Here is a 41,321-nt window from a genome sequence, read left to right on the forward strand (position 1 = left end):
ATTTCGACAGCTGGTGGAAGAAGGCACGGCACACCGAGCCCGATCTGCTGAGCTTCGAGAAGACGATGCTCATCAACGAGACCGCGGGCGGCGTGCGCGAGGCCGACTACCCCGACTTCTGGACGCAGGGCAGCCAGACCTTCAAGCTCACGTATCAGTTCGAGCCGGGTGCGGACGCCGACGGCGTCACCGTGCACATTCCGCTGCCGGTGCTGAACCAGGTCACCCCGGACGGCTTCGACTGGCAGGTGCCGGGCCTGCGCGAAGAACTGGTGACGCAGCTGATCAAGTCGCTGCCCAAGACGATTCGGCGCAACTTCGTGCCGGCACCCGATCACGCGAAACTGGTGCTCTCGCGGGTCGGCCCGGCCGACGGGCCGCTGCCGCACGCGGTCGCCGACGAACTGGAGGCCTTGCGCGGGGTGGTGATCCCCGACGACGCCTGGCAGCTGTCCGCCGTCCCCGAACATCTGAAGATGACGTTCCGCGTGGTCGACGTCCGCGGCAAGAAGGTGTCCGAGGGCAAGGACATCGAGGCGCTCAAACGAGACCTGAGCGGCCAGGTGCGCGCGACGATCTCGAAGGCCGCCGACAGCATCGAGCGCCAGGGCCTGACGACGCCCGCGTTCGGCGAGCTGCCGAAGGTGTTCGCGAGCAAGCAGCGCGGGCACGACGTCAAGGCGTATCCGGCACTGGTGGACGAAGGCGGCACCGTCGCGGTGCGGCTGCTGGACACGCCGGGGCAGCAGGAACAGTCGATGTGGGCGGGCACGCGGCGGATGCTGCGGCTGAATCTGCCGTCACCGATGAAGTTCATCACCCGCAACCTCGGTAACTCGTCGAAACTCGTGCTGAACCGGAATCCGCACGGCTCCGTGGCGGCTCTGCTCGAAGACTGCGTCGACTGCGCCGTCGACGAACTCGTGGCCGACAACGGCGGTCCACGCTGGGACGAGGCCGGATTCGCCGTCCTGCTGGAAAAGGTGCGCGCCGGGCTGAATTCCGGAGTGCTCGACGTGCTGACCAACGTCGAGAAGATCCTGCGCGCGGCCAACGACGTCGAAACGCGGCTGGCCGACACCCGCGGCCCGGCGGATTCGCTCGCGGACATCCGTACGCAGCTGGACGGCTTGGTGCACAAGGGTTTCGTCACCGACACCGGGCAGAACAGGCTGAAGCACGTCGTCCGGTACCTGCGGGGGATCGAACGGCGGCTGGAGAAGCTCCCGACCGAGCCCACGCGCGACATCCAGCGCACCGGCGACATCGCCTGGCTTCGCAACGAGTACCAGGCGGCGCTCGACGCGCTGCCGCCAGGAACCTCCTCACCCGCGCTGCGGGAGATCCGGTGGATGATCGAGGAACTGCGGGTCAGCTTCTTCGCCCAGACGCTCGGTACCGCCCACCCCGTCTCGCTGAAGCGGGTCATCAAGGCACTGGACGACGCCGCCTCCTGACCCGAGTTCGCCGCCCCATCACGCGAGTCCCGTGCCCAAGCACGCGAGTTCCGTCTTTGATCACGGGTGTGCGGAGTTCCACCACGCGTGTTGTTGCCCCCTGGCACGGGTAGTCGTGACTGAAGGCGGAACTCGCGTGATTGAGCGGCGCACTCACGTGATTGAAGGCGGAACTCACGTGATCAGATGGACGACACGCGTGTTTGGGCGGACGGCACGGTCGGGTCACTTCGCGTCGGCGTAGGTGTCCACGGCGGCGATGTGCAGCGGGAACCGGACCGGGCAAGCGGGACCGAACATCATCCGCGCCGCCTCGGCCATGCTGTCCACAATGGACTTCGAGACCTCGTCGGCGAACTCGGCCGGGGTGTGCACCAGGACCTCGTCGTGCTGGAAGAACACCAGGTGCGCGGGGGTGGGGAGCTTGCTCCGCAGGGTCGCCAGCAGGATCGCGGTCATGTCCGCGGCGCTCGCCTGCACGACGAAGTTGCGGGTGAAGCGGCCCCAGTTACGGGACGCCTGCCGGGCCTTGAGTTCGGCGGCCTCGTCCTCCGCGACGCCGCCGGTCAGCGCGCGCCAGGCTTCCGACGGCGCGGGTGAGGTCCGGCCCAGCCGGGAGCGGACGCGCTCACCGCGTTCGCCTGCCTGCGCGGCACGCTCCACATAGGACACCGCGTCGGGGAACCTGGTCCGCAGCAACGCCAGCAGCGGCCCCGCCTCCCCGGACGTGCCGCCGTACATCGCCGACAGCATCGCGATCTTCGCGCGGTCTCGATCGTCCCTGTCGTCCCAAGCCGGCACCGGCAGGCGGCGCACTCCGGAGAACATCGCCTCGGCGAGGCTCGCGTACAGATCCGTGGCTGCGGCGACCTCGGCCAGTTTGCGGTCTCCGGACAACGCCGTCAGCACTCGCGGCTCCAGCTGGGCGGCGTCGGCGACGACCAGTTTCCAGCCCGGATCGGCCCGGACGCAGGTCCGCAGGATCTTCGGGATCTGCAGCGCGCCCCCGCCCCGGCTCGCCCAGCGGCCGGAAACGACTCCGCCCACGACGTAATGCGGGCGGAACCGGCCGTCGTGCACCCACTCGTCGAGCCACGTCCAGCCGTTGGCCGAATGCAGCCGCGCGAGTTCCTTGTACTCCAGCAGCGGCGGGACGGCGGGGTGGTCGATGTCGCGCAGCAGGTACTTCCTGGCCGACGTGACCTCGATGCCCTCCCGCCCGAGCGCCCGGACGACGCTGGCCGGGGCGTCCGGGTTGACCGGGCGCCCGCCGAACGCGTCGCTGATCTTCGCCGCCAGCTCGACCAGCCGTTTCGGCCGGTGCCCGGCCGGGACGCGGGGCCCGAGCTGGTCGGCGAGCAACGCCAGATGCAGATCGGCCCGCCACGGCAGCCCGTCGGCGGACATCTCCGCGGCCGCGAGCGCGCTCGCCGACTCCGCCGCGAAGAGCAGCCGGAGCCGCTCCGGATGATCGGTGACGGCGACCCGCTTCTCCTGCTCGGCCAGCACCCGGCGCGCCGCGTCGAGCACGGTGACGCCGGAAGGCAGCCGCGGGCCGCGTGTCTCGAACAGCGTCGGCTGGTCGTCCTCGGCCCACAGCGGCGGCTCGTCGGCGGGCGCCTCCTGCCCGTTCGCCCTGGCCAGCGCGGCGCGCAGGCTCCGCGACTCCTGCGGACGGCCTTCGTGGGCCAGGAGTAGCCCCTCGGTCAGCGCCAGGTCATGACAGCGCCGCACCCGGACGCCCGCCTTGATCAACGCCGGGTATGTCCCTTCGACCGACGGAAACACCCAACGGGGTGAGTGCTCCGCCTCCCACCGTTGTACTTCGCCGACGAATTCCGGGAGCTTCATGCCCCGCCGCGGCGGTTGCCCGGAAAGAGCGATCGCGAAGTCGCCATCCTCCTCTTGACCTGCGATCGCCTGCACACTCACATTGTGGTGGTTCCCTCCGACATTTCTGTCACCAGACGGTTAGTGCGCCTGCGCTATCGGTCGGCTACTGTCGAGTAGCAACCCATACCGCCGGTACGCGAACCCCGGGGCATGGTGTCTCGCCGCAGCAGCAACGGAGGTGCCCGGATGAGAAACCCCACCGGCCTGGCCACCCTGGTGGCGGGCAAGGTGACCGAGACCGTGCGCAGTATCGACGTGATGCGCCAAGCGGGCCTGCTCCCCATCCCGCGGGTCGACGAGGGCCTGCGTTCGCTGGTCTTGGTGCGGAAGTGGGGTCCGTTCGCCGGGGCGAACATGATCGCCGCCCGCCGGGACTCGACCGCGACCGGCATCATCGACGAACTCGGCCCGCTGACCTTCAAACAGCTCGACACGCAGTCGAACGCGCTGGCGAGGGCGTGGTCCGAGCGCGGCCTCGGCCCGGGTTCGGTGATCGCCGCGCTGTGCCGCGACCACCGCGGTCTCGTGCTGACGATGCTCGCCTCGGGCAAACTCGGCGCGAAGCTGCTGCTGATGAACACCGGGTTCGCCAAACCGCAGCTCGCGGACGTCGCGAAGCGTGAAGGCGTCACAGCGCTCGTGTACGACCAGGAGTTCACCGACCTGCTGGACGTCGTCGAGGGCGACGTCGACCACTACCTCGCGTGGGTCGATTCGGACGCCGAGCTCTCCGGGCACGAGATCCCGATCGTCACCGAACTGGTCGCCAGCACCGACGACCGGCCGTGGCCGGCGCCCGCCAAACCGGGCGGGTTCATCCTGCTGACCAGCGGCACCACCGGCACGCCGAAGGGCGCTCCGCGGCCGCACACCTCCGCGCTCGCCTCCGCGCAGTTCCTCGACCGCATCCCGCTGCGGACCGGCGAGGCGACCTACATGGGCGCGCCGCTGTTCCACGGCACCGGGTTGTCGCAGTTCATCCTGTCCTTCGCGCTCGGTTCGAAGGTCGTCATGCGGCGCAAGTTCGTGCCGGAGGAGACGCTGCGGGGTGTCGCGGAGAACCGCTGCACCACGCTGGTCCTCGTGCCGACGATGCTGCAACGGATCGTCGACCTGCCCGAAGAGGTCCGCGCCAAATACGACACCTCGTGTCTGCGGATCATCTTCGTCGCCGGCTCCGCGCTGTCACCGGATCTGGGGAACCGCGCGACCGCCGCGTTCGGCGATGTCGTGCACAACCTCTACGGCTCCACCGAGGTCGCGGTCGCGACGGTGGCCACCCCCGAGGACTGGCGCAAGGCGCCGGGCACGGTCGGCCGCGCGCCGGTGGGCTGCAAGGTCGCGCTGTACGACGAGAAGGGCGGCAAGATCACCGAGCCGCATGTCACCGGCCGGGTGTTCGTCGGCAGCGGGCTGAGCTTCCAGGGCTACACCGACGGGCGCAACAAGGAGATCATCGACGGGCTGCTCTCCAGCGGCGACGTCGGTCACTTCGACGAGGACGGCCTGCTGTTCATCGACGGCCGCGACGACGAAATGATCGTCTCCGGCGGCGAGAACGTCTTCCCGATCGAGGTGGAGAACCTCCTGGTCGAACGTGAGGATGTGCTCGAAGCCGCCGTCGTCGGTGTCGACGATCCCGAGTTCGGGCAGCGGTTGAAGGCGTTCGTGGTGCGGGCCGAGAAGTCGGATCTGGACGTCGACGGGGTGCGGGACTACGTCAGGGCCAACCTCGCCCGGTACAAGGTGCCGCGCGAGGTGGAGTTCCTCGACGAGCTACCGCGCAACGCGACCGGAAAGGTCTTGCGCAACAAGCTGCTTTGATACTCCCAGTCGTACTTTTCCCGCCAAGGGCCCTTGGGTGCTGTACTGCCGGCATTTCGCCGGGACGGTGCCCGGGTCGAACCGGACCTCCATGCACGTACTCGCCCACGGGACGCCGGAACTCGCGGTAACGCGTGTTCCGGCATTCCGGGTACGGCGGCCCGGGGTTGATCAGCGAGTACTCGATCGGCTGCGTCTCGCCGTGGTCGATGGGCCGGTCGAAGCGCAGTTCGGCCACCGTGAGCCCGTGCTCGTCGTCGACTTCGGCGCGGACGACGTGGCAAACGCTTGGAGTGCTTCGCCCGGACCGCGGAAAGCGAACTCCAGGCGCCGGGGGCAGCCACCTGTCCGAGGGGTTCCAGAGTTGTTACCAACCGGTAAGCTCCAGCCATGGTCCTGCGGAAGAACATCCTGATCACCGGGGCGAGCTCCGGACTCGGCGAGGGAATGGCCAGGCAATACGCCGCCAGAGGCCGCAACCTGGCGCTGGCCGCCCGCCGGGTCGACCGGCTGGAAGCCCTCGCGGCGGAACTCAAGAAGGCCTATCCCGGCATCACCGTGGTCACCCGGAAGCTGGACGTGAACGACCACGACCAGGTCTTCGCCGTCTTCGAGGAGTTCCGCGAGGAGCTCGGTTCCCTCGACCGTGTGATCGTGAACGCGGGGCTCGGCAAGGGGCAGCGGGTCGGCACCGGCCGGTTCGACGCCAACCGCCAGACCCTCCAGACGAACTTCCTCGCCGCGGCCGCCCAGATCGAGGCCGCCGTCGGCATCTTCCGCAAGCAGAAGGACGGCCACCTCGTGGTGGTGTCCTCCTTCCTCGCGCTTCGCGGTGTGCCCGGCAACGCCACCGCGTACGCCGCCTCGAAGGCGGGTATCTCGGCGTTCGCCGAGGGCACCCGGATCGAGCTGCTGAAGACGCCGATCAAGGTCACCACGCTGCATCCCGGATTCATCGAATCGGAGATGAACGAAGACATCTCGAAACTTCCGGGCGCCGTCAGGGCGGAACCCGGCGCACAGGCGCTGGTCAAGGCGATCGAATCCGAGACGGCGAAGGCGTTCGTGCCGACGTGGCCGTGGAGCGTGCTCTCGAAGCTCTTCCCGTTCGTCCCGGCGCCTTTGCTGAAGAAGTTCGGATGACCGTCTCGGACAAGACCGTCGAGGTACGCGAAGAGGACTCGTTCGACCCGGCCGCGGTGCACACTTGGCTGGTCGGGCGGATGCCCGGACTCGGCGACTCGCCGCCCGAGGTCCGCCAATTCCCCGGCGGCGCCTCGAATCTCACGTACCTGCTGACCTATCCGGACCGCGAACTGATCCTGCGGCGCCCGCCGGTCGGGCACAAGGCCGCGTCCGCGCACGACATGCGCCGCGAGTTCCGGGTCCAGCACGGGTTGCGGCCGGTCTTCCCTTTCGTGCCCGAGGTGCTCGCGTTCTGCGACGACGAAACCGTGCTCGGCGGCGACTTCTACGTGATGGAACGCCTCGAAGGCCTGATCCTGCGCGGAGATCTGCCCGCCGGTCTCGAACTGTCGCCGGAGGGCGCGCGCGAGCTGTGCGGCAAGGTCGTCGACAGGCTGGTCGAACTGCACGCCGTCGACGTCGGAACCGCGGGGCTGGCCGACCTCGGCAAGGGTGCCGGTTACGTCGAACGCCAGGTGCGCGGCTGGTCGGAGCGGTTCCTCAAGGCGCGCACGGAGAACGTCCCGGACTGCGCCGAGGTGATGGCGTGGCTGAAGGAAAATCAGCCGTCCGAGGTCAAGATCTGCTTGATCCACAATGACTACCGGCTCGACAACCTGGTGCTCGACGAGGACCTCGACATCGTCGGCGTGCTCGACTGGGAGATGGCCACCCTCGGCGATCCGCTGATGGAACTGGGCAGCACCCTGGCGTACTGGGTACAGGACGACGATGACGACGTCATGAAGCTCAGCCGCCGTCAGCCGACGCACGTGCCCGGGATGTACACGCGTGAGGAGTTCGTGCGGCGGTACGCGGAGCGATCCGGTCTCGGGATCGGCGACTGGACCTTCTACGAGGTGTACGGCCTGTTCCGGCTCGCGGTGGTGATCCAGCAGCTCTACTACCGGTTCCACGAAGGACAGACGACCAACCCGGCGCTGAAGGACCTCTGGCGGTTCGTCGGGTACCTCGACGGGCGCTGCCGCCGGATCATCGCGGAAGGACACGCGTAGGTGGGTGCGATCTACCTGGTCCGGCACGGGCAGGCGTCGTTCGGCGCGGAGAACTACGACCAGCTCTCGCCGCGCGGCTTCGAACAGTCCACTGTGGTCGGTGAAGAACTGCTGCGCCGGGGTGTCGAATTCACCCAGGCGCGAGCGGGTTCCCTTGCTCGCCAACGGGACACGGCCGCGACGGCGTTGAAGGCGCTCGACTCCGGCATCGCCGTCGTCGAAGACGAGCGCTGGAACGAGTACGACCACGTCGACATCGCGGAGTATCACGCCGCCGGCGTTCAGCAGACCGATTCGCGCGCGTATCAGGCCGCTCTCGACGGTGCGCTGAACGCCTGGGTCTCCGCCGGTGACGACAGTCCGTGTGCCGAAACCTGGCCTCGGTTCCTGGAGCGGGTCAACGGGGCGCTGGCCGACGTCGTGGCGTCGCTGGGCAAGGGTGAGCACGCCGTCGTCTTCAGCTCCGGCGGTGTGATCGCGACGGTCTGCGGCGCGCTCATGGGCACGCCCGAGGTGGGGCTGCTGAAGCTGAACCGGGTCACCGTGAACGCGGGCATCACCAAACTGGTGTCCGGCCGCGGCGGGGTGACCTTGTTGTCGTTCAACGAACATCCGCATTTCGAGGCGGAAGCCGCGAAGCTACTCACTTATCGCTAGGAGACACGCGATGGCGTTCGGCGAGGTCATGGTCATCCCGGTCAACGGGCACGGTCCCGAGGACGTCGTGGTCGACGATCAGGGGCGGATCTACACCGGCGTCGACGACGGGCGGATCCTGCGCGTCACGCCGGACGGCAAACGGATCGACGTCCTCGGCGACACCGGCGGCCGTCCGCTGGGGCTGGAGTTCTACGGCGACGACCTCCTGATCTGCGACGCCAAGGCCGGTCTGCTCACCATGCCGCTCGCGGGCGGTCCCGTGACCACGCTGGCGACTTCGGCCGTGGGCCTCGACTTCGTGTTCTGCAACAACGCCGCCGTCGCTTCCGACGGCACGGTGTACTTCACCGACTCGTCGCGCCGCTTCGGCATCGAGAACTGGCGTGACGACCTGATCGAGCAGACCGGCGGCGGCAGGCTCCTGCGGCGCACGCCGGACGGGAAGATCGAGCAGCTGGCCGACGGTTTCCAGTTCGCCAACGGCGTCGCGCTGCCGCCCGACGAGTCCTATGTGGCCGTCGCCGAGACCGGTGCCTACCGGGTCGCGCGCGTGTGGCTCACCGGCGACAAGGCGGGTACGCGGGACTACCTCGTCGACGACCTGTGGGGGTATCCCGACAACATCTCGACCGGCAGCGACGGGCTGATCTGGATCACCGTTGCGAGTCCGAAGGTGCCCGCGCTTTCTCTGGTGCGGAAGCTCCCCGCGCCGTTGCGGGCCGGTGTCCGGGCGTTGCCGACTTCCTTGCAGCCCGCGCCCGCGCGGGAATGCGGGGTGCGCGGCGTGACCCCGGACGGGAAGCAGGTCCACGAACTACGCGGGGAGATCGACGGGTTCCATGTGCTCGTCGGCGTCCGCGAGCGGGCAGGCACCCTCTACTTCGGCTCCTTGGAGGACAACGCGATCGCCGTGACGACGTTCTGACTCAGTCGAGGCAGAATTCGTTGCCTTCCGGGTCGTTCATCACGATGAAGCCGAGGCTCAGCGGCTGCTCGGGCTCGAAGCGCTGAACCCGTTTGGCCCCCAGGGCGACGAGCCTGTCGCACTCGGCTTCGAGCGCCGCCATGCGCTCGTCTCCCACCAGCCCGGGAGCGGCCCGGATGTCGAGGTGGAGGCGGTTTTTGGCGATTTTGTCCTCAGGGACCTGCTGGAAGAAGATCTTCGGCCCCTCGCCTGCCGGATCTTCGAGGGCCGAGCGGCTGTTGCGCTGATCCTCGGGCACGCCGACCCGCTCGAGGAACTCGTCCCACGCGTCCAGCGGATCGGTGCCTTCGGGCACCTCGACCCCGGGAGGGCCGGGGTGGAGGTAGCCCAGGGCGTCCCGCCAGAAGGTCGAGAGTGCCTTGGGGTCAAGGGCGTCGAAGCTGACCTGGAATTCGCGGCTCTTGCGGTTCATGGGACTACTCTGGCACGCCTAGCGGACAGGATCGGTCCGCTATCTCCGGGACGATGGGTGACATGGAGGACGAGCGCGGGACGACCGAGCGGGTGCTCACCCTGCTCGGACTGCTGCAACAGCGCGCGGTGTGGACCGGCCCGGAACTGGGGGAGCGGCTCGGTGTCACCCCGCGCACGATCCGGCGGGACGTCGAGCGGTTGCGCGCGCTCGGCTATCCGGTGCAGGCGAGCAACGGTGTGGGCGGCGGATACCAGCTCGGCCCCGGCCACGACATGCCGCCGTTGCTGCTGGATGACGAGGAGGCGATCGCCACCGCGGTCTCGCTGCTCGCCGGCGCGGGCAGCGGTGAGGCCACGCTCCGGGCGTTGGCGAAACTCGACCGGGTGCTGCCCGCCAGACTGCGGCACGAGGTGCGCGCGCTGTCCGGTTCGGTGGTCTCCTTCGACGGAAGCCGCGCGCCGATCGACCCCGACGTGCTCCTGACACTGGCCCGCGCCTGCCGCGACGAGGTCGAGGCGGGCTTCGCGTATCCGTCCTCCTCGGATTCCGCGGTGCGCAGGGTCGAGCCGTACCGTCTGGTGGCGTCCGGGCGCCGCTGGTACCTGCTCGCCTACGACCTCGACCGCGACGACTGGCGTACCTTCCGTGTCGACCGGATGACCGAGGTTTCCCCGCGCTCGTGGCGTTTCCACCCGCGCCCGGCACCCGACGCGGCGGCGTACGTGCAGGAGAACGTCGCCAGCCGGGTCTACCGGCACCAGGCGCGGTTCCTGGTGCACGCACCCGCTCCGGTCGTGCGGGCGCAGATTCCGGCCTCGGCGGCCGTAGTGCGGGAACGGGGGCGTTCGCGGTGCGAGGTGTTGAGCGGGGCCGGGGATCTCGATTTCCTGCTGATGCACGTGGTGTTGCTGGGGCATTCTTTTGAGGTGCTCGAACCGGCGGAGCTGGGGGAGCGGTGCCGGGTTCTGGCTGAGCGGTTACTCGGGGCGGCGGGTTCTGGGGCCGCGCCATCAGCCGACTAAGTGCGGCGACTTTCGGCGGCCGGAAGTACATGAAGGACCCCTTCCTGTACTTAGGCGCAAGGAAGGGGGCCTTCATGTACTCGGGAAGGGGCCCCTCACGGGACGGAGAAGCTCACCGCCCGGTCCATTGAGGCGAACGCCCGGCCGTCCAGGCCGCATAGAACTCCCCATGGTCCTTCGCCGTCATCAGCAGGGCCTGCGTGATCGCCTCGAGTTCGATCGAACTCCCCAGGTCCATGTCGAGTTCGCGGGTCAACAAGACCTTCGTCGTGCTGTAAGCCAACGCCGGTCCGTCGGCGAGACGCCGGGCCAATGCGGAGGCCTCGGAAGCGAGCGAAGTGTCGGGAACGACCTTGGAAGCCAGGCCGATCGCCTCCGCGCGAGCCGCGTCGATCTTGTCGCCCAGCATCAGCAGTTCCGTCGCGCGGCCCAGGCCGACGAGCCTCGGCAGCAGGTACGCCGAGCCCATGTCCGCGCCGGCCAGGCCGACTTTCGTGAACAGGAAGGCGAATTTCGCCGACGACGCCATGAGCCGGAAGTCGCTCGCCAGCGCGATCACCGAACCCGCGCCAGCCGCGATGCCGTTCACCGCGGCGATCACCGGGATGGGGCACTCCCGCAGCGCTTTCACCACCGCGCCGGTCATGCGGGTGAATTCCAGCAGTTCCGCGGTCTCCATTTTCTGCAGTTCGCCGATGATCTCTTCGACGTCGCCGCCGGAGCAGAAGCCGCGTCCCCGGCCGGTGACGACCAGCACCCGGACGTCGCCGCGGTGCGGCAACTCGGCCAGCAGGTCGCGCAGGTCCGCGTAGGCGTCGAAGGTGAGCGCGTTCAGTTTTTCGGGGCGGTCCAAGGTGACCGTGGCGACGCCGTCGTCCACGGTGAACTCGAAGTGCTCCCAGTCCGTCGTGATCGGCGGCGTGGCGCGGAACGGGCTCATGACTGGATCCCACCTCCATCGAGGACGAGTGTCTGTCCGTTGATCGCGGCGGCTTCGGGCGCCGCGAAGAAGGTCACCGTGTGGGCGACCTCGTCGGGTTCGAGCAGGCGGCCGAGCGGGGACGCGGCGGCGAGGGCGGCTTCCGCGTCGGCTTCGTCACGGCCGGTCCGTTCCTGGATCCGGGCCACGGAGGCGGCCGTCATCTCCGTGCGCACGAAGGCCGGGCAGACCGCGTTCGCGGTGACGCCGGTGCCCGCCACTTCCGCGGCGGTGGCCCGCATGAGGCCGACGGCGGCGTGCTTCGACGCGGTGTATCCGGCCGTGTAGCGGTAGCCGATATGCGACGCGGTCGAGGCGACGGTGACGATCCGGCCGGTGTCGCGCGACCGCATACCGGGCAAAACCGCCCGTGTGCACAGGAAAGCACCGGTCGCGTTGACCTCGAACTGGCTCCGCCACTGCTCCAGCGACGTCTTCGCCAGCGGGGCGCTCGCCGAGATCCCGGCGTTGTTCACCAGCACGTCCACCGGGCCGAGGCCGTCGAAGTACCGTGTGACGGCGTCTTCGTCGGTGACGTCGCAGTCGGCCCGGCCGGGCGCGTGCACCTTGTCGCCGGCGGCCCGGAATCGGGCGGCGATGGCCGCGCCGATCCCGCGTGTCCCGCCGGTGACGACGACGATCCTGCTCACTCTTCCTCCACCCGGCGCAACGCGCGCCGATCGATTTTTCCGTTGGCCGTGCGGGGAAGTCGGGTCACGAAGACCACCTCGCGCGGATACTTGTGCTTCGCCAGATGCCCCCGTGCGTGGTCCTTCAGTTCGTCGGCGGTCACGGAAGCGCCTTCCGCCAGGACGACGCACGCTCGCGGGACGACCAGGCCGTCGACGGTCATGCCCAGCACCGCGCAGTCGACGACGGCGGGATGACCGATGAGACAGTCTTCGATCTCGCTCGGCGCGACGAACACGCCGGACACCTTCAGCAGGTCGTCGGCGCGGCCGTGGTGGTGGAAGTACCCGTCGGTGTCGCGGCTGAACAGATCGCCGGTGCGCAGGGTGTCGCCGTCGAACGTCCGCGCGGTCTTCTCCGCGTCGCCGTAGTACTCGCGCGCGATGGTCGGGCCGGTCACCTCCAGGGTGCCGATCTCCCCATCCGGTAAAGGATCGCCGCTCTCGTCGAGGACACGAGCGGTGTAACCGGGAACCTCACGGCCGAGGCTGCCGACGCGCTGCGCGCCGGGCACATTGGACAGATAGATGTGATACGCCTCCGACGAGCCGATCCCGTCGATCACCGGGACACCGAACACGTTGTCCCACTTGCGATGCAACTCCGACGGCAGTGCCTCACCCGCCGACGTCGCGAGCCGTAGCGAACTCATGTCCACAGTAGACGATTTCGGATGGGCGATCATCGCGCTCATCATGGTCGGCACGTTGACCAGGATCGTCGGCCGGTAGCGCTCGATCAGCGAAAACAGCAGTTCGGCGGTGCTGCGTTCCGGGAACACGATTCCGGACGCGCCGACGCCGAACGGGAACAACGCGGTCAGATCCCGCGCGTAGCCGAAGAAGAGCTTCGGCACGGCCAGAACGCGGTCGTCTTCGCGGAGGCCGAGCACGCCGAGCGCGTACCGGTCGAAGCTCTCCAGCGCGCTGCGCGCCGGGTGCACGCACGCTTTGGGTGAACCGGTGCTGCCGGTGGTGAACTTCCAGATCGCGACCTCGTCCGAAGTGGTCGGCGCGGCCTCCAGTTCGGCGGAGGCCGACGCGACCAGCGAGTCGAACGAGTGCTCACCGGGCCGCACCTCCACGTCGCCGATCACCAGCAGGTTCCGTGCTCCGGCTTCGCGCAGCGCGGGCAACGTCGAGCCGTCCGCGATGACGACGACGGCCTCGGTGTAGTCCAGGTAGTACGCGTAATCCTTCGGCTGGAGGAAGGAGTAGACCTCGGCGGTGACGGCGCCGATCTTCTGCGCCGCGTACCAGACGGCCACGAACTCGACGCTGTCGTTCAGTGCCAGCAGGACCCGGTGTCCACTTCGGACACCGAGGTCTCGCAGCACGTTCCCGGCGCGGTTCACCAGTGCCGCCAGTTCCGCGTACGTGACCTCTTCGTCGCCGCACAGCAACGCCGTCCGCGCACCGGGAAGGCGGTCCACGAAATGGGTCGCCAGGTTGAAGGTCATACCAGCTCCCGGATCGCTTCGACCAGGATGTCGGTGAGCACCGAGAAGGTCTCCTCACCTTCTTCGGCGCTCGCCTGGGCGGGGGTGCCGCAGTACGCCTCGGTCATCCCGGCCGAGGCGAAGTCCGTGACCCCGTCGCGCGCCAGGTCGACGTGGACCGCGGGCAGTGCGCGCTGGATGGCGGCGTCGACGAGGTCCGGCCGGTCGGCGAGCACCAGCGACGTCTCGTACCGCCCGGCATGGCACTCGCCCGAGCGGAACTCGTCGGTGAGCCGGGTGGCGTACCGGCGGCGGACCAGGTCGACGAAGCCCACGCCGTCGGCCTCCGCCACGCGCCGCAGCACGGCCAGATGCGCCGGTTCGAAATGGTTGTTGACCAGCAGGATCCGGGAGAAACCCTGCTCGGCGAGCGCCTCGCGGATCTCGGTCAGCAGCGCGTACAGGGTTTCTTCGCCGATCGAGATGCCGCCCGCGAACCCGGCCGCGAACCGGGTCACGCCATAGGGCACCTCGGGCAGGATCAGCACGTGGAGGCCGGGGTCACCCGCCAGTCGTGCGGCGGCGCGCTCGCACATCCCCCGCGAGATCAGGGGATCGGTGCCCAGCGGTGCGTGCGGTCCGTGTGGTTCGACGGCACCCACCGGCAGCAGCAACACGGGAACGCGCGCATCGGACGCGAGTGCGGCCACCTGAGGCGAGCTCAACTCCGCGAAGTACGTCACCCGAATCAAGCTACACCGCAGCCGCCTGAGGTGTATAGAGTTGCGCGTATGCCCGAATCGGTCACACCGCACGGTGAGCCAGGTCCCCAGGAACTGGTCATGACCCTGCTCGGCACCTACGTGTCGCCGCGTGAGAGCCGCCGTGTCTGGTCCGGCGGTCTGGTCGCCGTGCTCGCCGGACTCGGTTTCTCCGACGGCGCCGCGCGGATCGCGCTGGCCAGGCTCGTCCGCCGCGACCTGCTCGCGAGACACAAGGCGGGCAGGCTCACCCACTACTCGCTGACCCGCCGCACGATCGCGCTCCTGGAGGACGGCGACCGCCGGATCTTCTCCCTCGGCAGACGCGAACGCGAGGCCGGGGAGTGGACCGTGCTGTGGCAGAGCATCCCCGAAAGCCGCCGTCAAGCCCGCGAACGGCTGGTGCGCCGTCTGCGCTTCCTCGGTTTCGGGCCGGTGCAGGACGGCACCTGGATCGCTCCGCACGACCGCGAGGCCGAGGTGCTCGCCCTGCTGGCCGAACTGGACGTCTCCGATCACGCCGGGTTGATGCTCGGAAAACCGTCGGCGGGCCTCGACGTCCGGCGGTTCGCCGGCCGGGCGTGGAACCTCGACGGCCTCGCCGCGCGGTACGACGCGTTCGTCCGGGATTTCAGCGGGTACTCGGAGAACCTGCCCGACGCGGAAGCGTTCGCCGTCCGGACCTGGCTGACGCACACGTTCCGCGCCTTCCCGTCGCTCGATCCGGAACTCCCGGTCGAGCTGGTACCCGCGCCGCCGAGCCGGGCGGCCGCGGTCGACCTGTTCCACGATCTTTACCAGGCATTGGCCCCGCCCGCGCAACGCCATTTCGATGAGGTGACAGAAAAATGAACGACACTCAGGCCGCATTGGGTTACACGTCCTACCTTTCGCTGGACGAATTGCTGGACGCGCAGCATCCCCGCTCCGACGAACACGACGAGTTGCTCTTCATTGTTATCCACCAAGTGTATGAACTTTGGTTCAAACAAGTTCTCCACGAGGCGCTTTACCTGCAGGAGCAGCTCGAGGCGGGTAACACCGCTCACTCCGTCCGCACACTGAGGCGGATCCTGACTATCTTCAAGGTGGTGGTCGCGCAGATAGATGTGCTGGAGACGATGACTCCGAGCCAGTTCACCGGTTTCCGTGCGCGACTCGACGCTTCGAGCGGGTTCCAGTCGGCTCAATTCCGCGTTCTGGAGGCCGTTCTCGGCCGCCGGGACGAGCGGGTGTTCGCACATTACCCCGAAGGCGGTGAACAACGCGCCCAGATCTCCGACGCGATGTCACGGCCGTCGCTCTTCGATTCCTTCGTCGCCTACCTCGCGGTGAAGGAATACGACGTCCCGACCGGGCGCGATTTCACCAAGCCACTCGAACCCTCTCCGGCGCTCCAAGAGGTTCTGTTGCGGGTCTACCGCGATGACACCGGGCCGTCCGTCGTGGCGGAGCACCTGGTCGATCTGGACGAAGGGATGCAGGAGTGGCGGTATCGGCACGTGAAGATGGTCGAGCGCACCATCGGAGACAAGACCGGGACGGGGGGTTCGTCGGGCGCGCACTATCTGCGTTCGACGCTTTTCTCCCCGATGTTCCCGGACCTCTGGGCGGTGCGGAGCAGGCTTTGACGAACCTTGACGAACTCCGCCGCGACCCCAACGCGCTCGCGGCGCACTACACGGAATTCGGTGTGGCGGACCGGATCCTGTTGACCGGACACTCGCATCAGGCCTGGCCGGACGTCGCGCGGGAGGGCCTTCTCGAGGCCTTCGCCGACACGGCCGAAGAGGTCGACACGAAGTGGGACCGGGCGTTCGCGAAGGCCGACGAGATGCGGGCCGGGTTCCGGGCGCTGCTCGGTGACCCGCACGGCGCCATCGCGCTCGGCGCCAGCACCCACGATCTGGTGATCCGGTTCCTTTCGGCGATGGATCTCCCGCGCCGTCCGCGGCTGGTCACCACCGACGGGGAGTTCCACACGCTGCGCCGTCAGCTGGCAAGGCTGGCCGAGGAAGGCGTCGAGGTCGTCCGCGTCCCCTCGACGCCGGTCAACTCGCTTGCCGAACGCGTCGCGGCCGAGGTCACCGAAGACACCGCCGCCGTACTCGTCTCGGCCGTGCTGTTCGAGACCTCCCGGCTCGTGCCGGGCCTCGCGCATCTCGCCGACGTCTGTCTTTCGAAGTCGGTGAACCTCGTCGTCGACGCCTACCACGCGCTCGGCGTCGTCCCGTTCCCACTGCACGACCTCGGCCTCACCAACGCCTGGGTCCTCGGCGGCGGCTACAAGTATCTCCAGCTCGGTGAGGGCAACTGTTTCCTGCGGATGCCCGCGCACGCGCAGGAACTGCGGCCGGTCGTCACCGGCTGGTACGCCGAGTTCGGCGCGCTCGCGGACGAGCGCCGGTCCGGCCAGGTCGCCTACGCCTCCGGATCGGACCGGTTCGCCGGAGCGACCTACGACCCGACGAGCCACTACCGGGGCGCTCGCGTCTTCCGGTTCTTCGCCGAGCAAGGGCTCACGCCCGAGTTCCTGCGGGAGGTCTCGCGGCACCAGGTCGGCTTCCTCGCCGACGGCTTCGACAAGCTCGGGCTGCGCGAAAACGTCATCACGCGTGACCGCGAGACACCGCTGGACCGGATCGGCGGCTTCCTGTCGCTGAAGTGCGCCGACGCCGGCGCCCTGCGGGCCGCCCTCGCCGAACGCGGCGTCCGGACCGACAGCCGCGGCCAGTACCTGAGGTTCGGACCGGCTCCGTACTTGTCCGATCGTCAGCTCGACTCCGCGCTCCACATCCTCCAAGAGGTCGTCGACGGCTGAGCCGGCTCGTCCCCGGTTTGGCGAACGGACCGGGGCGATCTAGGTTTGCGATGTGGCACCGTCGCCGCCGGACGACCTTCGTCGGGGATTGTGCCTTGTTGCAGGAACTTCGCACGTGAGCCACGAGCAGCGTGCACTCCAGGACAAGGAGTCACCACAGTGACCGAAGTGTTCGGCCAGGGTACCGGCCATGAACAGGTCGTCTTCTGCCAAGACCAAGCCACCGGCCTGAAGGCCATCATCGGGATCTACTCGACGGCGCTCGGACCGTCGCTGGGCGGGACCCGGTTCTACCCCTACGAGACCGAGGAAGCCGCACTCGCGGACGTCCTCGCTCTTTCGAAGGGGATGGCCTACAAGAACGCGCTCGCCGGGCTCGACCTCGGCGGCGGCAAGGCCGTCATCATCGGCGACCCCCAGAAGCACAAGACCGAAGCGCTGCTTCGCGCCTTCGGCCGGTTCGTCCAGTCGCTGGGCGGCCGCTACATCACCGCCTGCGACGTCGGCACCTACGTGCAGGACATGGACATCGTCGCCCGCGAATCGGAGTTCGTCACGGGCCGCTCGCCGGAGAACGGCGGCGCCGGCGACTCCTCGGTGCTCACCGCCTTCGGCACCTACCAGGGCATGCGCGCCTCCGCGGACGCCGTCTGGGGCGTCCCGGACCTCGCGGGCCGCAAGGTCGGCGTCGCCGGGGTCGGCAAGGTCGGGCACATCCTGGTCGGGCATCTGATCGAGGCGGGCGCGCAGGTGGTCATCACCGACGTCTCGCCCGCCGCGATCGAACGCACCCGCGCGGCGTACCCCGGGGTCGAGGTCGTCGAAGACCTCGACACGCTGATCCGCACCGAACTCGACGTCTTCGCGCCGTGCGCGCTGGGCGGGGTGCTCACCGACGAGACCGTCGGTGAGCTGCGGTCCAAGATCGTCTGCGGCGCGGCCAACAACCAGCTCGCGCACCCGGGCATCGGCAAGGAACTCGATGACCGCGGGATCCTCTTCGCGCCGGACTACCTGGTCAACGCCGGTGGCGTGATCCAGGTCGACGACGAGCGGCGCGGCTTCGACTTCGCGCGGGCCAAGCGCAAGACGACGGCCATCTTCGACACCACCAAGGCGGTGTTCGCGCTGGCCAAGGCCGACGGGGTCCCGCCGGCGACGGCGGCCGACAGGCTGGCCGAGCGCCGGATGGCCGAGGTCGGCGGACTGCGGTCGATCCTGACGGTGTAGCTCTCGCGTCCCGTAACGCCATGAACGGTCCTTTACTTGCAAATTTCGCAAGTAAAGGACCGTTCATGGCATTGGGAGACTCGGCCGCGGGGTGCCGGAGATGGCCGGTATGCCGCGGTGTGCGTGTCGAGCCGAGGGTCGCGAAAGCCACTTTCGGGACACCAGGTGTCCCGAAAGTGGCTTTCGCGTCAGGTCCGTCCGGCGCGCGGACGTGCCGGGGCTCAGCCGCTCTTGCGACGGAAGGTGCGCTTGTTCGCGGCCGGGCCGTGGGCGTGCAGGTTCTTGCCGCCGGCGTTCTCGTGTGCCGAGCCGGAGCGGGCCTGGGCCTGCTTGCGCTCCAGGGCCTCGCGGAACTTGCGCTTGGTGTCGTCCTCTTCGCCATCCGCTGGGGACGGTGCCGGTTCAGTCATTACTACCTCCGAGGTGACGACATGTGACGTTCTCACCCTGTCAGGAACCATCCGGATTGGCGAGTCGATTTACCTCACCTGGGCGGCGTGGCGGAGTTGACCGGGCGGCTGAGGAGACCCGAGTGCTTCGGCTTCCCGTTCGGTGGTGTCTCCGTCGTCGTCGCGGGTCCGGTTCGGCGGCCCAGGCGACTCCGCGTCACCGGGCATCCGTCCGCGTGAACGGGGTTCCCTACGCCTCCACCGGACTTCTTGACGGAATACTGACCCCTCAGGCCTTCCGCGCGTGCGCGATGATCGCGTCGGCGATCGCGGGCCACAGCTGCCGCGGCAGTTCGTGCCCCATCCCGGGGAACAGCAGCAGTTCGGCGTCCGGGATCGCTTCCGCGGTCGCCTTCCCGCCGCTGACGTTGATCAGCGGATCGCTCTCGCCGTGGATGACGAGCGTCGGGACGCGGACCTCGCGCAGCTTCGCCGTGCGGTCACCCGAAGCGACGACGGCGGCGGCCTGCCGCAACGCGCCCGCGGGGTGGTCGGCCCGGTCGTGGTTGCGGGTGGCCTTCATCCGCAGGAATTCGTCGTCGGACGGATGCCCGGGCGAGCCCACGAGCTTGAACCATGCGACGCCGTCCTCGATCGCCTGCTCCCGGGTGGCGGCGGGCGGCCGCGTCAGCCCGGCGAGCGCGGCGGGCTCCGGATGCCCCACCGAGGGATCCCCGGTGGTCGACATGATCGAGGTGAGGCTGAGCAACCGCTCCGGCGCGTCGATCGCGAGCTGCTGCACGATCATCCCGCCCATCGAGGCGCCGACGACGTGCGCCCGCCCGAATCCGAGCGCGTCGAACAGCCCGGTGACGTCGGCGGCGAGATCGGACAGCAGGTACGGCGCGGAGGACAGGTCGCCCGCGGCGAGGGCGGCGAGATCGGGCGTGGGGAGATCGTCCAGATAGGACGAGAGGCCGATGTCACGGTTGTCGAACCGGACGACATGGAACCCGCCCTCGGCGAGCAGTTCGCCGAAGCCGACCTCCCAGGTCACCATCTGGGCGCCGAGTCCCATCACCAGGACGAGCGGCGGATCCGCGGGGGAGCCGAAGGTGTCGTATTCGAGTTCGAGACCGTTCACGCGCGCGCGGGGCATGGGCACGATCCTGCCGGACGCCCCCGCCGTCCGACCAGCCGAAGGCGGATACGGTAGCCCGCATGTCGACTTTCTCCGAAGACGCGGGATCCCGGCCGAGGTCGCGCGCGGCTTCCGGACGGCCGGCGGTCACCAAGGACCGGATCGTCGACGCCGCGCTGGAGCTTTCGGCCGAGTCCGGCCTGGAGAACTGGACGCTGCGGCAGCTCGCGGCCGCCGTCGACGCCTACCCCGCGGTGGTCTACCACCACGTCGGCGACCGCGACACCGTCGTCGTCGCGGTGCTGGACCGGGTGGTCGGCGAACTGACCTTGCCCGACGAGACGTGGGCGTGGCGGGACTGGTTCGACGAGTTCCTGCCGACCGTGCGGAAGGTGCTGCGCCGCTATCCCGGTTCGGCGCGGCGGCTCGCCTTGTTCGGGCCGTCGGTCGCCGCCGCCGTGCCGACCATGAACACCGGCATCGGCCGTCTGCTCGCCGCAGGCTTCGGCACCGAGGCGCCGTTCGCCTACAACCTGCTCCTCGCCACCGCCTGCCAGTTCGTCGCGATGGAGGACGACCGCGAGAGCGCGATGGCGCTCCAGCTCGACCGGTCCGAGGGCTACGCGGCGTACCGCACCCGCGCGGATCTGCCGGGAATGGCGGCGCTGGGCGAGTCGATCGCGGCGCTGGTCGCGGATCCCGACCTCGCGGCCGGTTACTACGAACGGCTCTACGGTTACGCCGTGCAGTGCTGCCTCGACGGGCTCGAACAGCGGCTCACTCAGTTGAACGCTCTCGGAAGTTTGACAGAGCCGTGACAGGGAATCGGCGTAGTGTGGAGGGATACCGGTGCTCGTCACCGGTCCCGAAGCCCCTGGCACCCACCTCCCCCTCGAGGTGCCGGGGGCTTCTTCAAGCGCTGTCCTGCAAGTCGTGTCCGCGGTCGCCTGGATCACGAAGCCCATCGAACAGACTTACCGGACAACGCCTATCCGTGCCGCGGGGCGGCGCGCTGGATCTCGGGGAAGACCTCACCGACCAGCGTGACCAGTGACTTGCTGAGCAGCGTGTGCACCTGCGCGCGGTCGAGCGAACCGCGGACGAGCCATTCGCGGCCCGCCGCCTTGACCATCCCGCCGAACGCGCGGACCAGCGCGTTCAGCTCCTGCCCGTGCTCGCTCTCGCGGGAGAGGCCGACGGCTTCGAGCACCCGGTCCGCCGATTCGCGATCGGCCTCTTCGAGGATCCGTTCGACCTCGAGGTCCCGGCCGATGCCTTCCGGCGCGATCGCGGCCAGCCACATCTTCCCCTGGCTGGTGACCATGTCCAGGAACCAGTCGATGGCGACGTCGGCGCGCAGTTCGAGCGGGCCGTCCGGCAGGATCTCGACGGCGAGCCTCGGCACGGTCAGCGCCCGGCGGATGATCTCCAGATAGAGCTCGCGTTTGGTACCGAAGTAGTGGTTGATCAGCCCCCTGGCGACCCCGGCTTCCGCCGCGATGTCCGAAGTGGACACTTCCGAGTAGGGGCGGTCCGCGAAAAGGCGGGCCGCGCAGGCGAAGATCTGCTCCTTGCGTTCGTCCGGTTCCAGTCTCCGCCATCTCGGCGCCGGCTCGGTGGTCATGCGGTCAATCTTCCCACGATCGATTCAGCCCGGCCGGACAGCGGCTCGTTCGCTGTGACATGAAAAAGCAAAGTGTCAGTTAATCCGCTGTGTACCGTCTGTTGGCCCGTTGGTCTTTACCGTCTTCATTCAGGTGGCATGCCGTGCGCGCTGTCGGGGCGCGTTTGCCTCCTACCGGCCCGGCCTGGCGAGTAACCCCCCCTAGCTCGCCAGGCCCGGGCCTTCTTACTGCGACGGGCGTTCGGCGGGCAAGAGCAGCGTGAACGTCGTCGGCGACGGACTCGTCAGTCGCAGCCGCCCGCCCTCCGCCTCGGCCAGGCTCCGCGCCAGCCGCAGCCCGATCCCGTGGCCTTCGCGCTCTTCGGACCGTTCCCCGGTCACGAACGGATCGTGACCGTCCGCGATCGTGCCCTCGTCGCGCACGTCGATGGCCAGCGCGTCCCCGGCGTCGCGGGCGAGGACGGTGACGGTGCCGCGTCCGTGCGTCGCCGCGTTGTCCAGCAGCACGGCGAGCACCTGCCGTACGGCCGCGTCCGCCGCCCGCGCCGGCAGGGCCTCGCGTCCGCTGATCCGCAGCGCGCGGCCGTGTCCGGCGAGCAGGCCGTGCCAGGTCTGGCGGACCTCTTCGAAGAGTTTGCCCAGGTCGAGCAGCGCACGCGGCGCCCTGGTCTGTTTGGCCAGCGCCAGCAGGTCGTCGATGGTGCGTTCCAGCCGGTCGGCCGACGCGATGCCGTCGCGGATCGTCGCGTAGGGGTCGCGATCGGGGCTCTCCAGCGCCGCCTCCAGTTGCAGCCGCAGCCCGGTCAACGGCGTCCGCAGCTGGTGCGAGGCGTCGGAGGAAAAGGTCCGCTCGCGTTCCAGCGTCTCGCCGATCCGCTCGGACGTGACGTCGAGTGCTTCGGCGACCTGATCGATCTCGTGAACCCCTGTCCGGCGCGCGCGAACGGTGAAGTCGCCCTCGCCGAGGCGTTCGGCGGTGGCGGCCAGATCCTCCAGCGGCCGCGCCAGCCGGGTGGCGATCCGGCGCCCGATCAGCCAGCTCGCCCCGATCGCGACACCGGCGAGCGCGACCATCTTCAACCAGGTGAGCCGGATCCGGGCGTCCAGTTCCGACCGGGGATGGGCGGCGCGGACCACCCCGACGAGCGACGGTCCGCTGAGCACGGGAACGGCCAGGACCACCTCGTCTTCGCGCGTCCCCGTCGCCATGTCGGTGTAATGCGCGTCGCGGACGAACCGGTCTTCGGTGTCAGGCCCGTTGCCGGCCAGGAGCCTGCCGGTCGGGGTGTACACCGCGACCCTGATCCCGCGGATGCGGCCTTCTTCCGCTTTGACCGGTCTCAGTTCCGGGACCCGGCCGTTGGCCAGGTCGCCGGTCACGCCGAGGACGACGGTGTCGGCGACCCGTTCGAGGTCGTGGGTCGAGTTGCCCTCGTGGAACTTGGCGACCGCGATGGCCAGCGGCGCTCCGAACAGGGTGATCGCCAGCACCGCGGCCAGCACGGTGAGGGTGACGATCCGGCGGCGCACGGACAGAGTGTGGCCGACGAGGACGAGGATCACCCACCCGGCGCGATATTTTGCCGTCCGTTGACCTGAGATCAAGGCGATGTTGACCCCCTTCGCTTTACCTTGGGGCCATGCGCCGACGTGCCGCCGTCCTGGCAGGCCCGGGGCCCGGATCCGTCCCCCTCGTCCGGTTCGCCGTCCCGGGCGAGTGTGTGGCCGTGCTGCCCGCCGGAAGTGGCGACACCCCCACCGGTTCTCCCGGTGTCGGAGTGCTGCTCAGGCGCGGGAACCTCTTCGGTCATCTCACCGTCGGGCAGAACGTCGTGCTGGCAGGCAGGCTGGCCGGCCGCCGTTCCCTCCGCCAGGCCGACGACCTGCTCGAACTGGTCGGCCTCGCCGGCCGTGGTGACACCTATCCGGGCACGCTGTCGCCGCTGGAAGGCGCGCGGGCCGGAGTCGCCGTCGCACTGGCCGGAGCGCCCGAGGTCGTCGTCGCCGACGAACCGGCTGGCGAACTCGACGTGCTCGCCGCGCTCGAACTCATGGATCTGCTGTGCGCCGTCGCGGCCCGCGGGACGGCCGTCGTCGTGGCGACCCGCGACCATCAGATCGCAGCGGCCGCGCACCGGATCGTGAGAGTGGCGTGACGCCGCCACTGGTCCGCACCGACGAGCTGGCGCACACCTACGGTTCCGGCTTGACCGCGGTGGTCGCCGTGCACGGCGTCACCTGCGTGCTCTGCGAAGAGACCCGCGCGGTGGTGACCGGCAGGGCCGGGGCCGGGAAGACCACGTTGCTGCACCTGCTCGCCGGGATGAAGAAACCGACGGCGGGCACCGTCGAGTGGCCCGCGTTCGAACCGTCACCGCCGGGGCCCGACCTGATCGGGCTGGTGCTGCAGGACGGCGGACTGCTGCGCGATCTCGACGTCCGGCTCAACGTCGCCCTGCCGCTGGTCCTCGCGGGCCGCACCGGCACCGCGGTCCGCGATGCCGTCGACGGCGCGCTGGAGCTCGTGGGCCTCGCCGGCTTCGCCAAGAAGGCGCCTCGCGACCTGACCGGTGAGCAGATCCGGCTCGCCATCCTGGCCAGGGCGCTCGCGCCCGCGCCGAAACTCATCCTCGCCGACGACCCGGCGGGCTGGCTGGACCAGCGCGAGGGGGAGCGGCTGCTCGGCAGGCTCGTGCAGGCCGCGGACCGGCTGGCCGCCGGACTGCTGGTGGCCACGGCCGAACCGGCCCCGGCCGGGCTGTTCGGCGAACAGTGGGCGATGGTCGACGGGAAGCTGGTGCGGGACCGATGATGGCGGCGATGGCGTTGTGGGTCGGCGGGATCGCGCGCGTGCGCCCCGCCAGGCTCGGCGTGCCCGCGGCCGGTGTCGCGATCGTGACCACGTTGCTCGCCGTGCACGGCTGGACCTGGGAACCGGCGCCGGCTTGGGTGCCCGCGACGGTGCTCGTGGTGTTGCTGGCCGCCCCTTCGGAACGCTCGCTGCGGGCGGATCACGACCTCCTGCGCGCCCGCGGCGCGACCGGTGGCCAGGTGCTCGCGCTGGCCTCGGCCGAAGCCGCGGTCGCCGGGCTGACCGGTGGCCTCGCCGGTCTCGTGGTGCCACTGGGCGGTGGCTTCCTGACCGCGTCCGGCTTACGGCTCGGCTGGGAAATCGTTCTCTTGCTGTTCGCCGGTGTGGTCGTGGCGGCCCTCGCCCTGCTGCCCCCGGTGCTGCGCGAGTGGTACTTCGTGCCCGCCGACGACGGGCCGCCCTGGTGGTCGCCCTACGGCCTCGACTTCGTCCTGCTCGCGCTCGGCTTCGTCTGGCCGCTGTTCGGCTGGGCGGGCGGCACGATGCTGTTGTGGCGGCTGATCGAACTGGGGCTGCGCAAGGGCAAACGCGTGATCGGCGGGGTGCTCAGGCCACTCGTCTCGGGGCTCGCGGGTGTGCTCGCCCTGTCCATTTCGTGGCGGAGCGCGTTGCTGGCGCGGTCGGTGACGCTGGTCGCGCTGGCGGTGGCGTTCGCGATCTCGTCCGCTTTCACCAAGGACGGCTGTAACGCGGCCAAGGTGGACCTGGTCGCGTCCCTGATCCTCGCGGCCGCCGCGGCGGGACCGTCGTTCGGGGCGGCGCTCAACGAACGCCGTCGTGACCTGCTGATCGTGAGCACACTCGGCGCGAAACGCCGTCAAGTGGCGGCGTTCATCGCGGGGGACGCCCTGGTCGTCGGCGGCGGTGGCCTGATCGCCGGGCATCTGCTGGGGGTGCTGTTCGTGCTCGTCGCGCAGGTGGAGAGAACGCCTTCACCGCATGGGTACTTCGGGATGCTGGCGGCGGTGGTGATCGTTTCGTGCGTGGCGGCGTCGGCGCGGATCGCGCAACTCGCCGCCCGCGACGAGGTCTCCGACCTGCGCGACTACTAGGTCTCGAAGGGCTGTTCGAGCCGGTACCCGTGGCCGCGCAACGTCGAGATCCGCGGCGCCTGCTCGGGAGTGGGCGCCGACTCGGTCAGTTTCCGGCGCAGCGCGGCGATGTGGACGTCCAGGGTCTTCGTGGAGCCGTACCAGTGCGCGTCCCACACCTCCGACATCAGGGTGTCCCGGCTGACCGCGACGCCCGGCTGCTCGGCCAGCCGGGCGAGCAGGTCGAACTCCTTGGCCCGCAACGAGATCTCCCGTCCGCCGACACTGACCCGCCGTCCGGCGGTGTCCACCCGCAGATGGCCGACGGCGATCGCGGGCCTGCTCTCCGGCGGGGCCGTCCCGCGCCGCAGATGCGCTCGTACCCTGGCGAGCAGTTCACCGAGGCGGATCGGTTTGGTGAGGTAGTCGTCGGCGCCGGCCTCCAGGCCCACGACGACGTCCATCTCCTCCTGCCGGGCGGTCAGGATGACCAGGACGGCGCCGGGCAGTTCCGCCCGCAGCCGTCGGCAGACCTCGACCCCGTCCAGATCCGGCAGGCCGAGGTCGAGCAGGACGAAGTCGATATCGCCCTCCGCCGCGGCCGCGAGCGCCGTGCGGCCGTCGCGCTGCCAGGAAACCTCGTAGCCGTGCAGACGGAGCGTCGATTCGAGGACGCCGCCGATCGCGTCGTCGTCTTCGACCACCAGCAGTTTCGGCATGCGGGGCAGCTTAACCGTTGAACACTGTTCTTTTCGGCTTGGACGTTACGAACGCCACCTCTTCCGTAACAGGGCGCTAACGGTTCCTTCGATATGTCCATAAAGGACAGAGCGCGGCGGCCGCGAGGCACAGCCAGGCGAACACGTCACCGACACGGCCGTACACGGTCTGTGTTCTCGGCTGCACCGGAAGATCCGCGACGAGCGTCTGCTGATCCGTGCGGTAGTAGTCGGCGTGCCCGAGTACGCGCCCTTGGCCGTCCACAGCTGTGGAATTCCCGTGGGTGGAGTGCCGGAAGAGCGCGTAGCCGTTCTCCACCGCGCGGAAAGTGGCCTTTTCCGCGTGCAGCGAGCCGAATCCCTGCCAGTCGTTGGCGGGGACGAACATCAGCGAGGTCTCCTTGTCCGCGGCCTGGCGCATCAGGCCGGGGAAGTCCGCGTCGTAACAGATGACCGTCGCGAGCCGTCCGTACGGCGAATCCGCGGTGGGGACGGTGCCAGGACCGGGAGTCATCGGTTCCATCGGCGTCGGATGCGTCTTGTCGTAGGTCCACGACACCTCGCCGGCCGGTCCGACGAGCACGGCCACATTGCGGATGTAAGGCGCCTGCGACGTGTAGAGCGCGTACGCGAGGCCGACGTGGATCCCCGCTTGGTTCGCTTCGGCGCCGACCCGGCTCAGCAGCGCCGCCTGGTCGCGTTCCAGCACCCTGGCGTGCGTTTCCGGCCAGAGCACGATCTTCGCCCCCGCCGACGCCTGCTGCCGCGTCCTGGTCACGAGATCCTCGGTGACCGGCGCGAAGGCGGCGCCGACCGCGACCGGATCCGCCCCGCGCACTTCCTGTGCCCGCCAATACTTCACGCCGATCCGCTCCAATGCGTCGGAACTCGACCGGTCGGCCTCGGCCGAGGGAGAGATCCCCGCGATCCGCACCGTCTTCGTCGTGGGAGCGTCGAACAGCAACCGCGCTCCACCGGCGGCGAACACCAGGCCGAGCAGGCAAACGTGGACGAGGACCGTGCGCTTGGCCCGCGGCCACCCGTCCGCCCAAACGGTGTTCACCACCGAGGCGAACCAGGCCAGGACGAAGGTGAGGCCGTACACGCCGGTCACGGACGCCGTCTGGAGCAGCGGCAGATTCCCGGACTGGGTGCTGCCGAGCGCGCCGAAATCCCCGAATCCGGTGATCACCGTGAAGAGGTACTCGCCCGCGACGAGCGTCACCGGGAACACCAGTGTCCTTATCGGGCCGGCGCGGTCGGCGAGCAGGCGGTCGGCCACGAACGCCGTCGTCTGCAACACCGCCAGCAGGGTGAACGCGAGCAGTGCGGAGAGCACGAACAGCAGACTGGTGACGCCGAGCCAGAAGAGTTGCCCGATCAGCAGGGACAAGCCCACCATCAGGATCGCGCGCCGGAGGGGGACCAGGCGGGCGTAGCGGAGAAGGAAGATCGGGAACGCCCATGCCGCGAGCGGAACGTTCCAGTCGGTGTGGACGGCGAGCAGGAGCAACGCTGTGCCCAGCCACCAGAGCAGCCGTGGTTTCATGCCGCGAACGGTAGAAGGCCACGGCCGCCCGGACAGCGGACCTTGGGCAGCGAGTGCCCCTTACTTTAGTCAGGAAACGTGGTCCCGATAGGCCGCGATGGTCTCCGCGAGCACTTCGCCACCGGGGCGGCGCCAGAGATCGGCGTCGAACACCTCGACCTCGATCGGCCCGGTGTACCCGGCGGCCTCGACGCAAGCCTTCAGATGCCGGTGGTCGATCGGGCCGTCACCGGGCAGCGCCCGGCCGAGCAGGGTGTCGGTCAGCGGCACCTTCTGGTCGCACACATGGAATCCGGCGATCCGCCCGGCCGCCGCGGCGATCGACTCCTCGATCCGCGGATCCCACCACACGTGGAACTCGTCGACGATCACGCCGACCTGTTCGGCCGGATGTTCCAGCGCGACCGCCAGCGCCTGCTCCACAGTGGACAGCACCGAACGTTCGGCGCACTGCATGGGGTGCAGTGGTTCCAGACCGAGGCGGACCCCGCGCTCCCCGGCGTACGGCGCCAGTTCGCCGACCGCGTCCGCGACCCGCTGCCGCGACGACGCCAGGTCTCCGTTCACGCCGCCGACGACCAGGACGAGGACGTCCGCGCCCAGCGCTGCCGCTTCGTCGATCGCCTCCCTGGTCTGCGCGACACCGTCCACAGGGGACCCTTCCGGGGTGATCCCGGTGAAGAAACCGCCACGGCACAACGACGACACGCCGACGTCGTACTCCTTGAGCAGCCGCGCGGTCTCCCCGACACCGGTCTCGGCGACCTTGTCCCGCCACAGGCCGATCCAGCGGACACCCGCCTCGGCGCAGCCCGCGACGGCTTCCGGCAGCGACCACGCCTTGGTGGTGATCTGGTTCAGGCTCAACCGGTCCATCAGGCCACCCCCGCCGCGGCCAGCAGCGGACGCATCCGCGCGACGGCGAGATCCGGGTCGGCGAGTGCCCCGGCGGCGTCGGCCAGGCGCAGCAATTCGGCCAGATGTGTGATGGACCGCGCCGACTCACGGCCCGCGACCATGCGGAAGTGCTCCTGGTGCCCGTTGAGATAGGCGAGGAACACGACGCCCGTCTTGTAGTTCCTGGTGGGCGCGCGGAAGATGGCGCGGCTCAAGGCCACCGTCGGGTCCAGCAGGCCGTGGAAGCCGGCTTTGTCGCCTTCGTCGAGCCGGGCGAGCGCGGCGCCGGCGACCTGCGCGACGGCGTCGAAAATGCCCAGAAGTGCTTCACTGTGGCCCTGCTCGTCCCCGGCGATCAGTTCCGGGTAGTTGAAGTCGTCACCGGTGTAACACTTGACGCCTTCGGGCAGTGCCCGGCGGAACTCGGTCTCGATCGACGCGTCGAGCACCGAAACCTTGACCCCGGCGATCACGTCGGCGTGCTCGGCGCAGAGCCTGCCCAGTTCCTTGGCGGCCTCGCGGACGTCACCGTGGCCCCAGTAACCCGCCAGTGCCGGGTCGAACTGCTCGCCCAGCCAGTGCAGCAGGACCGGACGGTCCGCGCCGGAGAGCAGCTTCCCGTACGCGGCATGGTAATCCCCGGGACCGGACGCCGACGCGGCCAGCGCGCGGCTGGCCATCACGACCGGGATCGCCCCGGCCGCACCGACCAGGTCCAGCTGCTCGCGCCAGGCGTCCACAATGGACTCGGCGGGGGCTTCACCGCCGGGAAGCTGATCGGTGCCGACGCCCGCCACCCACGGCCGTCCGGCGGCGAGCGCCCCGGTGCGCCGGATGAGGTCCTTGGTGGTGTCCCAGTCCAGGCCCATCCCGCGCTGCGCGGTGTCCATCGCTTCGGCCACGCCGAGACCGCAGGACCACAGGTGCTCACGGAAGGCGAGCGTCGTGTCCCAGTCCAGTACGGCGCCTTCTTCGGGGTCGGCGGGGGCGAGCGGGTCGGCGACGACGTGTGCTGCCGCGTAAGCGATCCGGGAGGTCGGCGGCGAGGCCGGTTTCGCGGGCGTTTCCGCCCCTCGCGGCGTCCACTCCACCAGACCGCCGTCGGCGGTGGGCAGGGCGATCAAGGTCATCGGGTCTCCGTGGCACGAGGATGAGAAAGCGCTTTCTCAACCCACGTTAAGTCACCTCGTGGGCCGTACACAAGGGTTTCAGCGGGCGGGAGCGGCGGTACTGCGGCGCAGGACGACCGCACCGGACATCCGCACCGTCCGCGGCCGGGTGCCGGGCGCGGCCTTGAGTGCCAGGTCCATGGCCCGTTCGCCCAGCTTCTCCAGCGGCAGCGCGACCGTGCTCAGCGCCGGCGTGAGATCGCGCACTACCGGGATGTCGTCGAAACCGGCGATCGACATCTCACCGGGGATGGAGACGCCGGCGTCGCGCAGCGCCGACATCGCGCCGATGGCCATCACGTCGGTCACCGCGAACACGCAGGTCGGCCACCGCTTCCGCGGCCGGGCGAGGATCTTCTCCATCGCCTCGTAGCCGCCGTCGCGGGTGAACGCCGCCTCGGAGATGTCGTCCTCGGCCAGTTCGACGCCCTGCTCCAGCAGTTGCGCGGCGAAACCGTCGAGGCGGTCGACGACGGTGGTCAGGCTCCTCGGCCCGGCGAGCACGGCGAACCGGCGGTGCCCCAGGTCCAGCAGGGCCTTCGCCAGTTCGGCGCCGCCGCCCCGGTTGTCGGGCTGGACGGTGTCCACTTTGAGCCCGCGGTGCCTGCTGACCGCGGCGACGTGCCCGCCGCCGCGCCGGTACGGCTCGAGTTCGGCGGCCATCGCCTTTTCCCACGCCTTGTCTTCGAACGCGGAACCGATCAGCAGGATGGCCGACGCGCGCTGGGCACGCAGTGTCGAAACGTAGGCGACCTCCCTGGCCGGATCACGGAACGTGCTCGCGAGCATCACCAGAAGATCGTTTTCACTCGCCACGCGCATGACCCCACCGGCGATCGCGGCGAAATACGGGTCGCCGACGTCGTGGCAGATCACTCCTACGCATGCCTGTGAGCCACCGGCCAATGCCTGAGCGTGCGCGTTGGGGGTATAGGACAGCTCGGCGGCCGCGGCGATCACGCGTTCGCGGAGATCTCCCCGGACGGTGGCGGTGCCGTTGAGTACGCGGGACGCGGTCGCGAGCGACACGTCCGCGGTGCGGGCCACATCTTCCAGCGTCACGTGGGGGCGGGCCTTCATCGATCCTCCAAGCTGGCGTTTCGGGCATAGTGGCGGACATGCTCGGCCTTTACCCGGAAATCGAACCTTACGTCCAAGGGATGTTGCCCGTCGGTGACGGCAACGAGATCTATTGGGAGGAATGCGGCGACCCCCAGGGCAAGCCGGTGATTTTCCTGCACGGCGGCCCGGGAAGCGGTTCGAGCCCGGGACATCGCAGGCTGTTCGACCCCGCGCGGTACCGGATCGTTCTTTTCGACCAGCGCGGCTGCGGGCGCAGCACGCCGAACTGCGCCACGCCGGAAGCCGATCTCATCGTCAACACGACCTGGCATCTGGTCGCCGACATCGAGCGGTTGCGCGAGCATCTCGACATCGAACACTGGATGGTGTTCGGCGGCTCGTGGGGGAGTGTGCTCGGGCTGACCTACGCGGAAACCCACCCCGGGCGGGTCACGGAACTCGTCCTGCGCGGTGTGGCCACCTTGCGGGCGAAGGAATTGCAATGGCTCTACGGCGGGGGAGCGGCGTACCTCTTTCCCGAGGCGTGGTCGCGTTTCCTGGCGCCGGTGCCGTTTTCACGCCGCCAGGACAACCTCATCGAGGTGTATCACGAACTGCTGAGCCATCCGGATCCCACCGTGCACGGTCCCGCCGCGATCGCGTGGAGCCGCTGGGAGGGGGAAACGGTCAAACTGCGCCCGCGGGACGAAGTGATCGACGCGTTCACCGATCCGTCGTTCGCCCTCGCGATCGCGAGGATCGAGAACCACTACTTCCGGCACGGCGGCTGGCTGGCCGAGGACCAGCTGCTGCGCGACGCCGGGAAGCTCCGGGGCATCCCGTGCGTTCTGGTACAAGGACGCTACGACGTGGTCACCCCGGCCATCACCGCGTGGGAGCTCAGCCAGGTGCTGGCGACCGCGGAACTGAAGATGGTCGCCGACTCGGGTCACGCGTTCGACGAGCCCGGCACCCTGCACGAGTTGATCAGCGCCACCGACCGATTCGCGTCAAACTGGCAGGGCGCCGGTACACGCCAGGACGAGGAGAGGAACGCACACATGCTTTTCGGTGACGAGCACGTCCGTCGCTACGAAGAGACCGACGGCGAGGTGGGCCACGACTGGGAGAAGGGCGCGCCTTGCCTCGTCCTCACCACCAAGGGCCGCAAGACCGGCGAGGACCGCAAGTTCGCGCTGATCTACCAGTTCGACGATGACGACAACCCGGTGATCGTGGCTTCCAAGGGCGGCGCGCCGGAGGACCCGGGCTGGTACAAGAACCTGCAGGCCAACCCCGAGGTCAAGGCCCAGGTCAAGGCGGACAAGTTCACCGCGCGAGCCCGGACCCTGGAGGGCGAGGAGCGCGCGAAGCTGTGGGAGAAGCTCGCCGCCGTCTGGCCGGACTACAACGAGTACGCGAAGAAGACCGATCGTGAGATCCCCGTGGTGGTCCTCGAGCGCGTGTGATCCGCGCCGCGTTCGCGCGTGGTTTCAGCCGAACCGGGCCTGGTTCGGCTACGAATTACGTCCATGGTGCTGAGACCCCGTGAACGCTGGACCGCGCTGAGCCCCGTTTCGGGTGACTTGCTGACGTTTCGCCAGATGATCGCCTTCGGCCGGCGCTTCGCCCGCGCCGGCCGGGGCGCCTGGTACAGCCTCGCGATCAACGTGGTCTGGCCGTTCCTGGTGCTGTCCACCCGGTTCCGGGTGCGCGGCGGCGAGCACCTGCCCGCCTCGGGCGGCTTCCTGGTCGCGTCGAACCACCTGTCCTTCGCCGACCCGACGACCGTGACGGCGTACTGCCTCGCGCACGGCCGCGTGCCGCGTTACCTGGCGAAGGCGAGCCTGTGGGACGCGCCCGTCATCGGCGCGGTCATGCGTTCCGGCAAGCACATCCCCGTCTACCGCGGGGCGGCCACCGCGTCGGGCGCGTACCGCGACGCCGTCAAAGCCGTCCGCGAGGGTGAATGCGTCGCCATCTTCCCGGAAGCCACCTTCACGGATCACCCGGACGGGTGGCCCATGCGCGGCAAGACCGGAATCGCCCGGATCGCGCTGGAGACCGGCGTCCCGGTGATCCCGCTGGCGAACTGGGGCACGCACCACCTGCTGCCGTCCGACGCCGTGCTCCCGCGTGCCTTCCCGCGTAAGACGGTGAACCTGATCGCCGGGCCGCCGATGGACCTCTCCGACCTCGTGACGCACACGCCGTCGCGTGAGGTGCTGGAGGAGGCGACCGAGCGGATCATGACCGCGGTGACCGACCTGCTGATCGAGATCCGCGGCTCCCGCCCTGAGTAGGCGGACTCACCCTTCGGACCGTCCCGGTCAGGGGTAGATTTCGGGGTATGAGTGCACACTATGACGTCGTTGTCCTGGGGGCCGGGGTCGGCGGTTACGTGGCGGCGATCCGGGCGTCGCAACTGGGGCTGAGCGCGGCGGTCGTGGAGGAGAAGTACTGGGGCGGGGTCTGCCTCAACGTCGGCTGTATCCCCTCGAAGGCGCTGCTGCGCAACGCCGAACTCGCGCACATCGTGACCAAAGAGGCGAAATCCTTCGGGATCCAGGTCGAAGGCAAGGTCAGCTTCGACTACCAGGCCGCCTTCGACCGCAGCCGCAAGGTCGCGGACGGTCGCGTCAAGGGCGTGCACTTCCTGATGAAGAAGAACAAGATCACCGAATACGACGGGCACGGCACCTTCGTCGACGCCAACACCATCGAGGTCAACGGCGAACGGGTCACCTTCGACCACTGCGTGATCGCCACCGGCGCCACCGCGCGCCTGCTGCCGGGGACCACGCGCAGCGACCGCGTGGTCACCTACGAACAGCAGATCATGGAAAACGAACTGCCGGAGAGCATCATCATCGCCGGCGCGGGCGCGATCGGCGTCGAATTCGCCTACGTGCTGCACAACTACGGCGTGAAGGTGACCATCGTCGAATACCTCGACCGGATGGTCCCGCTCGAGGACGCCGAGGTCTCCGCGGAGCTAGCGCGCCGTTACCGGAAGCTCGGCATCGAGGTGCTGACCTCCACCAAGGTCGAGACGATCGACGACACCGGCGAGCAGGTGCTCGTGACCGTGTCGAAGAACGGTGAACAGCGTGTCCTGGAAGCGGACAAGGTGTTGCAGGCCATCGGTTTCCAGCCGCGGGTCGAGGGCTACGGCCTGGACAAGACCGGCGTGGAACTGACCGAGCGCGGCGCCATCGCCGTCGACCCGCGCGGCCGCACCAACGTCCCGCACATCTTCGCGATCGGCGACGTCACCGCCAAACTGATGCTCGCGCACGCCTCCGAGTCCATGGGCGTCGTCGCCGCCGAAACCATCGCCGGCGCCGAGACCATGGAACTCGACTTCGTGATGATCCCGCGCGCGACCTACTGCCAGCCGCAGATCGCCAGCTTCGGCTGGACCGAAGAACAGGCCCGCGAAAAGGGCTTCGACGTCCAGGTGGCGAAGTTCCCCTTCACCGCCAACGGAAAGGCACACGGCCTCGGCGAGCCCGTCGGCTTCGTGAAGATCCTCAGCGACGCCACCCACGGCGAGCTGCTGGGCGCGCACTTGATCGGCCCCGAAGTGACCGAACTGCTGCCGGAGCTCACTTTGGCGCAGCAGTGGGACCTGACGGTGCACGAGATTGCGCGGAATGTGCACGCTCACCCGACTCTCGGGGAAGCGGTCAAGGAGGCCGTGCACGGGCTCGCCGGCCACATGATCAACATGTAGAACCTCGTGAGCGGTGAGGACGGTTTTAGCCGTTCTCACCACTTCTGGTCGCACCGATTCGTGCGGCCGTCTCCTCGGCCGTTCGTGCTTCGAACCCACCTTGCTGTGTTCGCGGAGGTCGGCGGCGACAAGCGGCGGCTATTCCGGGTCGGCCAAGACCGGCGACTAAAGATGCCGAGCGTGGAGGATTTGGGACGTTCAACGTCCTAAATCCTCCACGCTTAATGCCACATCAACCGACAACCACACCGGTGGATCCAGGGTCAACGCCCCGATTCCCGCATCGTCAACCCGACCCAGTCGCTAAAGCGTGTGCGTGGCGATCAGCTGCCCGATAGCCCGGATGTCCGACCCCCGGAATTCCAGCCGCACGTTCCCCAGCCCGCTGAACCAAAGGTCCAGCTCGGCGTCGAGATCGAAAGTGCCCGCGGTTTCGATCGAGAAGGCCTGGATCCTGTTGTAAGGCAGCGAAGTGAAGTCCTTCTTCTTACCTGTCATGCCCTGGACGTTCACCGCGATCAGCCGCTTGTTCGTGAACACCACGAAGTCGCGCACCGCCTTGAACGACGAGATGATCTCCTCACCGGGGATGATGATCGGCTGCACCGTCGGCGCGATGTCCTTCGGCTTGCACGGCGTGAGCTTGAAGACGGTGTCCTTGGAGAAGTCAATCATGTACTCCAACATACGGAAGAACGCGACACCGGGACCCGTCCCCGGCGGGGTCCCGCATACTGCCGGGGTACTGGAGGAGGCACGATGAAGCGGCTCACGACGACGCACGAGAGTTTGGCGCTCGGCGTGCCCCCGTCTGCTCCCGGCGCGGTGTTCGCTCTCACGCTCGCGGGCGGGGTGTCGGTCGATCCCGGTGAGGGCGGCGAGATCTCTTTCGGGCGGAATCGGCCGCAGGTCGACGTCTGTGTGGGCGAGAACGACGTGCAGGTCAGCCGCAGGCACGGGCTGTTGAACTTCACCGGTGGGCGGTGGTGGGTCAGCAACACCGGCCAGTTGCCCATCCGGATGCCGAATTCCCGCTGGCTCTCCCGGGGCGAGGAGCCGATCCCCCTGTCGGATGGGTACACGCCGCTGTTCGTCCGCGGTTCGGGCAGGCGGGAGCATCTGCTCGAGTTGTACGTCGCCGGTCCCGACGGCGGGCAGCCCGCCACCCGGCACGACGACGTCACCGTGCCGCCCCGCCGCTGGCGCCTCAGTGCGGAAGAACGTCTGGTCCTGGTCGTTTTCGGGCAGCGTTATCTCCTGCACGACCTCAATCCGCAGCCGTTGTCTCGTCAGCAGACGGCCGAGGTCCTCGCGGAACTCCGTCCCGGCGAGACGTGGACCAGCCGCCGGGTCGAGCACGTCGTCATCGACGTCCGGGCGCGGTTGTCCGCCGGCGGCGTTTACGGTTTGCGGCGCGAGGAGGTCGGTGAGCCGGTCGGCAACGCGTTGAACGACAACCTGTTGCGAGAACTCGTGTTGTCCACGACGCTCGTCCCGCCGGACCTCGCCCTGCTGGACGCGCTCGACTAGCGTCCATAGAGGACGGTCAGTTCACGCCTTCCATCGCCGCCTTCGCGACGTCGCTGCCCTTGTCCGCCTCGCCCGCGACCTTCACCAGCGCCGCGGTCGCTTGATCGCGGCTTTCCTCGGCCTTCACGCGTCCCGCCGAGGCCGCGTTCACGCCGAAGAAGGCCCCCACCACGGTGCCGATCACCGTTCCCGCCGCGGTGATCACCGCCGTGACGTCCGACGTGTTCGGGTACCGCATGACCGCCGCCACCGCGATGACCGCGAGCGCGCTCAGCCCCGCGAGCACCGTCATGAATCCGTAGTTCTTGCCCATGGCCCGCTCCCTTCAGGCTCTACGCGCCATGCTTCGCCCGAACGCCGTCCTTCGTTACGGCAAAAGGCCGGACCGTTATCCGCCGAGGTCGAAACGTATGTCGTGGTCCTGATCCGGAACTACGAATTCCAGCAGCCGCGCGCCCTCTTCGGCGGTAGAATCCTGATCCTGCAAAGGTTCTCGCGATTCGATCGTCAGTGTCGCCCCTTTGATCGCCCAGATGGCCAGGAATTCGCCGTCGACGAGCAGGGTGCCCCGGCGGCCGCCGTTGCCCGGTGGCAGTGGCACGCGGCGGCCGTCCGGGATCACCCGCGCGCGATCGGCGTGGGAGAGCAGGACGTTGTCGTATTCGGGCAGGAACCGAGGCGGCGCCGGGGTTTCCGGGTCGGGACGCGGTGAGTCGGGGAGGTCGAACAGTTCCTTCCCGTCGGTGCCGGTGAAAGTGCGCAGCCGTGGCCGGAGCCGCTCGAAGACTTCCTTGAGCTTGGTGAGCCCCGACCAGACCTGCGCGTCGCGGACGGTCGCCGGACCGAACGCCTTGAGGTACCGCAGCACCAGGTCGTCGAGGGTGATGCCGTCCGTGATCGGTGCGCCGACCCACTCTTCGAGCAGGGCGAACGCGGCCGGGCCGGTCTGGCCCCACAGGCCACGCGGGGTCACGTGCGCGAGGGGGAGAAGGCTCTGGATCGCGTAGGCGAGGGTGGGCGGGTCGGCGTCCGGCCACTGGTCCGCCAGCGCCGTCCGGATCTCGGCGCGGGTGCGGGGCCGCTCGGCCAGCAGGGCCCGCCCCGCTTCGGCGATCGCGGCGAGATCGAGTCCGGCGACCTCCCGCGAATGGTGGCCGAGGAAACCCCGCTCGACCACCGATTTGATCGTGGGCCACAGGGTGAGGCCGTCCGCGGCCGTCACCAGGTGCACCGTGCCGCGCATCAACGTCGACCGGACGACCTCGCGGGCGGCCAGCGGTTTCGCCAGCTCGTCCACTTCGAAATCCCGAAGCCGCGACCACAACCCGACGTAGGACGAGTCGGGTGCCTGCGCCTGAAGGCCGGCCAGCCGCTCGATCGCGGTGACCGCGGGCAGATCGGCGCGGTCGAGCAACAGCTGCCTGGCCAGGGTCGCACGGTTGAGGGCACGGGGGCTCAGAAGTTCCATCGTCAGACGCACTTTCGCAGGAAGGAACGGAGGTCTTCGGCGAACAGACCGGGGACCTCCATCGCGGGGAAGTGGCCGCCGGTGTCGTACTCGGACCAGTGTGCCACCGGACCGTCCTGAAGACTCCGGATCGTGGTGTCCCCGGCGAAAACGGCGATCCCGCGCGGCGGACCGGCGGGCGCCTCGCCGCCGTCGTCCCAGCCGCCTTGGGACATCCGCCGGTAGACCTCCATGCCCTCGTGCAGGGCGTGCGCGGAGGAGGCGCCCGCCCCGGTGAACCAGCACAGGCTGACCAAGGTCAGCAGGTGATCGCGATCGACGGCGTCGTCCGGCAATTTCTTGGCCGGATCGGTCCACTCGGCGAACTTCTCCACGATCCACGCGAGCTGGCCGGTGGGGGAGTCGTTCAGTGAGTAGGCGAGTGTCTGCGGCCGGGTCGCCTGGAGGTGCAGGTAGCCGAGACCGTCGGACTGGAACCGGTTGAAGCGCTCGCCGCGTTCGCGGTCCTTCTCGCTGAGGCCGTCCAGTTCGACGGCGGGCCCGAACGGCATACCCGCGCTGGTCCCGGTGAGGTGCACGCCGACGACCCGGTGCGGGGCGATCATCGACAGGATGCCCGCCACCCCGGCGCCGGCGTCGGTGCCGTGGACGCCGAAGCGTTCGTAGCCGAGACGGTCCATCAGCGTGGACCACGCCTGCGCGACGCGGAAGAGATCGCCCCAGCCGGGTCCGCTCACCGGGTTCGAGAATCCGTAACCGGGCAGCGACGGGATGACCAGGTGGAACTCTTCGCCGAGCTCGCCGACGACCTGCCGGAATTCGAACGGCGAACTCGGCCAGCCATGCGTCAGGAGCACCGGCAGGGCGTCCGGCGCGGCCGAGCGGATGTGCAGGAAGTGGATGGTCTGGCCGTCGATTTCGGTGGTGAACTGCGGGAACTCGTTCAGTTCCGCCTCCTGGGCGCGCCAGTCGAAGCCGTCGGCCCAGTACTCGGCCAGGTCCTTGAGGTACGCGACCGGGACACCTCTGCTCCAGTCGCCGGTGACCTCACGCGGCCAGCGGGTGCGGTTCAAGCGGTCCTTGAGGTCGTCCAGTTCGGCCTGGTCGACGGCGATGCGGAAGGGCTTGATTTCGGTCATGGGGCTAGGTTAGGAACAATTGAGGAAAGGTTCGTTCCGCGATTGCGGACAAGGTGGAATCCATGGCGGAAACTTCGGCGAGACTGTTGCGGCTCCTGTCGTTGCTGCAGGCCAGACGGCATTGGACGGGTCCGGAACTGGCGGAGCGGCTCGACGTCACGACCAGGACCATCCGGAACGATGTCGAGCGGCTACGCGGCCTGGGCTACCCGGTCGACGCCACTCCCGGCGTCTCCGGCGGGTACAGCCTGGGTGCCGGCGCGGCCATGCCGCCGCTGCTGCTCGATGACGAGGAGGCCGTCGCGGTGGCGATGGGCCTGCGCACGGCCGCGGGCGGCACGATCGCGGGAATCGAGGAGACGTCGGTCCGCGCGCTGGCGAAACTGGAGCAGGTGCTGCCGTCGCGGCTGCGGCGCCGTGTCGAGGCGCTGAATTCCGCGACGCTCGCGGTGCAGGGCGGCGGCCCCACGGTCGACGCCGAGGTGCTCTCGGTCATCGCCAACGCCTGCCGTGACCGCGAGACCCTGCGGTTCGATTACGTGGGGCACCACGGATCCGAGACGCGGCGGCAGGTCGAGCCGCACCGCCTCGTGCACATGAGCCGTCGGTGGTACCTCGTCGGCTGGGATGCCGACAGGCGGGACTGGCGCACCTTCCGCGCCGATCGAGTGCGGCCGCGTACGCCCAACGGACGACGTTTCGAGGAACGCGAACCACCCGAAGGCGGTGTGGTCGCGTACCTCCAACGTGGCGTGGGCGCGGCGTTGTGGCGGCACCACGCGACGATCCGGCTGCACGCTCCGGCCGCCGAAGCCGCCGCGAAGGTGCCGCCCGCCGTCGTCGTCGAGGCCGTCGACGAGCGGACTTGCCTGCTCAAGGCGGGCGCCGACACGCTGGAGTATCTGGCGCTTTACCTTGGCCTGCTCGACACCGACTTCGACATCGTCGACTCTCCGGAATTCGCCGGGCACCTGCGCAAACTGATCGGCCGGTTCAGCCGCGCGGTGGACTCTTGACGTCGAAAACCAGCTCCGGGCGCTCCCAGGTGATCTTCGGCGGACTGGGCGGCACGACCCCGACACGACGGGCACCCATCCGCTCGTAGAACCCGGCGGCGGGTGGATGGGCGACGACGCGGATCTCGGTCATGCCGAGGTCCGCGGCCTGCCCGAGCATATGCTCGACCAGCCAAGCGCCGATGCCCGTGCCCTGGGCGGACTCGGCGACGAACAGCAGGTCCAGCTCGGCCGGGTACTCGATGAGGCTGTAGAAGCCGACCACGTCCCGCTGCGCGTGGGCCACGAACGCCGGATGGGTGGCGAGGTAGTCCTCGGTGACCCGGTAACCCTCGAGGATCGACGCGTACTCCCCTTGGCAGGCGGCCGATTCGTGCATCAGCGCTGTCACCTTGCCTGCGTCGGAAGCGCTTGCCCTGGAGATGCGGTAGCTCGTCACGAGCGCAGCTTAGAGCGTCACACCGACAGTTCTTGACCTCCAGCTATCTGGAGGTACGAAGCTGAGCGCAGACAGCTGGGGAACGAACTGGAGGAATGAGATGAAAGCGGCCGCGTTCACGGAAGCCGGTGGTCCGGAAGTGCTCCGGGTGCTGGAGCTGGAGGAGCCGCACGCCGGGGCGGGGGAGGTCCGGGTGCGGGTGAAGGCGGCGGGGGTGCAGCCGTACGACGCGGCCGTGCGGGCGGGCTGGGAACCCGCCGGGCTCGAGCTGCGCTGGCCGCGTGTGCCGGGGAACGAGTTCGCCGGGGTCGTGGACGAGGTCGGTTCGGGGGTGACCGGCCTCGTCGCGGGAGCCGAGGTGCTCGGCTTCACCGCCGTGCAGGCGTACGCCGAGTACATCGTGGTGCCCGCGGAGAACGTCACGCCGAAACCGGCGGAGATGCCGTGGGAGGTCGCGGGCGGTTTCACGGCGGGGACGCAGACCGCGTATCTGGCGCTGGACGCCCTGCGGGTCGCCCGTGGCGAGACGCTGCTGGTCCACGGGGCGGCGGGAGCGGTGGGCACGGCCGCCGTCCAGCTCGCCGTGGTGCGCGGGACGAGGGTGATCGGGACGGCGAGCGAGGCGAACCAGAACTACGTCCGTTCGCTCGGTGCCGAACCGGTGGTTTACGGCGACGGCCTCGCCGACCGGGTGCGTGCCCTCGCGCCGTCCGGTATCGACGCGGCGCTCGACGGCGCGGGCGGGGTCGCCTTCGACCTGTCGCTGGAGCTGGTCGGGGATCCGGACCGTGTGCTCACCCTGGTCGAGCACGCCCGCGCGCCCGAAGCGGGGGCGCGAGTGGTCACCGGGACACGGTCGGCCGAGCGGCTGGGGATGCTGGCGTCGTTGTACGCCAAGGGGGAACTGCGGTTCCTGGTGCGTCGCACGTATCCGTTCGGCGAGGCCGCGGCGGCGCATCGGGAGATCGAGACCGGGCACGGGCGGGGCAAGATCGTGCTGACGTTCCCGTGAATCTCGCGAGTGTTCGATAGGTGAGGCAAGGCGCCGCGTCCTGGACTGGCCGTTCGGTCCAGGTGGTCGTGGGGGGGGGGGGGGGGGGGGGGGGGGGGGGGGGGGGGGGGGGGGGGGGGGGGGGGGGGAGGGGGGGGGCGGGGGGGGGCGCG

41 protein-coding genes and 2 pseudogenes (1 of these 43 only partly in view) are annotated in these 41,321 nt (G+C 69.1%); 22 read left to right on the forward strand and 21 right to left on the reverse strand.

Annotated elements, in window-relative coordinates; genetic code table 11:
* Positions 1 to 1,457: the final stretch of an ATP-dependent RNA helicase HrpA gene (gene hrpA, locus ACZ6DT_RS26435; protein WP_465600059.1), read on the forward strand. The gene continues 2,371 nt to the left of window position 1, outside the view; the window shows 1,457 of its 3,828 coding nt (coding positions 2,372–3,828); its start codon lies off the left edge, out of view; its stop codon occupies positions 1,455 to 1,457.
* 225 nt (positions 1,458 to 1,682) lie between these two features.
* Here hrpA and ACZ6DT_RS26440 read toward each other — a convergent pair whose 3' ends face one another.
* Positions 1,683 to 3,389 (reverse strand): bifunctional 3'-5' exonuclease/DNA polymerase, encoded by a 1,707-nt coding sequence (locus ACZ6DT_RS26440; protein ID WP_465599943.1) that lies wholly within the window; start codon positions 3,387 to 3,389, stop codon positions 1,683 to 1,685.
* Between the two features lie 147 nt (positions 3,390 to 3,536).
* Between ACZ6DT_RS26440 and ACZ6DT_RS26445 the strand changes: the two genes are divergently transcribed.
* Positions 3,537 to 5,174, forward strand: coding sequence for an acyl-CoA synthetase (locus ACZ6DT_RS26445; RefSeq protein ID WP_465599945.1), 1,638 nt, complete (start codon positions 3,537 to 3,539; stop codon positions 5,172 to 5,174).
* Between the two features lie 30 nt (positions 5,175 to 5,204).
* On the opposite strand, the pseudogene ACZ6DT_RS26450 reads toward ACZ6DT_RS26445, so the two are convergent.
* Positions 5,205 to 5,457, reverse strand: a pseudogene (locus ACZ6DT_RS26450) (hypothetical protein); the annotation flags it as partial.
* A 107-nt stretch (positions 5,458 to 5,564) separates the two neighbouring features.
* Between ACZ6DT_RS26450 and ACZ6DT_RS26455 the strand changes: the two are divergent.
* The 4 genes from ACZ6DT_RS26455 to ACZ6DT_RS26470 are packed head-to-tail and all read left to right on the forward strand — an operon-like array spanning position 5,565 to position 8,960.
* Positions 5,565 to 6,317 carry an SDR family oxidoreductase gene (locus ACZ6DT_RS26455; protein WP_465599947.1) on the forward strand — a complete coding sequence of 251 codons (753 nt, stop codon included), beginning with the start codon at positions 5,565 to 5,567 and terminating at the stop codon, positions 6,315 to 6,317.
* Entirely contained in the window at positions 6,314 to 7,375 is a 1,062-nt protein-coding gene (locus ACZ6DT_RS26460) for a phosphotransferase family protein (protein ID WP_465599949.1), read from the forward strand. Before ACZ6DT_RS26455 ends, ACZ6DT_RS26460 begins: the two co-directional genes overlap by 4 nt.
* Positions 7,376 to 8,032 (forward strand): histidine phosphatase family protein, encoded by a 657-nt coding sequence (locus ACZ6DT_RS26465; RefSeq protein ID WP_465599951.1) that lies wholly within the window; start codon positions 7,376 to 7,378, stop codon positions 8,030 to 8,032. It begins immediately after the preceding gene.
* 10 nt (positions 8,033 to 8,042) lie between these two features.
* The gene (locus tag ACZ6DT_RS26470) at positions 8,043 to 8,960 is read left to right on the forward strand and encodes an SMP-30/gluconolactonase/LRE family protein (protein WP_465599953.1); all 918 of its coding nucleotides are present in this window, start codon (positions 8,043 to 8,045) and stop codon (positions 8,958 to 8,960) included.
* Between the two features lies 1 nt (position 8,961).
* Here ACZ6DT_RS26470 and ACZ6DT_RS26475 read toward each other — a convergent pair whose 3' ends face one another.
* Positions 8,962 to 9,432, reverse strand: a complete 471-nt coding sequence (locus ACZ6DT_RS26475; protein ID WP_465599955.1) for a VOC family protein — start codon at positions 9,430 to 9,432, stop codon at positions 8,962 to 8,964.
* 62 nt (positions 9,433 to 9,494) lie between these two features.
* Here ACZ6DT_RS26475 and ACZ6DT_RS26480 point away from each other — a divergent pair, with 62 nt between their 5' ends.
* The gene (locus ACZ6DT_RS26480) at positions 9,495 to 10,457 is read left to right on the forward strand and encodes a helix-turn-helix transcriptional regulator (protein WP_465599957.1); all 963 of its coding nucleotides are present in this window, start codon (positions 9,495 to 9,497) and stop codon (positions 10,455 to 10,457) included.
* 112 nt (positions 10,458 to 10,569) lie between these two features.
* Here the strand turns inward: ACZ6DT_RS26480 and ACZ6DT_RS26485 are convergent, their stop codons facing one another.
* From ACZ6DT_RS26485 to ACZ6DT_RS26500, 4 genes are read right to left on the reverse strand one after another with little or no spacing between them, the layout of a single operon-like run.
* A complete protein-coding gene (locus tag ACZ6DT_RS26485; RefSeq protein WP_465599959.1) occupies positions 10,570 to 11,397 on the reverse strand; it encodes an enoyl-CoA hydratase family protein in 828 nt (275 codons plus the stop codon).
* Positions 11,394 to 12,086: an SDR family NAD(P)-dependent oxidoreductase gene (locus ACZ6DT_RS26490; protein ID WP_465599961.1), complete on the reverse strand. Its 693-nt coding sequence runs from the start codon at positions 12,084 to 12,086 to the stop codon at positions 11,394 to 11,396. Before ACZ6DT_RS26490 ends, ACZ6DT_RS26485 begins: the two co-directional genes overlap by 4 nt.
* A complete protein-coding gene (locus tag ACZ6DT_RS26495; protein ID WP_465599963.1) occupies positions 12,083 to 13,585 on the reverse strand; it encodes a benzoate-CoA ligase family protein in 1,503 nt (500 codons plus the stop codon). The genes ACZ6DT_RS26490 and ACZ6DT_RS26495 overlap by 4 nt, the downstream gene beginning before the upstream one ends.
* Entirely contained in the window at positions 13,582 to 14,307 is a 726-nt protein-coding gene (locus ACZ6DT_RS26500) for a creatininase family protein (RefSeq protein WP_465599965.1), read from the reverse strand. Before ACZ6DT_RS26500 ends, ACZ6DT_RS26495 begins: the two co-directional genes overlap by 4 nt.
* Positions 14,308 to 14,355: 48 nt before the next feature.
* On the opposite strand from ACZ6DT_RS26500, the gene ACZ6DT_RS26505 reads away from it, so the two are divergent.
* The 4 genes from ACZ6DT_RS26505 to ACZ6DT_RS26520 all read left to right on the forward strand — a co-directional run bounded on the left by ACZ6DT_RS26505 (position 14,356) and on the right by ACZ6DT_RS26520 (position 18,376).
* Positions 14,356 to 15,177 carry a PaaX family transcriptional regulator gene (locus ACZ6DT_RS26505; protein WP_465599967.1) on the forward strand — a complete coding sequence of 274 codons (822 nt, stop codon included), beginning with the start codon at positions 14,356 to 14,358 and terminating at the stop codon, positions 15,175 to 15,177.
* Positions 15,174 to 15,956 carry a tryptophan 2,3-dioxygenase gene (locus ACZ6DT_RS26510; protein WP_465599969.1) on the forward strand — a complete coding sequence of 261 codons (783 nt, stop codon included), beginning with the start codon at positions 15,174 to 15,176 and terminating at the stop codon, positions 15,954 to 15,956. The genes ACZ6DT_RS26505 and ACZ6DT_RS26510 overlap by 4 nt, the downstream gene beginning before the upstream one ends.
* The gene (locus tag ACZ6DT_RS26515) at positions 15,953 to 17,146 is read left to right on the forward strand and encodes a kynureninase (RefSeq protein ID WP_465599971.1); all 1,194 of its coding nucleotides are present in this window, start codon (positions 15,953 to 15,955) and stop codon (positions 17,144 to 17,146) included. Before ACZ6DT_RS26510 ends, ACZ6DT_RS26515 begins: the two co-directional genes overlap by 4 nt.
* Before the next feature lie 159 nt (positions 17,147 to 17,305).
* The gene (locus tag ACZ6DT_RS26520) at positions 17,306 to 18,376 is read left to right on the forward strand and encodes a Glu/Leu/Phe/Val family dehydrogenase (RefSeq protein WP_465599973.1); all 1,071 of its coding nucleotides are present in this window, start codon (positions 17,306 to 17,308) and stop codon (positions 18,374 to 18,376) included.
* Between the two features lie 221 nt (positions 18,377 to 18,597).
* On the opposite strand, the gene ACZ6DT_RS26525 is transcribed toward ACZ6DT_RS26520, so the two are convergent.
* Positions 18,598 to 18,786, reverse strand: a complete 189-nt coding sequence (locus ACZ6DT_RS26525; RefSeq protein ID WP_076164687.1) for a DUF5302 domain-containing protein — start codon at positions 18,784 to 18,786, stop codon at positions 18,598 to 18,600.
* A gap of 268 nt (positions 18,787 to 19,054) precedes the next feature.
* Positions 19,055 to 19,924, reverse strand: a complete 870-nt coding sequence (locus ACZ6DT_RS26530) for an alpha/beta fold hydrolase (RefSeq protein WP_465599975.1) — start codon at positions 19,922 to 19,924, stop codon at positions 19,055 to 19,057.
* A 62-nt stretch (positions 19,925 to 19,986) separates the two neighbouring features.
* Here ACZ6DT_RS26530 and ACZ6DT_RS26535 point away from each other — a divergent pair, with 62 nt between their 5' ends.
* Positions 19,987 to 20,724 carry a TetR/AcrR family transcriptional regulator gene (locus tag ACZ6DT_RS26535; protein ID WP_465599977.1) on the forward strand — a complete coding sequence of 246 codons (738 nt, stop codon included), beginning with the start codon at positions 19,987 to 19,989 and terminating at the stop codon, positions 20,722 to 20,724.
* A 170-nt stretch (positions 20,725 to 20,894) separates the two neighbouring features.
* Here the strand turns inward: ACZ6DT_RS26535 and ACZ6DT_RS26540 are convergent, their stop codons facing one another.
* Positions 20,895 to 21,530 (reverse strand): TetR/AcrR family transcriptional regulator, encoded by a 636-nt coding sequence (locus ACZ6DT_RS26540; protein WP_465599979.1) that lies wholly within the window; start codon positions 21,528 to 21,530, stop codon positions 20,895 to 20,897.
* A gap of 225 nt (positions 21,531 to 21,755) precedes the next feature.
* Entirely contained in the window at positions 21,756 to 23,093 is a 1,338-nt protein-coding gene (locus ACZ6DT_RS26545; protein ID WP_465599981.1) for a sensor histidine kinase, read from the reverse strand.
* Positions 23,094 to 23,170: 77 nt separating this feature from the next.
* Between ACZ6DT_RS26545 and ACZ6DT_RS26550 the strand changes: the two genes are divergently transcribed.
* The 3 genes from ACZ6DT_RS26550 to ACZ6DT_RS26560 are packed head-to-tail and all read left to right on the forward strand — an operon-like array spanning position 23,171 to position 25,454.
* Entirely contained in the window at positions 23,171 to 23,686 is a 516-nt protein-coding gene (locus ACZ6DT_RS26550) for a P-loop NTPase family protein (RefSeq protein ID WP_465599983.1), read from the forward strand.
* Positions 23,683 to 24,342: an ATP-binding cassette domain-containing protein gene (locus ACZ6DT_RS26555; RefSeq protein WP_465599985.1), complete on the forward strand. Its 660-nt coding sequence runs from the start codon at positions 23,683 to 23,685 to the stop codon at positions 24,340 to 24,342. The genes ACZ6DT_RS26550 and ACZ6DT_RS26555 overlap by 4 nt, the downstream gene beginning before the upstream one ends.
* An 8-nt stretch (positions 24,343 to 24,350) precedes the next feature.
* Positions 24,351 to 25,454, forward strand: a complete 1,104-nt coding sequence (locus ACZ6DT_RS26560) for an FtsX-like permease family protein (RefSeq protein ID WP_465599987.1) — start codon at positions 24,351 to 24,353, stop codon at positions 25,452 to 25,454.
* On the opposite strand, the gene ACZ6DT_RS26565 is transcribed toward ACZ6DT_RS26560, so the two are convergent.
* The 5 genes from ACZ6DT_RS26565 to ACZ6DT_RS26585 all read right to left on the reverse strand — a co-directional run bounded on the left by ACZ6DT_RS26565 (position 25,451) and on the right by ACZ6DT_RS26585 (position 30,847).
* On the reverse strand, positions 25,451 to 26,152 hold the full coding sequence (locus tag ACZ6DT_RS26565) for a response regulator transcription factor (RefSeq protein WP_465599989.1): 702 nt from the start codon (positions 26,150 to 26,152) through the stop codon (positions 25,451 to 25,453). The two genes, ACZ6DT_RS26560 and ACZ6DT_RS26565, sit on opposite strands and share 4 nt — an antisense overlap.
* 76 nt (positions 26,153 to 26,228) lie before the next feature.
* On the reverse strand, positions 26,229 to 27,701 hold the full coding sequence (locus ACZ6DT_RS26570; RefSeq protein WP_465599991.1) for an apolipoprotein N-acyltransferase: 1,473 nt from the start codon (positions 27,699 to 27,701) through the stop codon (positions 26,229 to 26,231).
* Positions 27,702 to 27,770: 69 nt separating this feature from the next.
* Positions 27,771 to 28,577 carry a sugar phosphate isomerase/epimerase family protein gene (locus ACZ6DT_RS26575; protein ID WP_465599993.1) on the reverse strand — a complete coding sequence of 269 codons (807 nt, stop codon included), beginning with the start codon at positions 28,575 to 28,577 and terminating at the stop codon, positions 27,771 to 27,773.
* On the reverse strand, positions 28,577 to 29,728 hold the full coding sequence (locus tag ACZ6DT_RS26580) for a dihydrodipicolinate synthase family protein (protein ID WP_465599995.1): 1,152 nt from the start codon (positions 29,726 to 29,728) through the stop codon (positions 28,577 to 28,579). Before ACZ6DT_RS26580 ends, ACZ6DT_RS26575 begins: the two co-directional genes overlap by 1 nt.
* A 78-nt stretch (positions 29,729 to 29,806) precedes the next feature.
* Positions 29,807 to 30,847 carry a LacI family DNA-binding transcriptional regulator gene (locus ACZ6DT_RS26585; protein WP_465599997.1) on the reverse strand — a complete coding sequence of 347 codons (1,041 nt, stop codon included), beginning with the start codon at positions 30,845 to 30,847 and terminating at the stop codon, positions 29,807 to 29,809.
* Between the two features lie 38 nt (positions 30,848 to 30,885).
* Between ACZ6DT_RS26585 and pip the strand changes: the two are divergent.
* The 4 genes and pseudogenes from pip to lpdA all read left to right on the forward strand — a co-directional run.
* A pseudogene (gene pip, locus ACZ6DT_RS26590) lies at positions 30,886 to 31,824 on the forward strand (prolyl aminopeptidase); the annotation flags it as partial.
* Positions 31,825 to 31,890: 66 nt separating this feature from the next.
* On the forward strand, positions 31,891 to 32,298 hold the full coding sequence (locus ACZ6DT_RS26595; protein ID WP_465600061.1) for a nitroreductase family deazaflavin-dependent oxidoreductase: 408 nt from the start codon (positions 31,891 to 31,893) through the stop codon (positions 32,296 to 32,298).
* 63 nt (positions 32,299 to 32,361) lie between these two features.
* A complete protein-coding gene (locus tag ACZ6DT_RS26600; RefSeq protein WP_465599999.1) occupies positions 32,362 to 33,132 on the forward strand; it encodes a lysophospholipid acyltransferase family protein in 771 nt (256 codons plus the stop codon).
* Between the two features lie 47 nt (positions 33,133 to 33,179).
* A complete protein-coding gene (gene lpdA, locus ACZ6DT_RS26605) occupies positions 33,180 to 34,565 on the forward strand; it encodes a dihydrolipoyl dehydrogenase (protein WP_465600001.1) in 1,386 nt (461 codons plus the stop codon).
* Between the two features lie 303 nt (positions 34,566 to 34,868).
* Here lpdA and ACZ6DT_RS26610 read toward each other — a convergent pair whose 3' ends face one another.
* Positions 34,869 to 35,240 (reverse strand): PH domain-containing protein, encoded by a 372-nt coding sequence (locus ACZ6DT_RS26610; protein ID WP_026467493.1) that lies wholly within the window; start codon positions 35,238 to 35,240, stop codon positions 34,869 to 34,871.
* 84 nt (positions 35,241 to 35,324) lie between these two features.
* Between ACZ6DT_RS26610 and ACZ6DT_RS26615 the strand changes: the two genes are divergently transcribed.
* Positions 35,325 to 36,095: an FHA domain-containing protein gene (locus tag ACZ6DT_RS26615; RefSeq protein WP_465600003.1), complete on the forward strand. Its 771-nt coding sequence runs from the start codon at positions 35,325 to 35,327 to the stop codon at positions 36,093 to 36,095.
* 16 nt (positions 36,096 to 36,111) lie between these two features.
* Here the strand turns inward: ACZ6DT_RS26615 and ACZ6DT_RS26620 are convergent, their stop codons facing one another.
* The 3 genes from ACZ6DT_RS26620 to ACZ6DT_RS26630 form a co-directional block, all read right to left on the reverse strand.
* Positions 36,112 to 36,408, reverse strand: coding sequence for a hypothetical protein (locus tag ACZ6DT_RS26620; RefSeq protein ID WP_465600005.1), 297 nt, complete (start codon positions 36,406 to 36,408; stop codon positions 36,112 to 36,114).
* 75 nt (positions 36,409 to 36,483) lie between these two features.
* Positions 36,484 to 37,563 (reverse strand): winged helix DNA-binding domain-containing protein, encoded by a 1,080-nt coding sequence (locus ACZ6DT_RS26625; protein WP_465600007.1) that lies wholly within the window; start codon positions 37,561 to 37,563, stop codon positions 36,484 to 36,486.
* A 2-nt stretch (positions 37,564 to 37,565) separates the two neighbouring features.
* Complete coding sequence (locus tag ACZ6DT_RS26630) at positions 37,566 to 38,702, reverse strand: epoxide hydrolase family protein (RefSeq protein ID WP_465600009.1); 1,137 nt, start codon at positions 38,700 to 38,702, stop codon at positions 37,566 to 37,568.
* 62 nt (positions 38,703 to 38,764) lie between these two features.
* Between ACZ6DT_RS26630 and ACZ6DT_RS26635 the strand changes: the two genes are divergently transcribed.
* On the forward strand, positions 38,765 to 39,718 hold the full coding sequence (locus ACZ6DT_RS26635; RefSeq protein ID WP_465600011.1) for a helix-turn-helix transcriptional regulator: 954 nt from the start codon (positions 38,765 to 38,767) through the stop codon (positions 39,716 to 39,718).
* Here ACZ6DT_RS26635 and ACZ6DT_RS26640 read toward each other — a convergent pair.
* The gene (locus ACZ6DT_RS26640; protein ID WP_465600013.1) at positions 39,696 to 40,157 is read right to left on the reverse strand and encodes a GNAT family N-acetyltransferase; all 462 of its coding nucleotides are present in this window, start codon (positions 40,155 to 40,157) and stop codon (positions 39,696 to 39,698) included. The two genes, ACZ6DT_RS26635 and ACZ6DT_RS26640, sit on opposite strands and share 23 nt — an antisense overlap.
* A gap of 100 nt (positions 40,158 to 40,257) precedes the next feature.
* Here ACZ6DT_RS26640 and ACZ6DT_RS26645 point away from each other — a divergent pair, with 100 nt between their 5' ends.
* Positions 40,258 to 41,169, forward strand: a complete 912-nt coding sequence (locus ACZ6DT_RS26645; RefSeq protein ID WP_465600015.1) for an NADP-dependent oxidoreductase — start codon at positions 40,258 to 40,260, stop codon at positions 41,167 to 41,169.
* The last annotated feature ends 152 nt before the right edge of the window (positions 41,170 to 41,321 follow it).

It is taken from the genome of Amycolatopsis sp. NPDC041971 (assembly GCF_055588925.1).

Bases quoted from the DNA above. Each gene is read 5' to 3' on its own strand.
- ACZ6DT_RS26595 (WP_465600061.1), top strand. From the start codon at position 31,891: ATGCTTTTCGGTGACGAGCACGTCCGTCGCTACGAAGAGACCGACGGC.
- ACZ6DT_RS26525 (WP_076164687.1), bottom strand. From the start codon at position 18,786: ATGACTGAACCGGCACCGTCCCCAGCGGATGGCGAAGAGGACGACACC.
- ACZ6DT_RS26620 (WP_465600005.1), bottom strand. From the start codon at position 36,408: ATGGGCAAGAACTACGGATTCATGACGGTGCTCGCGGGGCTGAGCGCG.
- ACZ6DT_RS26600 (WP_465599999.1), top strand. From the start codon at position 32,362: ATGGTGCTGAGACCCCGTGAACGCTGGACCGCGCTGAGCCCCGTTTCG.
- ACZ6DT_RS26565 (WP_465599989.1), bottom strand. From the start codon at position 26,152: ATGCCGAAACTGCTGGTGGTCGAAGACGACGACGCGATCGGCGGCGTC.
- ACZ6DT_RS26645 (WP_465600015.1), top strand. From the start codon at position 40,258: ATGAAAGCGGCCGCGTTCACGGAAGCCGGTGGTCCGGAAGTGCTCCGG.
- ACZ6DT_RS26495 (WP_465599963.1), bottom strand. From the start codon at position 13,585: ATGACCTTCAACCTGGCGACCCATTTCGTGGACCGCCTTCCCGGTGCG.
- ACZ6DT_RS26550 (WP_465599983.1), top strand. From the start codon at position 23,171: ATGCGCCGACGTGCCGCCGTCCTGGCAGGCCCGGGGCCCGGATCCGTC.
- ACZ6DT_RS26505 (WP_465599967.1), top strand. From the start codon at position 14,356: ATGCCCGAATCGGTCACACCGCACGGTGAGCCAGGTCCCCAGGAACTG.
- ACZ6DT_RS26580 (WP_465599995.1), bottom strand. From the start codon at position 29,728: ATGACCTTGATCGCCCTGCCCACCGCCGACGGCGGTCTGGTGGAGTGG.
- ACZ6DT_RS26460 (WP_465599949.1), top strand. From the start codon at position 6,314: ATGACCGTCTCGGACAAGACCGTCGAGGTACGCGAAGAGGACTCGTTC.
- ACZ6DT_RS26615 (WP_465600003.1), top strand. From the start codon at position 35,325: ATGAAGCGGCTCACGACGACGCACGAGAGTTTGGCGCTCGGCGTGCCC.
- ACZ6DT_RS26560 (WP_465599987.1), top strand. From the start codon at position 24,351: ATGGCGTTGTGGGTCGGCGGGATCGCGCGCGTGCGCCCCGCCAGGCTC.
- ACZ6DT_RS26540 (WP_465599979.1), bottom strand. From the start codon at position 21,530: ATGACCACCGAGCCGGCGCCGAGATGGCGGAGACTGGAACCGGACGAA.
- ACZ6DT_RS26635 (WP_465600011.1), top strand. From the start codon at position 38,765: ATGGCGGAAACTTCGGCGAGACTGTTGCGGCTCCTGTCGTTGCTGCAG.
- ACZ6DT_RS26455 (WP_465599947.1), top strand. From the start codon at position 5,565: ATGGTCCTGCGGAAGAACATCCTGATCACCGGGGCGAGCTCCGGACTC.
- ACZ6DT_RS26445 (WP_465599945.1), top strand. From the start codon at position 3,537: ATGAGAAACCCCACCGGCCTGGCCACCCTGGTGGCGGGCAAGGTGACC.
- ACZ6DT_RS26475 (WP_465599955.1), bottom strand. From the start codon at position 9,432: ATGAACCGCAAGAGCCGCGAATTCCAGGTCAGCTTCGACGCCCTTGAC.
- ACZ6DT_RS26570 (WP_465599991.1), bottom strand. From the start codon at position 27,701: ATGAAACCACGGCTGCTCTGGTGGCTGGGCACAGCGTTGCTCCTGCTC.
- ACZ6DT_RS26630 (WP_465600009.1), bottom strand. From the start codon at position 38,702: ATGACCGAAATCAAGCCCTTCCGCATCGCCGTCGACCAGGCCGAACTG.
- ACZ6DT_RS26585 (WP_465599997.1), bottom strand. From the start codon at position 30,847: ATGAAGGCCCGCCCCCACGTGACGCTGGAAGATGTGGCCCGCACCGCG.
- ACZ6DT_RS26510 (WP_465599969.1), top strand. From the start codon at position 15,174: ATGAACGACACTCAGGCCGCATTGGGTTACACGTCCTACCTTTCGCTG.
- ACZ6DT_RS26470 (WP_465599953.1), top strand. From the start codon at position 8,043: ATGGCGTTCGGCGAGGTCATGGTCATCCCGGTCAACGGGCACGGTCCC.
- ACZ6DT_RS26530 (WP_465599975.1), bottom strand. From the start codon at position 19,924: ATGCCCCGCGCGCGCGTGAACGGTCTCGAACTCGAATACGACACCTTC.
- ACZ6DT_RS26535 (WP_465599977.1), top strand. From the start codon at position 19,987: ATGTCGACTTTCTCCGAAGACGCGGGATCCCGGCCGAGGTCGCGCGCG.
- ACZ6DT_RS26480 (WP_465599957.1), top strand. From the start codon at position 9,495: ATGGAGGACGAGCGCGGGACGACCGAGCGGGTGCTCACCCTGCTCGGA.
- ACZ6DT_RS26485 (WP_465599959.1), bottom strand. From the start codon at position 11,397: ATGAGCCCGTTCCGCGCCACGCCGCCGATCACGACGGACTGGGAGCAC.
- lpdA (WP_465600001.1), top strand. From the start codon at position 33,180: ATGAGTGCACACTATGACGTCGTTGTCCTGGGGGCCGGGGTCGGCGGT.
- ACZ6DT_RS26575 (WP_465599993.1), bottom strand. From the start codon at position 28,577: ATGGACCGGTTGAGCCTGAACCAGATCACCACCAAGGCGTGGTCGCTG.
- ACZ6DT_RS26610 (WP_026467493.1), bottom strand. From the start codon at position 35,240: ATGATTGACTTCTCCAAGGACACCGTCTTCAAGCTCACGCCGTGCAAG.
- ACZ6DT_RS26625 (WP_465600007.1), bottom strand. From the start codon at position 37,563: ATGGAACTTCTGAGCCCCCGTGCCCTCAACCGTGCGACCCTGGCCAGG.